A 56,319-nucleotide genomic window follows, 5' to 3' on the forward strand; every position below is an offset into this window, starting at 1 on the left:
TTTAATAATGTGTAGTTTTTCTTCGGGGGTATACTGGCTCATAAGAGCACCTCCTATTGTCAGATGAGTGTCCAACAATAGGGGTGCACTGCACTATCGCCCTGTGGGATCTCGCCTAGCCCCTTTTCCCGCGGGAGTATCTCATCGTTTCCCTGTCCATCCAGCAAGTTTTATACTAAACGGATCCTTCAAAAAGAGAATAGTGCACAACTAAAACCTTCATCCTGACGCATTTATAAAGGATATATAGAGGCTAACGTCTTTTATCAACATCATAGAGCGATTCTAAAGGGTGATTATGAGAACTATCTACGGCAAGGTACGGAGGGGAACGGCGAGACTCCTGCGGGATGAAAATGACAGATGAGACCCCGGAAGACGAAGTCTGAGGAGGCTCAGCACATGCCCGCGGAAAGGGAATCGTTCCCCACCGGACCCTTATTTAGACAAACATCTCAAATCAAGTCTTCGACTTTTCGGCACTATAATTGAATATGTTTTTTTTGGTAGAACAACAACAATGTTTAACAGAGTCTTGCCATAAGAAAAACGGCCAGGTAAATTTCCGGCCGTTTTAATGTGTTGGTGTAACACCTTGTTATTTGTTTTACTTTAAGAAAGTTTAACTTTGTTGAAGGATTAAAGTAGAAGAAACACTTAGGCTTTCGCCATAAGGAATTGGCGATAAGCCAAGGGTTTCTAATGTTTATTCAGGTAATCAACGATGCCCATGGCACATACTTCAAAGTCCACTTCTAACACTTGGTAGACAGGATGGTCATCAGGGATGTTATGGGTTTGTAAATAATCAGAAACCAGCTGGTATAGTCGTTCTTTGACACCTGCTTGTCCTTCATCATTAGCCAATGCTTCTTCGCCTGCTGCTACAAACTTTGGCAGCCATGATTCTGTCTGCTGGAACACTTCTTCTGGTTCGGCAGATTCACCGAAGTGGCCGAAATAAATCCGGTCGACATCCAGCTGACGGAACCGCTCGATGGAAGCGCGCATAGCATCGGGGTCGAACTGATTTGGTGACGTAGAAGGCAAATAGAAGGTCAATCCCTTTTCCTGGGTTTGATGATACCTAACACCAACCGTGTCTCCAGTGAAAATACCGTTGCTTTTGGAGTCGTGGATGCTGAAATGGTGTTTGGCATGTCCGGGTGAATCATAAAAAGTAAGGGTGCAGTCCGGACCGATATTCAAGGTTTCTCCATCTTCTTTCACAAGCAGGCGGTCTTCTGCAATCGGAACGATCGGATCGAACAATTCATCGAACTTGTCTCCATAGACGGCACGGGCGCCGGCAATCAATCGGGATGGATCAGCAAGGTGGCGTTTCCCGCGGGGATGGACGACTACTTCTGCATTGGGACACTCTTTCAATAAAAGTCCTGCTCCGCCTGCATGGTCCAGGTGGATATGGGTCACAATGATATAGCGGATGTCCGCAGGGTCTATATGTAATTTCTTTAGTCCTTCCAGAACATAAGGGATAGAGGGACTCGGTCCAGTTTCAATTAGTGTTAACTGATCCTCATTAATTACATAGGTGCCTGTTCTGCCGGGCAGACCTAAATCATATCCATCAATTAATTGAATTCGATTTCCCAGGTCGATTGGAGCTTTCGTATTCATAAGGTTCACCCTCACATAAATTTTCACTCACTGCTTTACTACATTCATTTTCAGTAACAAAAAATCCTTCTTTCTGACACTTTTTTCAGAAGACAGTTGGGGACTCAGTCGAAAGTCTTAAGAATAGTAATACAAAATAGCTGTTTTTAGTATAATTGTTAAAATTTTCTGTATTCTTTGCTAATGTAAAGATACCAAAGTATACAAGGAGGAAATACATACTTATGTGGCCTGTAAAGAGTAAACAAATGGTTGTTCTGTTTCTGACTTCGCTTTTATTTTTCGTTCCTTTTCAAGACTATGACGCACCTCAAGTCACTGCTTCTTATGAAAATGCCGCCCTGACGGATGAACTTAACATGATATTGACAGATGAAAAATTGGAAGGAGCACTGGCTGGTGTCAGTATCCGCTCTGCCGAAACGGGGGATGTGATTTATGAACATGATGCTGGCAAGCGGCTGAAGCCGGCTTCAAATATGAAGCTGTTGACAGCGGCTGCAGCATTAGAAATTCTCGGTCCTGACTACACCTTCCCGACTGAAGTTCTCGCTGACGGAGAAATAAAAGGAAATAAACTGCATGGAGATCTATATTTGAAAGGAAAAGGCGATCCGACATTAATGGAAAAGGACTTTGAAGACTTGGCCCACTCGTTAAAGGAAGCCGGGGTCAAGGAAGTGAAAGGGAATGTGACAGCAGATGACAGCTGGTATGATGATATCCGATTGTCCGAAGATATTTCCTGGAACGATGAAACAAACTATTATGCGGCTCAAGTTTCTGCCCTGACTGCGGCTCCTAATGAAGATTACGATGCAGGAACCGTCATCGTTGAAGCACATCCAGCAGAGACTGCTGGAGAAGCTGCAGAGGTAAAAGTTGTACCGGATAACGATTATGTAGAAGTAATTAACCAGACAAAAACAGTGCCAATGGATCAAGAGAAAGATATTTCTATTAAACGAAAGCATGGCACCAATCAAATTATTGTAGAAGGGGAGATTCCTGTAGAAGGATATCGCTCACGCTCCTGGGTTGCCGTCGATGAGCCGGCAGGACTAGCTTTAAACTTGTTCGGTAAAGCGTTAGATAAGGAAGGCATAAAAGTGAAAGGGGAGTTAGTGGAAGACGGTGAAGCACCGGAATCTGCTGAGCTGCTTGCTTCCAAACAGTCGATGCCATTGGAAGAGCTGTTGATTCCCTTCATGAAACTAAGCAACAACGGACATGCGGAAGTTTTGATTAAAGAGATGGGGAAAGTCGTTCATGATGAAGGAAGCTGGGAAAAAGGGCTGGAAGTAGTGGAAGAATTCCTGGAGGAGACCGGCGTTGATGCTGATACGATGCGTTTGCGAGATGGTTCCGGCATGTCACACGTCAACATGGTACCCGCTCATGAAATTTCAGAACTACTGTATCAAGTAAGAGGAAAAGAATGGTTCCCTGCTTACTTAGCTTCACTTCCTGTGGCCGGGAACAGTGAGCGGTTTGTCGGTGGAACACTCCGTTACCGGATGAATGATACACCAGCAGAAGAAAACGTTAAGGCGAAGACCGGTTCTTTGACCGGAGTCACTTCATTGTCCGGTTATGTAACCAGCAAGGACGGGGAAGAGTTGATTTTCGCTGTAGTTTTGAATAATTACCTTGGATCAGTCCAGGAGGTTGAAGATGACATAGCTATTACATTGGCAGAGCACGAATTCAGTACAGAAGAATAAAGGAAAAAACGGACTCCTGTTACTGCAGAGTCCGTTTTTTTATGGCTTTTTTCCTGACTAATAGGATATTGTTTAATCCATATATAATATCATGCGGCTGGGTCGGAATCTGCTTCCTCATTGCGATCAATGACTGCGGAGCCAACGATATCGCCTAAAACATTCGATGCAGTACCGGCCATGCCGATCAGGACATCTACTCCTGCAATCAGAGCTACAATTTCAAGCGGCAAGTTGAATAGAGTTAGCACGGCTGCCAATGTCACCAGTCCAGCGGCTGGAATTCCAGCTGTCCCGATTGACAATAGGGTTCCGACTACTACAATGGTGAGAAAGTCCATGACTGACAAATCCAGGCCGGTGATGTTGGCGGCAAATACGATGGACACTCCCATCCGCAATGCCCCGCCGTCTGAGTTGAATACGGCTCCGATTGGTAAGGAGAAATTAGCTGTCCGTTCAGAAATACCGGCTTTTTTTGCCGATTCGATCGCAACAGGCAGGGAAGCGATGCTGCTGGATGTGAAAAAAGCGGTAAAATACGCTTCTTTCGTCTGTTTAAAAAAGTCCTTGATACTGATATTTGCATACTTGAGAAAAGCAGTGTAGATGAAAAGCCAAAGTAGAACGACCCCGAGATAAAATACCGCGGTAAATGCGAGTAGCGACTGAAAAGTCTGCCAGCCCTGGCTCCCGAAGGAAGAAGCACTAATAGCAAATATTCCAATAGGAGCATAGAGAAGAATTCCTTTTAATAGTAAAAAGAATAACTCATTGGCAGCAGAGAAGAATCGATGCAGTGTCTCTCCCGCATCACGCAGGTCGACTTTATCGGCGTAGCGCATCCTGGCCATTCCCAATCCGATGATGACTGCTAAAAAAAGAATGCCCATCAGTTCCCCAGATGCGAAAACTTGAAAGATATTGTCCGGGACAATATTCATTAATACATCCGAAAAACCCGGGGTTTCCGGCTTTTCTACCTGGGCATCAGGTAACGAAAGCTGGGAACCTGGGTTGATCCATAGCGCAAGAGCTACACCGATGACTACTGCTGCGCCTGTCGTCAGCCCGTAATAGACGAGCAGTTTCCCGCCCAGGCGGCCTAAGTGCTTCGGCTTCATCTGATTGATCGCCAGGACAACGGTCAGGAAGATGACTGGAATAGCAATCAAGCTTAATAGGTTGATAAGTATCGTGCCGAGCGGTTTTAATACTTCCGCCTGCTGGCCGAAGATGATGCCGACAGCAATCCCAAGCAGGAAGCCGATTGTCATCTTTAGAATGAAAGAAGAATGTTTATATGTATGCCAGATTTTCTGCATGATTTAACCTCACTTTTATATTGATAGTTAAAGTATAACAGGAAGTGTGCGTTGCGATTAGGCAATTAGCATTATTTTTATTAATGTAAAGGTTTTCATTTTGAGAATAGAGAAAAAAGTCAGAAAATATATTGACATTCTTTCAACCATCTTGTAGGGTAGGATTTAACTTAATTACGGAAAACATCCTTATCGCGAGCAGGGGAGGAAATTGGTCCCGTGATCCTGCAGCAACCTGTTATTTTCTTCTCGAAAATAATAAGGTGCTACGTCCAACAGACGCTGTTGTCTGAAAGATGAGGAAGAGAAAAGCCTCTTCCTCCGGGAGAGGCTTTTTTCTATATTAAAACGAAAGTTTTCTTAGTACCAAGGGGATATTTATTGGTTTTAAACTTACTAAACTGATAAATATAATCAGATTTTGTAACAGCCACGAAGGTAACATATTTTTAAGGAGGCAGAAGAATGACAACAGTAGGATATTGGTTTATCGGTTTTGCTTTGGCCTATACGTTCTTTTTGATTTTTATGAGCCAGCTTGGAATGAGGCGGGCGAAAGATGGGAATGGATTTTTCGTAGGAGGGCGCGGGTTCAATACCCTGTTCGTCACGGTATGTATCACCGGATTGTTCTCCGGATCGTCGTACATAGCAATTCTGGAGCTCAGCTATCTGACGGGGGTATCGGCTATATGGTATGGCGTTGCTGAAACACTGCATGTCTTGATTATCGCCCTTGTTTTGATTGCACCATTCCGAAAACGGGCCCTGGTGACAATCTCCGGATTGCTTGGTGACCGTTACGGTGAAAAAGTCCGCGGACTTGCCGGTGCGATCACAGCTTTCACATTCCCGATGTGGTCGGTGGCGACCGCGCTGGCGTTTGCATCCGCATTGTCCGTATTTACAGGAATTTCACTGGTACTGTCCGTAGCTTTAACTGCTTTATTGCTGTTTGTCTACCTGCAATTCGGCGGGATGTGGTCGGTCGGTTTTACACAATTGAGCAACGTTGTGGTATTTTTCATGATGCTTGCAATTGGGACTTACGCATTTTTTATCAATCCAGGAATCGATGGCATCCAGACATTGTTCCAGGAAAGACCCGAGTACGCCTCATGGAGTGCAGCCGGTCTGCAGACAATCCTGGCCTGGTTCGGGACATTCCTTTTCAATGTCATTCTTGCTCAGGCAGCATTCCAGATGGCATTGTCCTGTAAAACACCTGAACAGGGGCGGCGCGGCTTGATTTACGCATCGCTGCTCGGCATTCCGTTGATAGTCGGTGCTGTATTATTCGGAATGGCAGCCGCTCAGGTAGTGCCTGGGGAAACACGCGGACTGGTGGCAGTTCCGCTTTACTTGATGGAAACACTACCGGCACCATTAGTCGGTCTGTTCTTCCTGGGATTTTGGGCGGCAGCGCTCAGTTGGGGAGCGCCTTGCCAATTCTCCGGTGCAACAAGCCTCGGCCGTGATGTCGGAAAAGCTTTGAATCCTAAGGCAAATGAACTACAGCTGATCAAGTATACCAAATGGTCGTTATTGCTGTTGACTGGGTTGATGATCGTATTCGCACTGCTTCGTTCTGAACAATCAGCGTGGTGGAACGTCGTGGCATGGGTAACACGAAACTCGGCCACATTTGCCCCGGTGGTTGCGGCAATTTTCTGGCCGGTTGTCACGAAGCGGGCTGCCCTGGTATCGTTGTTCACCGGTTCAGCATCAGGCCTGCTTTGGTATCACCTCAGCGGCTGGGCGATCAACGACTTTTTCATGAATACGCACCCGGTATGGATCGGGATGGGCATCAACATTATCACCATTGTATCAGTCAGCCTGATCGACAATGCTGGCAACTGGGTATGGAAAGCATCCTTTAACAGCGTAGGGTTTTATTCCCTGCTCACTGCTGTCGGCCTGGCTATCGTCTTCTTCAGCTCGTTTGACTTTTTACTTGCAAAAGGATTGGCCGGTATGGTCGGTTTGCTGATCATATCAGGGGTGTTCATCACCTGTATGAATTTTATCAAAGAGAAGAAGGAAACTGTTCCTGTAACGAAACAGTGGAAGACGGGCTGAAAAAATGAGAACGCGGATTGCTGATCCGCGTTCTTTCTTTATACGTTAAAGAATTTTAATTTTTTTAAAGGTTTAAAGTATAAGAAAATACTAATGCTTTCGCCATAAGTACTTGGCGACAAGCCAGTTTTTTTCTAATGCCCGCTATGATTTTTTGTTCGGGAACAGCAAACTGAACACGATACCGAAAAATGCTGCGATAAAGAAGGTTGTGAAGCGTGACGTAATGATGGAGTCTAGTGGTGTGCTGATCCAAAGTACGGTAAAAACGAAACCGGAAACGATGGTTGCAATGACACCGACACCGGAATAACGTTTCCAGAAAAATGTCAGGATAATGGCAGGAGAGAGGGTGCCGCCAACCCCTGCCCAAGCCCATCCGACAATCAAGTACAGGAGGGTATCAGAAGCAAGAGCGATTATCATACCAATCAGCCCGCAGACGATGATGATGATGCGGGAAGCTGTGAGCAGTTGTTTTTCAGAAAGATCCAGTTTCAAGGCTTTGTGGAGAATGTCTTCACTGACCGAACTGGTGACAACCATCAACTGGGAATCCGCGGTCGTTATGATTGCCGCCAGGATTCCCGATAATAGAATACCGGCAATCCAGGCAGGCATCAAATCCATGACCATATGAGGGAGGACGGTTTCTGTGTCGGCAAAAGTTGTCTGGCTATAGATAGTAATAGCAGTGACACCGATCATGAATGCTCCGCCGTAAGCAAAGAAAGTCCAAAGGATGGCGACATTTCGGCCGGTCCTGACGTCTTTTTTCCCTCTTAAAGCCATGAACCTGGCACTTAACTGTGGCTGGCCGCCAAGGAATCCGAAGAACCAGGAAAAATTATTGAAGAATAACAGACCGATGGCAAAGCCTGTAGCTCCACCGAACCAGGCGTCGTGAGTAGAACCTGCTTCTGCTAATGCCGATGAAATCGATAAGTCATTCGTGTTGATATAAACGAGTGCGACAATTGGCAAGGCGACAAGGGTGATCAGCATCATGACGCTTTGAATCATATCTGTCCATACGACTGAAATAAAACCTCCGGTAAAAGCCAAACCAATGACCACGATCGTAGCCAGCACCACACCTGTCGTTTCATTCAATCCGAAAGTAGTAAACAGCATTTTCCCTGCGCCTGCAACTTGAGCACTTAAATAAAACATAAGGAAGCTGCTGATCAAAATTGTTGCGAACCAGCGAATCAAGTTCGCCTGGGCGCCGAACCGGGCTGCCAAATAATCAGGGAGTGTCAATACGTTGTATTTATCACGTTCTTCCATGAATTTTTTTGCAAGGAACAACCAGGCGAAAATGATACCAAGTGCTATACCGGCAGCTACCCAAATGCCGGACAGGCCCGTGGCGAAAACGAAACCGGTATATCCTAGCAGCAGCCAGGCTGACTCGCCAGTTGCTCGTTCGGAAAATGCCAGCGCCCATCCAGGCAGTTTTTTCCCGCCTAGCAGAAAAGCGGAATGATCAAGCTTTGTCCGGCTGAAGTAATAACCGATTCCAAGGATGACAAGACAATACAGGATGAATTCGACAATAATGATATTATTCATCTAATCTCCCCTTTGTAAATCTTCATCACTTATAAAGTTAATGAGGTGCCGATGTTTTGTTGTTTTGCTTGTTGATAGATCTGCTGTGCTGCAACCGCATCGAATAAAGCCATTCCTGTAGATTTAAAAACTACTGTTTTTTCCCTGGAAACGTTGTGTACGCCGGTGACGACTTTGGAAAAAGTGACTATTTGAGATGGGTGCAGCCATTTTTGCTCCAATGGTTGTGCAAGATCTCCTGACTCCTGGATCGCATCGGTGCTGTCGACATAGATATTGTCAATCAGCCGGTAAACGGAATGGGGGAATTCGCGCATGTCCTGGCGATAGGATCCAATGCCAATAATCAACTTTCCTTCTAAAAGTGCCTCATCATCCGGCAGTACAGGATGAGACGAGTTAGTGGCAGTGATGATGATGTCGCTTTTTGCAGCCGCGTCAGCAGCAGAATGATGGATGCTTATTTTGATGTGCTCACCTAATTCCACCTGAAGCTTTTCCACGAAATCGATCATGCGGGCTTTGGAACGGTTGAACAGGTGGATATGAGTGATATTCCGCTCTGCACAAGCTGCAACTACCTGATAGAATCCCTGTGCCCCTGTTCCTATGAGTGCCAGGCTGTCTGCGTCGGGTCTGCTCAAATGCCTGACAGCTGATCCACCGATTGCACCGGTTCGAAGCCCGGTCAAAATCGCCCCATTCAAAATCGCTATCGGTGTACCGGTTTTCGCATCATTAACAGTGACCAGTCCCTGAATAACCGGCTCGTTCAGGTTTTCGGGATGGACCGCAACTAATTTGGTGCCGATAACATCTTTGGTCAAACAGGGCATAAGCAAATAGTCGTTGACACCGTGGGAGATTCTCATCCTGGCCGGCATCTGGTACTGTTTTGCTTCATAAGTTTGATAAGCAAGGTCGATACTGTCGATGACCTGGCTCATAGTAATTGCTTGTTTGATCGTTTGTTCATTAAGATACAACACGAAGAAAAACCTCCTGTTTTCATTAAACGACGGCTCCTTCCACGACGAGGTCATTTTCCTCGAACCGTTCGAATCGTAGTGGTTTCAGGTCGAGCGTCTGATAGCTGCCGGTCATCAATAGCTCCGCCAGGCATTTTCCGACTGCCGGTGCCTGCTGCATGCCGTGTCCACTGAATCCGCAAGCCAGATAATAACCGGCTAGTCCAGGGTGTCGGCCGATAATGGCGTTCTGGTCGCTGGTGTTATGACTATATAAGCCAGCCCATCCGCCTGTAATTTTTGCCCGCTCGAAGTTTTTGATACGCTGGGCCAGAACTGGCCACAATTGTTCCTCAAAAAATGCACGCGTCCATCGGAAATCGTAACCAGGTTTCACCTTTTCAGAAAAGCCGGAGATGATTTCTTTTCCTTCATGACGGAAATAGACCCCAGTCGGGTCGATTGTTAACGGAAGTTCTTTTGTTAGAGGATTTGCAATATCGAATTGGATGACCTGTCGTTTCAATGGAACAATCGGGAGCGGCAAATTCAATTTTTCGCTGAGCAAAGGCGCCCACGGACCAGCGCAATTGATAACACGAGGTGCATAATAAATCTCCCCATTTCCTAATTGCACACCGGTGACACCGTTCCGATCGGTTAAAATCTGGTCAACTCCTTCATAAACATAGATTGCGCCCAGCTGCTTCGCTTTTTTGATGTAACCCTGCATGACTGAATAGGGATCCAGGTAGCCATCTTCTGCACAATACAACCCGCCTGCAAGGTCACATGTTGTAAGTTCCGGAATAATATCCTTCAGTTCTTCCGGAGAGAGAAGCTGGGAGGGAACGCCGTGCTGCTGCTGCTTTTTCATCTGATGCTCCAATTGTTTGTGCGATTCCTGATGTCCCAGAAAAAGGTAGCCTCTTTGCTTAAAGTCGATTTCAGCGCACTCGCCATCAACCGCCATATCCTCGGGAAAGCTTAAATATTTTTTTAAACTATAGCGGCTGATCTGGATATTGATGTCGGTAGTGAACAACTGCCGGATTCCACCCGCACTGCGCGGTGTCGAGGAAAATTCATAAAGTCTATCTTTCTCAAAAACAGTCACTTCACCAGTGAAGCCATCCTGTAACAAGTGGCAGGCGATGCTTGATCCCATCACGCCGCCGCCAGCGATTATGATGTCGGTATGTTTTGCCATAGATTCACCTCTTTTCAGCTTGTACTATGAAAATATTCGAGTAGGGGAGGTTTCATGAATAAAGGAAGAAGTGGGGATCAAGTGGTTGGCCAATAAATCAAAAAAGAAAGGCAGGAAACACCGTTTGCCTGCAATCAATCAAGCGTACTTTTTACCAGGTAATAAATGATAGCTTTTATAATTACGGCTGTCCTTCCATTTGGCGTTAAACACTTTCGTCCATTCCTGCGCCATTTTCCTGTCACGCATAATGACAATTAATTCATCGTTCCTGTGTTCAGCAGAATAGGTGAAATTATAGGAACCGGCCGTAATGACCTTTTGGTCAGCGATCATCATTTTCAGGTGCATGATACCTTCGTGGTTATTGACTTTAATTGGAACTCCGCAGTGTAAAAGCCTATGGACATTAGCAGTCTGTTTGCTAAGGGTCTTCACCTGGTTGTCATCTGTCAGCACCCGGACATGGACTCCTCGTTTGGAGGCTTTGCAAATATGCGTAACAAAGTCTTCTTCTGTCAAAATGAAAACAGCGACGTCAAGCGTATGATTAGTTTCATTAATGATTTGAAGCAATTCTTCTTTCGGCGAGCGATTGCTTCTGGAAAAAATATAATCCGTGCTTTTTTCTGATATTGCCTGATATTTACGATAAGCCACATAGGAAACTGCTCCAGCTATGAGCGTAAAACCAGCCGCAGTTAATAATTCCATACACATCCCCCCTCCCCTGATAAATATATGAAGAAAATGGTTTGTCCTATACGAAAGCGTAAATTTTAAAACTTCCGCAACCGCCCACCCCCATTTAGGTATCTGTCATAGTCTGTAGCGTAGGTATTCGACTTGCTTTTATAATACAAGGAGGCGAATTGACAGTATGGAACACGAATTTTATCCGTATCCGATGCCAGAACATATGGCTTCATACCCACAGATGGAATTGGATTACGATATGCGGACGTATGACGATGAAAGGAATTATCCTTTTATAGGAACTTTTGCGACAGGACTTGCGGGTGGTTTACTCGGAGGCTTACTGGTTCCAGGGTTGTATGGCGGTTATGGCGGCTACGGAGGATATGGTTATCCTTATGGCGGCTATTACCCATATGGTGGTTATTACCCATACGGCGGGTATTACGGCCGGCCATGGTGGTAATCCAGCACAATTCAAAAGCCAGTTACCGGTGTCAAACCGGTAACTGGCTTTTTTTTTGATTAAAAGGAATATTGTGACTTTTTTTCAACTCGCAAATTAGCTCCTGAACTGCTATTTGACGACATCTGTTCGGACTGGAAGGAGATAAATAGAAATGGAAGCGTTTACGCTGACTATCTCGCGTATATACATATAAATTACAAAAAACCCCTTGAATAATAAAACCAGCGTGTTACTATGAAAAACATTGAATTCACACACACGAGAACAGCAATTAAAAGGAGAGATGTCATTGTTTAAACAGACAGTAGCTTTTCTAGGTGCCGGTTCGATGGCAGAAGCTATGATCAGTGGAGTAGTAGAAGCCGAAACGATTCCGGTCAACCAGGTGATCGTAACTAACCGGAGCAATCAAGACCGGTTGAATCATATACAATCCAAATACGGAGTACGTACAACTCCACTCCATCAATTGAATTATGATGAGGTAGATATTTTCATTCTGGCGATGAAGCCGAAAGATATCGACAGTGTACTGGAATCATTGAAAGATAAAATCAGTCCAGATCAAGTTCTTCTTTCTGTATTAGCTGGTATTCCCACATCCCATATGGAAGAAAACATGAACGAAGGCCAGCAGGTCATCCGTGCAATGCCGAATACTTCAAGCATGGTCGGTGAGTCAGCAACAGCAATTTCACCGGGAAAATATACAGGAATCGATCATGTGATGGCGTCCAAGAAGCTATTGGAATGTATCGGTAATGTATATGTTATCGATGAAGCCCAGATGGATATTTTCACTGGAATCGCTGGAAGCGGACCTGCTTATTTCTACTATTTAATGGAGCATATCGAGAAAGCAGGCCAGGAAGGCGGACTTGACCGTGAAACGGCAAGGGAGATTGGAGCACAAACGATTTTAGGTGCAGCCAGGATGCTTCAGGAACAGGACGACACATCAGCTAAACTCCGGGAAAAAGTCACCTCCCCAAATGGTACGACTGCTGCCGGACTGGATGCCTTAAACGAACATGGCGGAGGAAATGCCATTTCCCAGGCAGTCAAAGGAGCCGCAGCCAAGTCCAATGAAATGAGTAAAGCAAGCCGCGAAAAAGAAAAAGAACTTGTCACAAAATAAAGGTAGCATAAAAATGCATCAGAGTGTATAATTATTTAAAAATTAATGAATATTAGAATCGAACGAGAGGATAGGAGTGAGAGATTGACACAAACACAAAAAAAACGCGTAGTCATCAAGATTGGAAGTAGTTCACTAACAAGCTTACATGGAGAAATCAGCCGCAGAAAATTAGAAAAGATAGTAGATGAAGTCGTTCGTTTGAAAGACGACGGACACGAAGTATTGCTCGTATCCTCTGGAGCAGTAGCTGCAGGCTACCGCAAGCTGGGATGTTTATCAAGACCAAGCACACTGCCGGAAAAGCAGGCAGCAGCATCCATCGGGCAAGGATTACTCATAGAATCTTATTCAGACCTCTTTTTATCCCACGGATATGTTGCTTCACAAATCCTGATTACACGCAGCGATTTTTCAGATGAAAATCGCTACGAGAATGCTAGAAATACAATCAATGTTCTTTTGGAAAGAGGAATCATCCCGATCATCAATGAGAATGATACCATAACAATCGACCGGTTGAAGTTCGGTGATAATGATACCCTTTCTGCCAAAGTAAGTGCTCTAGTCGATGCAGATAAGCTGATTATTCTATCTGATATCGATGGATTGTATGATGCAGATCCTCGCAAGAACAAAGATGCCAAATTACTAGAAAAAGTCCATGAAATCACGCCGGAAATCGAAGCGGCAGCAGGCGATCCGGGCAGTGCGGTCGGCACAGGTGGCATGAAGTCGAAGATAGATGCCTTCAAAATCACGATGGCCTCTGGAATTGCCGCATTTTTAGGGAAAGCGAATGCGCCGAACATTATCTATGATGCTGTTTACCAAAACGCACGTGGCACTTATTTTGAATCAAAGCCAGAAACGCTGAATCTCGACAGCAAAAAGCAATGGATCGCTTTCAATTCCGGACCAGAAGGAGAGGTCGTCATCGATGAGGAAGGGAAGGATTCGATTGTCGTGAGTAAAGAAGGATTGCTCCCGGGTAATATCCATCACGTAAAAGGGCGTTTCAAAGAAGGAGCGGTTGTACGGATCAAAGATGTATATGGAGAAGACATTGGTCTTGGCGTCGTCAACTATTCTTCTAAAAAGATTAGCCAGATTGTGAGTATGACAGAGGAAGAGATTGCCGAATACAAGCAAGCTGCTGTAGAAAAGAAACATCTTGTGTGCCATCTGGAAGTTTCTGTTCCAGTTGGTGTGTAAAATATAAGGAGGTAAATGATGACAACCATCAAACCAACAGTGAACGTGGAAGCGCAAGCGATTGAAGCGAAAAAAGCAGCTAAAAAACTAGCGATGCTTACGACAGAGGAAAAGAATGAAGCATTGACCCATTTAGCTTCTATTCTTGAAGCGGAATACCAATCAATTCTAGAAGCGAATGAACAAGACTTGGAAAATGGGCGTGAAAAAGGTTTTGAAGATGCTTTCATGGATCGTCTGGCTCTCACTAAAGAACGCATTTTTGATTTTGCCAATGGTCTGCGAGAAGTGGCTGAACTTGAAGACCCGACAGGACACGTTTTGTCTGATTGGACGCTTGAAAACGGCCTGGGTGTAGAAAAAGTGACGGTACCACTCGGGGTGATTGGTATGATTTATGAAGCACGCCCGAACGTGACTGTTGATTCTACCGGCCTTGCTTTGAAATCAGGGAACGCGATTGTTCTTAAGGGTGGATCTTCCGCAATCAATTCAAATCGCGCTATTGTAGAAGTACTTCACCGCGGATTAGAAGAGACCAAGGTGCCGAAAGAGGCGGTCCAGTTCATCGACAGTACAGATCGTGAAGCGACCCAGCAGTTGTTCACCATGAAAGAACATGTGGATGTCCTGATTCCACGTGGAGGCGGGTCGCTGATCAGTGCGGTCGTGAACAATGCGACAGTCCCGGTTCTTGAGACAGGTGTCGGCAACTGCCACGTTTATATTGATAAAGAAGCGGATGTTGAAAAAGCGTTGAATATTCTCGTTAATGCTAAAACAGACCGTCCTGCCGTCTGTAATGCAGCGGAGACACTGATCGTCCATAAAGACTGGTTGAATGAAAACCTTGATGCTTTGACGAAAGCATTGAAAGATAATGAAATCAACGTCCATGGCGATGAGGAAATTCTTAAAGTTATGCCAGCCGCTCAAGAAGCAGGCGAATCTGACTGGGCGAATGAATATTTAAGTAAAGATATCGCTATTAAAACTGTCAGTAACGCAGAAGAAGCGATCGATCATATTGAAACGTATGGTACGAAGCATTCGGAAGCAATCGTCACTGAAAATGGGGAAACAGCGAAAACATTTATGAGCCTGGTAGATGCTGCTGCAATTTATCATAATGCTTCTACACGTTTTACTGATGGCGGTGCACTAGGATTTGGTGCGGAAATCGGAATTTCAACGCAGAAATTACATGCACGTGGTCCAATGGGCTTGCCTGCATTGACCACCGTTAAATATATCATGTCAGGTAACGGACAAATACGTTAACTACACCCTTGGCTATCTGATATCAAAAATCCTGGATCCTCCAGAAATGGAGATTCAGGATTTTTTTATACTTTAAGGAAGTTTAACTTTGTAAAAAATTAAAGTACAAGGAAATGGAAGGCTTTCGCCATAAGATCATGGCAAAAGGCCAAATTTTTCTAAGGAAATTTTTAAAAAGTCTATGATTTTTTCATATGTCTATGGTAATCTATGTTATATGTTAACCTGAATTAACTTATGGTTAACGTTAACGGATGATATACAGGAGGATGAGACGTATGAAAAGAAAAAAGTTTACAGCCATTGATCTGACGATGGGAAGTTTATTTGTAGCTTTGACAGCTGTCGGTGCAAATATTACATCCATTGCCCCGTTCATGGTCGTTGGAGGAGTGCCGATTACATTGCAGACATTCTTTGCAATCCTTGCCGGCATTGTCCTTGGCAGCAGGCTTGGTGCATTTTCGATGTTCGTTTATATGATTCTTGGTTTAGCAGGAGCGCCGATATTTGCTCAATTCAAAGGTGGAGCAGGGATTATGCTCTCGCCGACATTCGGATTCATTGTATCTTTTATTCTATTGGCTTATGTGGCAGGGAAAATGGTGGAGATGAAGCGTAGTTTTCCAATGTACGTAAGTGCAGCACTTGTAGGAATGGTGATTAATTATATTGTAGGAACTAACTGGATGTATGCGGCATATCTTTTCTGGTTTGAAGCCCCAGAAGGTCTAACTTATAAAATGGTATGGGGATGGATGATGGTTCCACTTCCGAAAGATATCATTCTTTCTGTGCTTGCGGGCTACCTGGCATTCCGATTAGAAAAAGGTGCCTTAGCTAATACCAAGTTCCGTAGACAAAAGGAAGCCGTTTAATACGAAATAGGGGGAGAATGTATGAATTGGAACCTGCTGGCTGAGCGAGTTTTAGCGGGCCATGAGCTGACAGATGAAGAAGGACTTTCGATTCTTGAGAGCTCTGATGATGATATTCTGAACCTGCTCCATAGTGCCTATCAAATCAGGAAGCATCATTATGGCAATAAAGTAAAGTTGAATATGATTATTAATACGAAGTCAGGTTTTTGTCCAGAGAATTGCGGCTACTGCGCTCAATCGATTGATTCTGAGGCCCCGATCCAGAAGTATCGCATGATGGACAAAGATACGATTGTGAAGGGAGCGGAACAAGCTCACCAACTTCATTCCGGCACCTACTGTATCGTAGCCAGCGGCCGCGGCCCTACGAATCGGGAACTGAATGAAGTAACGTCGGCTGTAGAAGAAATCAAGCAAAAATATGATATGAAAATTTGTGCTTGCCTTGGTTTATTGAAGCCAGAGCAAGCCCGGCAGCTAAAAGAAGCTGGAGTGGACCGCTATAACCATAACATCAACACCTCAGAAAACCACCATGATGCTATTACAACCACTCACACCTACGATGACCGTATTGATACGGTCAATCATGCCAAACAGGCGGGAATTTCTCCTTGTTCCGGAGTGATTGTTGGGATGAAGGAAACGAAGCTTGATGTCGTACATATGGCAAAAGCATTGAAGGAATTGGATGCTGACTCCATTCCTGTGAACTTCCTTCATGCAATTGATGGAACAGCATTAGAAGGAACCAATGAACTTAACCCGATCTATTGTCTAAAAGTGCTCGCATTATTCCGGTTCATCAATCCATCAAAAGAAATCCGGATCTCCGGTGGCAGGGAAGTCAACCTGCGCAGCCTGCAGCCATTGGGTTTGTATGCAGCTAATTCGATTTTTGTCGGAGACTATTTGACCACCGCCGGTCAGGAAGGAACGAAAGACCATCAAATGCTGAGAGAATCAGGTTTTGAAATAGAGTATCCAACTCCTCAGCATACAAGTATTTAAGTATGTGAAAAGCATGAAGCTGCCAAAGTTTCATGCTTTTTTAATGCATAAAAGTTTGCCTTTGTTAAAGGCTTATTCAATTGTAGGTCCGTATTGAGGAAGCCTCAGTTTTAAGTGAAAAGGGATTCATTTCCAAAAAAAGTGTCAGGGATGGCTGGGATACTACTCCCAAGGCGATTACGCATTCATTTCTTTCCTGCGGGGGAACTGGTAAGCCTCCTCAGTCGTTTCACTCCCTGCGGGGTCTTGCCTAGCTCCTTCTCTCGCGCGGGAGTCTCGCAGTTTCCCAACCAACCCATCCAAAGGATGAGGGAAACGAACCCCTGCCATAGATGAAGATGTCTTCCACAAATTATAGGAAACTATGATACAGGTTATAAGACGTTTTTATGAGTAGCTCTTACTATGCTTGAAGGACGGCATACCGATGTTTCCGTTTTTCTCACAAACGCAAGGAGGTCCGGGAAATTGCAAGACTCCAATGGGAGGATAGTACATGGTAAGATCCAACAGGGCTTTAGTACGAGGAAGCTCACCATACGCCCATGGAAAGCATGTGATTTCCAGGACCTCCAGAGATTCTCAACCGTATCGGAAACAGTTTCTCTTGAAACTCAATAAAAGGGAGCTTAACTTTAAAATCTAAACTGTGATTCATCAGAGCCAAGAGTTTAAATAATACCTGGAAGGATAAAGATAAATAGGTAAGCCTATGATGTAAGGAGTGGGGACATGACAAGATTATCGAATGACTACATACAAGAGATTGTCAAAGAATGCCGGCCGTTTGCATCTTCCGGTGTTGTTGCTGATCACTTGCCGGGGAAAGATCAATCCGATCTGACTAACTTAGCAATTACTATCATTTCAGACAAGGGGGAGGTTTATTCTGCAGGGGACGATGGCTACGTTTTTTCCTTGCAAAGTATCTCCAAGGTAATCAACCTATTAATGGCTCTTGAGGATTTTGGAGAGGATACAGTATTTCAAAAGGTAGATAAAGAGCCGACGGATGATTTCTTCAACTCCATCTCCAATCTTGAAAATTACGAAAATCATAAGCCTTATAATCCGATGTTGAATTCCGGAGCCATTGCAGTGGCAAGTCTGATTAAAGGCTTAAACGTTGATGAGCGTTTTGGGCGTGTATTAACCTTTCTCCGCACCATAACAAATAATGATAAAATAGTATTAGATGAGGATGTTTACAGGTCTGAAGTGAAAAATGGCTCACGAAACCGCTCCCTGGCTTATTTTTTGGAAAGCTTGGGGATTTTACCTTATCAGGAATTAGATGCAGCACTTGATTTATATTTCCGTGTCAACTCTCTGAAAGTGACCTCCCGCGACCTTGCAGAAATAGGTTGTTTCCTGGCAAAACAGGGAATGAAGGATGGGCAAAGACTAATTGATCCAAAACATGTCCGAACCACATTGGCTATCATGATAACCTCGGGAATGTATAACGAATCTGGTTCTTACGCGGTAGATGTAGGTTTTCCAGTTAAAAGCGGTGTATCAGGCGGTATTACGGGAGTTGTGACCGGGGAATTGGGCATCGGTATCGTAGGTCCGGCTATCAATAAAAAAGGGAACAGTATCGCAGGTGGGAAAGCCCTAAGAAAATTATCAAACGATTTAAACTTAAACCTCTTTAACAGATGAATGCTTCCTGGCCCTTAAACGAAGGGCTTTTTATTGTTTTATTTTTTATTAAAAATTTGTAATCAAAAAGTAAGATTAATCTGCCAGGAAAAAGGGAACTAAGAAAGGAATCTGTAATTATACGTATTATTATTTTTGATATTTGGGAGGGCGGTTCTATGAAGGGAATCATTTTGGCAGGGGGCAGCGGCACCCGATTGTCACCAAGCACGGATAGTATTAATAAACATCTGCTTGCTGTCTATGATAAGCCAATGATCTATTATCCTTTATCAATACTGATGCTTGCCGGGATAAAAGAAATTCTGATCATCAGTACGGTAGAAGATGTGCCTCGTTTTCAAAAGTTATTGGGCGATGGTTCATCGTTAGGAATCTCCATCTCTTATGAAACCCAGCAGGATCCTAATGGCATTCCGGAAGCGTTCATTGTCGGGGAAGACTTTATCGGCGATGATGATGTGACTCTGATTCTGGGGGATAACATTTTTTATGGGCAAGGACTTACAGATATGCTTCGGAAAGCGATCCGTAATCATCAAGGTGCGACTGTTTTCGGTTACCGTGTCGGAAACCCCCAGCGGTTCGGTGTAGTGGAGTTCGATCAAAATAAAAAAGTAATTTCTTTAGAAGAAAAACCGGAAGATCCTAAATCTGATTTTGCTGTCACAGGTTTATATATCTATGATAATCGCGTGATTGAAATGTCGAAGCAGCTTGATTTCTCTGATCGGGGAGAACTTGAGATCACCGATATCAATAAACTGTATCTCGAAAATGGAGAATTGGATGTCCAGCTATTAGGAAGAGGGTTCGCCTGGCTTGACGCAGGTACGCATGATTCCTTATTCGAGTCTTCCCAGTTTATTAAAAATATCGAGCAGCGGCAGGGGTTCAAGGTTGCCTGCATTGAAGAGATCGCTTATTATATGGGCTACATTTCACGGGAAGAGCTATATGAAAAAGGGGAAGCCATGCAGAAGAATGACTACGGAAAATATCTGATGGATATTGCTAATCGGAGACACGTCCAGCAATACTGGGAAGACGTTGTCGACCAAAATCCAATGATAGGAACGGTGGATCATGACTAGAGATAAAAAGACTTTATTAATCACAGGGGGAGCTGGTTTCATCGGCTCCAATTTCATCACTTATTTTTTGAAAGCCCATGACAACTACGAGATTGTCAATCTTGATAAATTGACCTACGCTGGATCATTAGCGAACTTGCGTGAGGCAGAAGGCTATCATAACTATCATTTTATTGAAGGTGACATTGCAGATGAATCAGTAGTAGAAATGGTGTTCGCTGATTTTGACATTGACGGGATCATCCATTTTGCTGCCGAATCCCATGTGGATAAATCAATTGCTGATACGAAGCCTTTCATTACGACCAATGTTGTCGGCACAGTCAACTTGCTGCAAACTGCTAAACGTGATTGGGAACAGAAAGGGGTGCTTGCTGAGCGGCGCTTCCATCATATTTCCACCGACGAAGTATATGGGTCGCTGGATGAAGATGGAGCTTTTACGGAAGAAACCCCGTATGATCCAAGAAATCCTTATAGTGCTTCGAAGGCGAGCGCAAATATGCTGGTTAAGAGCTACCATAACACTTATGGCATGAATGTCGTGATATCAAGCAGTTCCAATAACTATGGACCGAGGCAGCATGACGAGAAACTGATTCCGACAATCATTCGAAACGCACTCGCAGGAGAGTCTATTCCTATTTATGGGGACGGGCAAAATATTCGCGACTGGCTGTATGTAACCGATCATTGTCACGCGCTTGATGCTGTCTTCCATCACGGTAATACGGGTGAAAGTTATAACATCGGAGGTAGAAATGAACGGACGAATTTAGATATGACCAATCGGATTTGTGGATTGTTGGATGTATACCAGCCTGATCGAAAAAAACAACTGAAGCTTACTAATTTCAAGGATTTGATTACCTTTGTTGATGATAGACCAGGACATGACCGCAGATATGCCGTAGATGATAGTAAAATCAGACAGACGCTGGGATGGATGCCGGAGGTCGAACTGGATCAAGGGCTGGCAGAAACAGTCTCCTGGTATATCAATAAATGGGAGCAGCAAGTCCAGTGATTTCCGTTGTAGTGCCGATCTACGGCTGTGAGAAATGTCTGAATGAGTTATATGAACGCGTGAATAAAACGATGAGCTCCATTCCAATGAATTACGAGCTTATCCTGGTTAACGACGCCAGTCCGGATGATGCCTGGCCGACGATTCAACAGCTTCACCAGAAAGATCCAAGGGTAAAAGGGATCAACTTATCCAGAAACTTCGGACAGCATCATGCTATTACAGCGGGATTGGATCATACGCATGGTGACTGGGTAGTTGTAATGGATTGTGATCTGCAGGATCAGCCGGAGGATATCAAGAAGTTATATGAAAAAGCATTGGAAGGCTACGATGTCGTTTTTGGATCTAGGGTAGAACGGCAGGATTATGCGCTGAAGCGGTTGACCTCTAAACTTTTCTACAAAGTTTACGATTATCTGACGGAGCGGTCTTCAGACCATACCATTGCAAACTTCAGCATCAGCCGGAAGAAGGTGATTGAAAGCTTCCGTCAAATGAGGGAGCAAAACCGGCTTTTCCCGCTATTTATCCAATGGATGGGTTATAAATCCACGAGAATACCAGTCAATCACAGTCAGCGTGAGCATGGTAAATCTTCCTATAATTTAAAAAAGTTAATCAGTCTGGCTACCGATGTCATTATTTCTCAATCGAATAAACCGCTCCGATTGTCGATCCAATTCGGGTTTACCATTTCACTTGTATCCTTTTTGTATGGCGTTTATTTGATTTTTAAGCGCCTTATGCTGGAGCATCATGTTCCAGGATGGACGAGTGTCATGGTGTCGATCTATTTTATCGGCGGGTTGGTTTTTTTTAATTTTGGAGTGTTAGGTTTATATATCGGTAAAGTATTTAATGAAACAAAAGGCAGGCCACTATACATTATCAGCGAAACAACAAAAGATGTAGAATGATATGAGGTGATAGGATGACGAAACATTTACGTGAAGCTCCCTGGGATAGACGAAATTTTGGGATGGATACCTACGAAGTCCTGTCTCCTGTAGAGGAAGCGCTGCAAGAAACGGATGAGACAACAGGACATTTCACCTTAAAGGTCGATCCCATGGTCAATAAAAAGCCGATTTTGGAGCACGGATTTTATTATGCGGATACGTTGATCACACCGGTATGTAAAGCCGATCAATTGCGGACATTTTCCAAAGAACAAGTCGGGATTACACGAGAAGGAAGCTTTGCTATTATTGCTTCAATTTCTGCCGGTGCCTTTAAAGTAGGTCGCTATCATAGAGATTTTAATGTGAAGGAAGAAACAGCAGAACAGCGATACATCAACTGGCTCCGTGATTTATATGAAGCGGGGGAGGTAATGTTCCTTACTTATGAAGGAGAGATCGTTGCTTACTATGCCTATCAGGACAACCGGATTCTATTGATAGGAATGGATGAAAAGGTGCGGGGGAAGGGACTTGCCAAGCCATTGGTAAGTAAAGCGTGTGAAGTGTTGTTTTCTTATGGCTATGAGGAACTGGAGACTTCCGTATCGGCAATCAACTTTCCTTCGATGCAGATGTTCTATTCGCTCGGTTTCAAAATGAAGCGAGCGGTAGATGTCTACCATAAATGGAATATAAAAATGCCTGACGGGGTCTGATGATGGGTTATTTTTATATCTTTGCAACCATTTTATTTACTGTTTATGGCCAATTGATATTGAAATGGCGGATTGAGAAGTTCGGCAGTCTGCCACTGGAACTTAAAGATAAAATCGTATTCTTGTTCCAGCTTTTGCTCGACCCATTGATTCTGTCGGGCTTTCTTTCTGCCTTTGTCGCTTCGATTTTCTGGATGGCGGCGATGACAAAATTCAATATCAGTTATGCGTATCCATTCATGAGCCTTTCATTTGTGCTGGTGTTTCTGCTATCCGTCTTTTTGTTCGGAGAGCCGGTCACACCTCAAAAAGTGATCGGCTTATCCTTGATTGTGCTAGGTATTATAGTAACGAGTCAATCTATTTGAGGTGTTAAGATGATTCCATTCAATAAACCATGTGTAACAGGTAACGAAAATGAATATATTCAGGAAGCAATCCATAATTTGAAACTTTCCGGCAACGGGCCATTCGGAAAAAAATGTTCCAGTTGGTTAGAGTCTCATTTAGGAACCGAGAAGGTGCTTTTGACTCCTTCTTGTACGCATGCCCTTGAAATGGCTGCATTATTGGTCGATATTCAGGAAGGTGATGAAGTGATCATGCCTTCTTTTACATTCGTTTCTACGGCAAATGCGTTCGCTTTACGCGGGGCCAATATTAAATTCGTCGATGTTGATCCGGCTACAATGAATATGGATGCTTCACTTGTGGAGGAAGCAGTTTCAGGCCGTACGAAGGCGATTGTGGTCGTACACTATGCTGGCGTGGGATGTGAAATGGATGCCATCATGTCTCTTGCTGAACAGTATGATCTTTATGTGATCGAGGATGCAGCTCAAGGCTTGCTTAGTACCTTTAAAGGAAAGGCCTTGGGGACGATTGGTCATCTTGGTACATTCAGCTTCCATGAAACCAAAAACTATACGTGCGGAGAAGGTGGAGCGTTGGTCATCAACGACCCTCGTTTCATTGGCCGCGCGGAAATCATCCAGGAAAAAGGGACGAACCGCTCACAGTTCATCCAGGGCAGGGTGGACAAATATACATGGCGGGATATTGGTTCTTCTTACCTCTTGAGTGATTTGAATGCTGCTTATTTATTAGCTCAGCTGGAAGCAGCTGACAGAATCAATAAAAACCGCCTGGAAACGTGGCATATCTACTGGGAAGGGCTGAAGCCACTAGCCGGGCAAAGCAAGATTGAGCTGCCATTCATCCCGGAAGACAGGGAACATAATGCCCATATGTTCTATATCAAAACCAAGGATGAAGAGGAGCGAAAACGGCTGATACAATACTTGAAAGAAAATGATGTCATGGCAGTCCCTCATTATGTCCCACTTCACTCTTCCCATGCCGGGGAGAAGTTCGGAGAAATGAGCGGACCGGATACGTATACAAGTAAAGATAGTGAACGATTGCTGCGTTTACCGCTTTATTATCAAATGGCAAAAGAGGATGTCAGTCATGTGGTACACCATATTCGAGCGTTTTATCAGGCATAAATTATTATTTGTAGCCTGTTTGATTCTGGCAGCTTATTTGCTGCCTTATTATATTTTAGGTGAAGATACGCATATCAGGGTACATGATAATCTGGATTCGAATATTGTCTGGTATAAGCTGGTGGTTGAAAACAACCTGATTTTCGCCTCACCGAATGAAATGCTGCAAAGTATTATTAACGGCCTGCCACGAAGTGCTTTGCCTTCAGGCTTGGATGCTATGGTCTGGCTGTATGCTCTATTTGAACCCTTCACTGCTTATACCATCAACCAGACCATCATGCGAGTGGTCGGTTTATTTGGTATGTATTTTCTACTGGCTTATATTTTTGAAAAACGGAAAGATACATGGACAAATTTTCAGCTGCCGATTGCGGGGGCCGCCTTGACGTTTGCGCTGCTTCCATATTGGCCATCCGGCGCTCTTTCCATGGCAGGAATGCCGCTTGCATTACTTGCATTTTTGAAAATCCGAGAGCTCGGTAGACAAGCGAAAAAGAGATACTGGATCTTCCTTGTACTCATCCCATTCCATTCCAATTTCATCCTGGCCTTTTCCTTTTTCATCTCGATCATTGGTGTCATCTGGCTGGTGGATTGGATTCGCTTTAAAAAGTTCAACTGGCCATTTTTTAGTTCGATTGTATTGATGACAAGTATCTTTCTGATCAAAAATTATATGATCATTTACTCGATGTTCCTGGATAGTGCATTTGTACCCCATCGAGAAGAATTCACTTTGGGAGATAAGGATGCAGTTGGGGCGTTCCAGCTGGGGATTGAAAACTTTCTCTTTGCCCATACGCATGATGAAACATTTCATTACCGCTTTATTCTTCCGGGGGCTATGGCTGCGATTCTCATAGCTGTATGGAAAAGGGCCGCAGTGCCGAAGCTGCTCCTATCTCTGCTGGCGGCCAATTTAATCCTCTCGATTTGGTATGGCTACTGGTACTGGGAAGGATGGCGTGTACCAAAAGATACGATTTCCTTATTGAACAATTTCAATTTCAGCCGCTACCACTTCCTGCATCCATTACTCTGGTATCTTGTGTTTGGTCTTGCTATGAGGATTATCCAAAAAAGAGTATTTTTAGGTAAATTTATTGTACTATTGCTTATCCTTGGACAGATCGCTATATTGTTTCCGCTTGCCGAAGAATTCAAGTACAGAGAGTTTGATTCTTTCACTTATAAGGAGTTTTACTCAGAAGCGCTCTTTGACGATATTAAAGAATATATCGGAGAGGATCCTTCTGATTACCGGGTGGTGTCGATCGGGATGCACCCGACGATCGCCCAATACAACGGTATGTGGACATTGGATACCTATAATACAACCATACCGCTTTCCTATAAACATAAGTGGAGGGAAGTAATAGCACCAGAATTGGAGAAGAACGATACGCTAAGGCATTACTTTGATACATGGGGAAGCAGGCTCTATTTGTATGTAGATGAGCTAGGTAAGAATTATGATTTTACCAAAAATAGTAACAAAAAAATTGAGAACCTCGATATCAATACCGACCAGCTGGAAAGCATGGGTGGAGACTATATCCTATCAGCTGTCCCCATTGAGAATTATGAAGCGAATAACCTTGTTTTTGAACGCGTGTTTGAATCTGAGGCTTCACCATGGAGCATCCATTTGTATAAAATAGATGAATAATAAAAGCTGTATTTCTCCAATCAGTTTGGAGAAATACAGCTTTTTAAGTACTCCATTATTGACATGTTTGGGAACGATTCTCGAGTGCGCTATATATCGTGGGCAAGAGGTTGTAATAGCGGGGTTTCATGAGGAAATTATCGACATTATAATCCATCGAAATCTTAATGGTATCTTCGTTTTGATGATGTAATAAAATGATGACACTTGTGTCTTTGGCGATACTGTTCAATTCAGCTAGCAGAGAGAAGCAAGACTCATCAAGCAAAATGACATTGATATCATTTTCATTTAGAAGGGACTTGATATCCGCATTGCCCATGTCTTCACATTGACTATATATACCTTGATCATACAAGACATGTTGCAGATGCTGCAGGTCTGATGCATCTTTGGATAGCAACAATATTCTTGGCTGCATGGTAATCCTCCTTTCATGAACCCGTAGACAACGGATTAGGTGGGGGAATTCGGAAAAATGGAGGATAAATTATTATCACAACTTAAGATGTTGATCCGCACTTCCTATAACCCTTCCTCCATGCTAACAGACAAATGACGACATTTAAACAGCCGTTAGTACGAGGTTATCTGCTGGCGGTTCATCAATGGGAGCATGCAGGAATGGGTGACATCGCTTCTCCCCCAATGGGCCGGTCACCGACATTTTTTCTTTTCTCAAAAATATCTTCCTGATTTCCATGTTTTACTAACACGATCACGTATGATTAATTTTGCTAAGACGGCACGGATAATGGCGATTTACATCCTTTCCTCCTTATCATCATTTTCTGCCTCAAGACATGGTTTTATACGCCAAACATAATTACAGTTAATGTGTAGAAACTAAGGAGGAAGGAGGTTTTCGATATGAAGAAACAAACGAAACACGACATTCAGGCAGATAGAACTTATCAGCCATCTGATTATGAAAAGGATGATCAATTTTCACAAGGACTTGCAATTACACACGAGCAGGCATCCGATACATTGACAGAAGGGACTATCGATGGACAGATTGATCAGGTAGATGGAGAGGGCAAACTGGTCAGTCATGAAGGAAAAGATTTAACAAGGGTGGAGCAGCGTCATGGGAAGAAGAAATAAAATCCTCGTTCCGGAAGCGCGTGAAGGACTTGATCAATTGAAAGAAAATTTATTGAATGAACGCTATGGAACGAACGACAAATATGAAATAGCACAGGAACAGAATGTGCCAATATCAGAGGGTTATAACGGAGAAATCAAAGCCAAAGATGCCGGGAGAATGGGTGGAGCTATTGGTGGAAGTATGGTCAGAGAACTTGTCAAGATGGCTGAACAACAGCTGGGACAAAGTAAAGAACAGCACAAATGAATCTTGTGCTGTTCTTTACATACTCTTTATGGCTGCATTGATTTGATTTTCACTTCGTTCCGTGCAATTTTTTCTTCCCAGTTATTAGTATAGACGCTTAATATATCGTTAATTTTATCGATTAATCCCAGCCTCACTAAGCCGTTTCCTTCCGCTTGTTTCGTGTAACCGAGCGGCATGGTTCGTTTAATCAGCTGGGCGTAGAGCTCAGCTTCTGTTAATTTGCGTTTGAACTGGGACTCGGACAAATTGATCAACAAGGCCAGCGCACCAGACACGTGGGGAGTGGCCATGGAAGTCCCGCTCAACCGAGCATATTCACCATTTAAATAAGTGGAGAGAATATTGACACCAGGAGCTACTAAATCAATTTCATTATTTGTATTGGTGAAATCAGCTAACTTTCTTTCAAAGTTGATAGCGCCGACCTGAATGACTTCGTTATAAGCGCCAGGGTACCCGAACTCATCGGTATCTTCCCGGCCATCACCAGCGTTCCCTGCAGCGCATACGACGGCTATATCCTTATTGACTGCCTGCTTAATCGCCTCATGCAGGTCTGGAATGTCGCTTGGTCCGCCTAACGACATGGACATGACTCGGACTCGTTCTCCGTTCGATCCCTCCCAGTTAGTGGCGTATTCAATTGCATCGATAATCCAATCCATCCGGCCTCTGCCGCTACCTGTCAATACTTTCAGAATTAGAAGGTCTGACTGAGGTGCTACACCAACCACTCCTGTGCCATTTTCTGTAGCAGCGATCGTTCCGGCAACATGCGTGCCATGGCCGTTGTTATCCGAAAAATTATCCTCATCCCCATCATAATCCGTGGTAAAGTTTCTGCCGCCAATAATTCTATCTTTCAATTCAGGATGATCCGGCTGGCAACCGGTGTCAATGACCGCAACGACATTTCCTTTTCCTTGATTGGCCTGCTCCCAGAGTAGGGGTGCCTCAATCATTTCCACACCTTCTGGCACATTTGACGACATTGGGAGAATCTCTTCTACTTGAAAGGGAATCAGTTTAAGCTCGTCCATTTCTCATCCTCCTTCAACTTACATGTTTAGAATATTCTTACAATTAAATTCTATCAAAGCTGGCTGGTATTTTGAATGGGTCAAATATCCCTCGTTTTGGGTATTTGCACATAGAATTGCATTCGTTGAAGAAAAATACTATGTTTGACTTTCGTTAAATGGAGGAAGGATTTATACTAGAGAATGAGACCGGAATAAAACGTCCTGTCTTTTAAAAAAGGAATGAATGATATGGTTATGGATAAACAATCACTCCAAGCAGAAATCGCCAGTTACACAGGAAAGTTACTACGAGATAATTTTGGCAAGGGGCCTTCCTCTGTATATGTTTCGATTGAAGAGCCTTATATCACCATCTATTTGCGTGAATTTTTAGCACCGATGGAAAGGGTATTGGTCAGCCAGAAAAACGATATGAAAGTTGAAGAAACAAGGGACTTGCTGATGGATGAATTGCTTCCGGATATGCGGGCCACTTTAAGGATAATGACCGGATTAGAGGTTGAAGACCTTTTTTATGACTGGTCGCTTAATAATCGTTCAGGTGTTTTCTTAGCGGTAATTGCAAAAAAGCATCAGGACCAAGAGATTCATCTAGCTGATTATCCAGACAAGGTAAAAATCCATGAAGAAATTATCCGGGTGAGTGAACAGGCAGAAAAAGCTCCTACAAAAGTTGATTCATTCATGTTGAATGATCGGACACTAATAGTGGTCCGTGATGGAATATTGGTACGGATTGAAAAAGAACTGATACGTTCAGGCTTTGGTGAAACATTGAAGCTTACTAAGCGAAAGCTGGAAAAAGGCCTGTTAAGTCAATCATATTGTGAAAACATCCTCGATACCCAAGTCATCGATATATTTGTGGATTGGGATTTTAATGAAGATAAAAGTTACATCATTTTTATTTTAAAACCGAAAAAGCCAGGTGGAAATGGGTTGGACAATTAGAGCCAGACATAAGCCGGAAAAGGGATCATACCTTTTTCGGCTTTTTTTATTGTTAATATGAATGAAAGGGGTATCTATGAAATACATTGTAATCGCAGAAGATGCTAATCAATTAAGAATAGGATTTGCGCAAGAACAGGAGGAGGTCATATTTTCGACTTATGAAGAGGCACAAGCATTCATCACGAGTGTCCATGAAGAGAATGTCCTTCCAGATAAATATAGGTTGAAAATAGAAACCTACGACAAAGAAGCTGAACATTTGAACCAGAAAGAGCAAGAGTAAACAACCCCTAAAATCTCTTACCAGTCTATCCCGTAGTATGACTGCGGGATTCCCAGGTGGTTCCCTCGTATTAATAGCCCCCAACACCTCCTAGTGTGATTGGTTTCCCCCCCTTTTTTTTCAGCTATCGTTTAACTTATTGACGCATGTGTAATATAAAAGGCAGGAGGTTATTTTTATGAAACACACTGTCTTTTATGATGCACAATGTCCGCTTTGCTTTAGCATAAAACGTGTATTACGCAGGCTTGATTGGTTTAATAAACTAGAATGGATTCCCGTTCAGGAAGTAGAAAAAAGTAATGACTTTCGTTATTTAGCTGGAAAAGACATCTATGATCAAATCTATATGAGGACTTCAAATGGCAAGTTGCTGGCTGGTTTTTATACGATCAGAAAGCTGCTTGTTTCGCTGCCGCTGACTTTTTATGCGGGTGTACTGATGTATCTTCCCTTTGCAAGCCGCCTGGGTTCTCCGCTGTATAAATGGATATCGAAGAACCGTTATGACTGGTTTGGGAGATATGAAACGCCAAGAAAATAACCAGGTCACGATAATCCAATACTCGCTTTTATAAAAGGAGTTGTTAAACTTATTTCAAAGAGGCTTCAATTCAAAGGCCGTAAAGTCGAAGACTTTAACTCGAGATATTGTTTGGGATAGCTTAGCCAAGCCTGAGGAAGCTAACCAAATTCCCACGGAAAGCGATCCGTTTTCCCAGTCCCCATCATCGCCTTCATTAGCATCGAAACTGAGACTTCGGGAAAAGTGAGATACACTGTTAAAATCAACACGGAGATTTAACAGAGCCTAAACTAATAAGGGCTGCCCTCCATAGGGCAGCCCTTATTTCATGCAAGCTGGCTTCATTTTTTTGCGGGAAGTTCTTTGTTATGCCAATCAGCTATTGCTGAATTTTGGTGCACCTTCACGCACGGCGATGAATTCAGGGCGTTCTTTCCCTGCAGAGAAAGGCTTTACTAATTGATTTTCCACACTATTATAAACCATGAACAGGTTGTTGCGGCTGTATGGTGTAATGTTACCATTGGATCCATGCATGGTATTGCTTTCGAATAAAGTGATAGAGCCTGCTTTTCCAGTCGGTACGGAAATACCGCCGCCCTGCTCAGCAAGCCATCTCAAACTTTCCTGATCCGGTACACCGAGCTTTTGCTTTTTCAAAGATTCTTTGTAGTTGTCATCTGGTGTTTCACCTACACAACTGACATAGTAGTTTTGGGACCCTGGTATAAGCATCAAAGGCCCGTTGAACGTATAGTTATCGGATAATGCGATAGACAAGCTGACAGCACGCATACGCGGCATACCATCCTCGACGTGCCATGTTTCAAAGTCAGAGTGCCAGTCGAATTCCTTACCTGTAAAGCCAGGCTTATAGTTGATACGGGACTGATGGATATAGACATCGCTTCCGAGCAGGTGGTTGACTATGTCTAGAATGCGTTGGTCGTAAGCTACTTTTTTAAAATATTCATCATCATTGTGGACGTGGAATATGGATCTGATTTCATCACTTTGTGGTTCGCGAATTACTTTGTCTGAAGTGACGTCCTTACTGTCATCTTGTAATTCGAAAATCCCCTTTTGAAGCTCAGATACTTCATCTTCCGAGAAGAAATTTTCAATCTGTAAAAAACCGTTTCTCTCATAAGAATCAAGCTGTTCCTTTGAAAGTGGTGCTTGATCATCTTTTGAGCGATCCGTGTGGATGACAGGATCTTTACGTTTCATAATTTCAGGCTGGTTATTCTTTCTTGAAGGATAAAGATCTTCCATTATAAACACTCCTTGTGTCCAAAAATTTTCCATAACTCATGTTGGTGATCATGACTGCTTTTTGACTGATTGCCAGCTTGCATTTATCGGAAAGAACCTTCCGTTGTACGGGGATTTTACCCATCGAAAATATCAATTAAACACCTAAAATTCAAATTTTTTGTAAAAAAAAGAAAATGAAAGCTTAGAGGCAATAAAGTCAGCAGCAATGGGGTATTTCTAATAGAATAGCTGTCAAAACCATACAGGGTTCGTCATCAATGTTAGAAATTTTAACAAACGGACCTATTAATGGATTATGACAAAATCTTTACAAAGGAGTTTTCAGGAAGAACAATGCGGGTAAACGAATACTAAGAAAATAGACCTTGTATGGAGGAAATATTATGAGTCTTAAAGAACAGCTATTGGAAAAAGGTTATAACAACATAGATATAATGGTCATCGATGAAGATAATAACCAATCGACAATCCCGGATCTTACTCTTCATAAAATCAATAACCTCGAGTATAAGCTGTATCTCGATCCTGAATCCGTAAAGATGAATTTGGATGAAGAACATCCCCATTTTACGGCACGACAAAAGAGTGAAGATGGTGGAGATGTTCGTATCAAAGGATTTATCCTTGAATGGTAGTCGATAACGGAATACTGATGAAAATGCGCAATTCTCTAACTAAAGAGGATTGTGCATTTTTTTCGGAAAATAAAAAGGTTGACACATTTTCCATCCACACCGTATACTCTATATTAAATCTTAATTCCGACTATTATTATTGGAATAATTATATAAGGGTGTGCGACGCATGTTTTTACAAATGAACGAGGTGGCAAAAAGGTTTGCTGACCATGAGGTTTTTTCTGGCATCAATGTATCTATCGAAAAAAATCAATTTGTCTCTATCCTAGGGCCATCAGGTTGTGGAAAGTCCACTTTACTTTCCATGGTCGCAGGCCTGGAAGATGTGACTGAAGGTACGCTCCGTCTTGGGGGAGAAAAAATACTTCACCCTGGAACAGACCGAGGTATGGTTTTTCAGCAGCCGGCTTTGTTCCCATGGCTTACAGTGAAGGACAATGTAACTTTTCCGCTGAAAGCTGACCACTCAAAACGTGAGAAGGAGCAAATAGCTGCTAACTATTTAAAAATGGTACATCTGACTCGCTTCAAGGATGCCTATCCTCATGAATTATCAGGAGGAATGCAACAGCGGGTCGCTATTGCAAGGGCGTTGGCAATGGATCCGAAAGTGTTATTGATGGATGAACCATTCGGAGCGCTGGATGAACAGACGCGACACATCCTTCATGACGAACTGATGAAAATTTTTGAAGAAACGAAAAAAACGATTTTGTTCGTCACTCATAGTATTCAAGAAGCCATCAAACTATCGGATCGTGTCATCGTCATGGGGACCCGGCCAGGCAAAATCATTGCTGACTTTCCAATCGACATTGCTCGCCCGAGAGAACGTGACGATACAAAAGTGATTGAAATGGAAAAAAAGATAATGGAGCTGTTAGAAGATGAAATCAAAAAAGTGATGAAGGAAGAATTGGATTATGAAACCAAGCATTTGGGTTAAACGAATTGCATTCATTATCGTTTTATTAGCCATTTGGCAAGGCGTATACATGTCAGGTTATTTTCCGGCTATTCAGTTTCCTCCACCGACAAAGGTATTCCAAGCATTAGTCGAGGGATTTGCTGATGGCACGTTAGTTGGGGCATTACTGGCAAGTTTCAAACATCTATTGATTGGACTTGCGCTTGCAATCACCCTGGGAACGTTGATCGGCGTCCTGCTCGGAAAATCACGTCAGGCCGATGAAACTGCTGGGATGTATTTAATAGCGATGCAGAGTATACCAAGTATCGTGTGGGTGCCACTTGCAATCATGTTAATTGGTTTGAATGAAACTGCAGTCATATTTGTCGTCGTATTAGGTGGAACATTTGTGATGGCATTGAATGTCAGGACCGCCATTCATAGCGTGCCCCCTGAATTCATCAAGGCGGCGAGAACAATGGGGGCAAAAGGTCTCCCTTTATTTTTCAAGGTGGAAGTGCCTGCAAGCCTTCCTTATTACATGAGTGGTATCCGCTTAGCGTGGGCATTCAGCTGGAGGGCATTAATGGCAGGTGAATTACTTAGTAATGGACCTGGTCTTGGATATTCACTAAGGTTTGCGATGGATTTCGCGCAGATGGAATTAGTCATTGGAATCATCATTATCGTCGGTGTCATCGGGTCGGTAGTCGATCAGCTGGTTTTCTCTAAATTAGAGAAAAAAGTGATGAGACGATGGGGTTTATTAAAATAATTGGAGAGGTGAAGGAATATGAAAAGGTGGTTGTCTTTGTTTTCAGTCGTCGTATTAGGGTTGCTTTTAACCGCTTGCGGATCGAGTGATTCAGCATCAGGGAACAGTAACGGGGATAAAATTGTCATTGGTTATTTTCCGAACATCAACCATGTAGCAGGAATGGTAGCTGAAGAAAAGGAATTGTATGAAAAAACACTCCCAGATGGTACGGAAGTCGAATATAAATACTTCCCGGATGGCTCTGCTTTCATGACCGCTTTGGAAACCGGGGAAATACAAGGGGGACTTGTAGGACCAGGTCCTGCGATGAACCATTATATGAGCGGGGCAGAAATCAATATTGTAGCTGCTGGCTCTACTGGGGGTACCGTCATCATGGCACGTAACGGCTCTGGCATTGATTCACCAGAGCAATTGAAAAACACGACATTTGCATCTCCGCGTGTCGGTTGTACCCATGACGTCCAGTTCGAGGCGTTGATGATGCGTGAATACGGGCTTAAATCAGACCGCCTTAAAGGTGAAATGAAACATGTTACCGGCAAACCAGCTACGTATTCCCAATTGTTCGCCAGTAAACGAATTGATGTAGCGACAGTTCCAGAACCATGGGCATCAAAGATAGAGGAAGAAGGGCATGGCAAAGTATTGATTGATACCGACGAAGTGGCATTCGGTGAAACATTGCCGGCTGCTGTATTCGTTACTTCCAAGGAGTTAGTCGAAAATGACTCCGAATTGGTACAAAACATGGTTGATGCTCACAAAGAGGCTACTACATTCATTCAGGATAATCCAGAAGAGGCAAAAGAAATTGCTGCTAACAAAATCAAGGATATCACCGATCAGGAGTTATCAAAATCAGTGATCGACAGCTCCTGGGAACGCATCGATTTCACATACAATGTGAAGCTGGAAGATCTTCAATCATTCGCAAATGCTTCTTATGAGTTGGAATTCTTAAAAGAAAAGCCTGATTTAAAAGGTTTAGTTGATACAACATTCATTGAAGAATAAAAAGGCAAGGGGAGCTTTCCCTTGCCTTTTTTGTGGTTGCATATAGATAAGTACTCATAAAATTAGCAATAAGTTTTCCATTTCAGGTGACACTAATGGAAAAGGAGGTCATTTGATGAAGAGTAAGAACATATATAGCGTTTTAGCATTTATGCTTCTTTTGGTTGGATTTGCTTCAAGTGTCCAAGCGAAAGAAGGGCTTATTTATGAAATGAAAAATTTTGATGAAGTGGAAAACCGGTGGGAAATCCACATCCAATATACAAAGTTTACAGGGCTGGAAGACAAAGCCTTTCAACAGAAGTTGAACAAGATGATCCAGGAAAAAGTCGCGGGGTATATCCAAACTGTAAAAGAACAAGCAGACGATAATCAGGGAATACCCATTCGTTTTTACGGAGAGACAAAAGTATTGGTGGATAATAACTTTTATTCTGTTCTGATGACGTCCAGCCTTTCGAGAGGAAACACATTCAGCGGCGATGTCGAATCATTCAACTTCTATAATCAAAAAGATACACAGCTTGCAACTCTGATGGATATTATGGATTTGGATAAAATTGATGCAGAAGTGAAAAAACAAATACATGCAAAGCCTGATGTTTACTACGTTGAAGAGTTCAAACATGTGCGTCCGGGTACTGCTTTTTACCTGCAAGGTGAGGAACTCGTGTTGATTTTCCACAAATATGAGATTGCTCCAGGAGTTTATGGACCTTCAGAAATTAAAATACCGATCAATCATCGATATTAAAACAAAAAAATGCCGCTAATCCAAATGGAGCAGCGGCCAATCTGATTGTCTAATTGATTCATTTTCAGGGGAGGAATCAATACATTCAGTATTTTTAAGACAATCACTTATGAACAGTATTGTCCACAACACAAACCTTTTATACATTAGTTTTGATAAAATTATCAACATTATCCACATCGCTTGTGGATTTGTTTACCAACATTTTATTAACAATGGGGGAGGTCAATAAAATCATGTTGTAAACGTTTTATTCACAAAAGGTGAAAAAACGTGGATAATTTTTGCCTGCAAGGTTTGTTGTGCGGCTTTGGTAGGTATATACCCTCTTTAAAGTTTAATAATCCTAAGATTTCCGGGAACGTTTAAAAATTTTGTCTGCTTGCTTAAAATCTCTTCCATATAGCACTTCCTGCGTCTTTGAAAGTGCCCCTTTTGAAGCTTTTGTTTGTCCCTGCTTTGCTTTCATGGGAAAAAACCTCCTTCTTTTCCTACAGCTTGTCCAAACCCCGGCCAACTATACAAAAAAGCTTAAGCGCTGGTTAGGCGCTTAAGCTTCCAAAACCTCTTCAGAATCTTGTGCTCTGTAGTAGTGAAACAGGTATTGCTCTTTAGTAATCGCAAAAAGATCATAGACATCTTCTTTTTCATTGATTCGTTTCCATATATCCGGATAGTCGGAATTTGCATGTGAAACATAAGGGAGTTTTAATGCAGCTTTCATGGAGCGTGGATTATCACGGCGGATTTTCATAAAAATCGCTTCGATATCCAGCTGGAAAAAAAGCTCCTCAAAAAAAGCATCTTTAGCTGGACGGTTGTAGCCTTTTCCGAAATACGGCTGGCCGATCCACGTGGCTAAAAAACCTTTATTATCGGTAATATCAAACAAGTTGATTGTACCAATCGGCTGGCTCCATTCATCCACAATCGTGCGGGAAATGATTTCCCCTTGTTCTTCCGCTTCGATCGTCTGCCTGGTCAAGAAGTAGAATTCATCGCTGGAATAGGCTTTATGACGGACGTAGGGAAAGACTTCCGGGTGGCTCATCAACTCGAACAAAACAGGGACATCATGCAAATCACGTTTTTTTAACATAAAAAACCCTCCTTATCTATAAAAGAAGGGCAGTCGGGTCGTGTGGAAGGAAACAGCTGTGGACGCGACCACCCTCGAATTTTTATCAATTGCTCACAAAAATCCGGGGTGGGAATCGAACCCACTAGAACCAGTCAAGCTGGTGGCGCACCATTTGCCTTCCCATACTCCGCTCTATGAAAAATCTAAGATTTTTTCAGATCGTTGCATTAATCATAAGCGATTTTTCTGGAAAAATAAATAGGCATTCTAATAAATTTTTTTTGTATTTTAACGACATGAATTGACATCTTTCGATACACAAAATGAACGATTATTTTTTATAAATAATTTCTCCATTTACCATCGTCCATAGTGGTTTCGACATGAATTCGAACGGATGGCCGTCCCAGAGAACGAGATCGGCATCTTTACCCGATTCGATTGATCCCACACGGTCTTCGACACCGAGGTTCCTGGCAGGGATGATCGTAATTCCTTGTAACGCTTTTTCAATATCTAATCCTTCCCTGGCAGCGAGTGCCGCACAAATATTCAAGTATTGGATGGGAGTATATGGATGGTCTGTGGTAATCGACACTTGAATTCCGTGTTTAGTCAGTTTGTGATAAGTTTCCCAAGTCTTATTTTTTAACTCAATTTTAGATCTCCGGGTGAAAGTAGGTCCTACAGACACTTGGAGGTTCCGGCCTTCCAGTTCTTCAGCGATCAAGTGTCCTTCTGTACAGTGCTCGATGCGAAGGTCGAGATTGAATTCATCTGCAAACCTGATAGCGCTGAGGATGTCATCAGCCCGGTGCGCGTGGATGCGTACCGGGATTTCCCGTTTCAACGCCTTTACAATCGGCTGCACCCTTAAGTCATCTGGATTATCCGCATGCCTGGCATGATAAAAAGTTTCCCGCAGCATTCCCATAATCCCAAGGCGTGTAATCGAATCATTCCGGGAAGTAGAATGGACCCGCTTCGGGTTTTCACCAAGTGCCAGCTTCAATCCGGCCGTATCACGAAGCAGCATGCTGGAGATATTTTTACCAGTATTTTTAATCACCGAAGTCATCCCGCCGATGATATTTGCGCTGCCTGGCATGATGTGGGCGGTAGTGACACCTTCACGGATAGCGTCGCCAAAGGCAGGATCAAGGGGGTGGGCCCCGTCCATAGCTCTCAAATGTGGTGTCATCGCCTCAATTGTTTCATTGGCATCACTTCCAGCCCAGCCTGTCCCTTCATCATATAATCCTAAATGGGTATGGACATCGATAAAACCCGGGAAAAGCAATTTATTCTGCCCGTCAATGCTGTTGGCATTAGCAGGAGCATCCACTTTCTTTCCGAAGGAGACGATTTTACCGTTTTTGATTAATACTTGCCCGTTCTCAATAGGCGGAGAAGTTATTGGATGTATCATTACATTCCTAATTACTGTATTCATTTTTTTCGTGCCTTTCTGCTAGTTGATTTTTTGTACTTTTAGAAAGTTAAACTTTGTTAAATGATTAAAGGATAAGAAAACATTAAGGCTTTCTCCATAAGTACTTGGCGACAAGCCAAGTTTTTCTAAAATAAGTTACATTTCTATTATATGTGAAAAATGGTTGGAAGAGTATGTAAAAAAGATTAAGGGGAAGCAGTGCTCCCTCCTAATCTTTAAAAACATCTTCCAATGCCGGGGTCAATTTAGGGTATATGAAATCATAGCCAAGGGCAATCGCCTTTTTCGGAACCACATGCTGGCCATCGAGAAGAAGTGTACTCATGTCACCAAGCGCGGTTTTGATAACGAAGGAGGGTGCTGGAAGCCAGTGTGGACGACCAAGAACTTTACCAAGTGTTTGCCCGAAATCTTTATTTCTTTTCGGGGTGGGAGCTGTCGCATTCATGGGTCCGACTACTTCCTTATTGCGCATGGCGAAATCGATCATCCCTACGACATCGTCCACGTGGATCCATGACAGCCATTGTTCTCCCGAGCCTATTTTACCGCCTGCCATCATCTTATAAGGAATCGCCATCTTAGGTAGTGCTCCTTCTTCACCCAAAATGATTCCAAACCGTAGATATACAGTGCGCACGTCATGTTTAGCTGCCTGAGAAGCTCGTTTCTCCCATTCGGTTGTGACGTTGGCCAGAAATCCATTCCCTGGCTTGGTTGTGTCCTCCGTAAACACCTCCGTGATGGAGTTTCCATAAAATCCTACTGCAGAAGCGTTGATGAGCACTTCTGGTTTTTTCTTCAGTTTACGAATCAACTCAACGATATTTTCGGTCGCTTTGATTCGGCTGTCCAGGATGCTCCGTTTTCTTTCCTCCGTCCATCTTCCGCTATTCAACGACTCACCGGCTAAATTGATGACGGCATCAAGCTCGTTCAATTGTGCTTCCGGAGCGAATTCCGGTTTCAGCCAACCAATGTATGTGATATTTTTCGTATCTTTATGCTTTTCCGGGCTGCGAGTCAAGACATAAACGTCATGGCCTTCTAAAACAAAATGCCTGGTCAGATTTTGTCCGACAAAACCTGTTCCACCTGTTATTGCTATTTTCATCCTGTGATTCCTCCTTTAATGAGGCTTGATTAAAGTTTACTTTATATTCTGATAAAAATCGATTCTTCCAAGTGTCCTAAGGGAAGAGACTCATGCTAAAATAAAGCAAGAGGTGAGAGGTTTGGCTAAAATCACGCGGATAACTACACAGAAAAAGAAGAAAGACCGCTTTAATATATTTTTAGATTTCGGGCAGGGGGAATCCTATGGTTTCAGTGTTTCTGAGGATATTCTAGTTCAAGAAGCCCTGCATAAAGGAATGGAGCTTGATGATGCTTCTATAAAAGCTCTTATGGAAAAAGACGACATACAGAAATCCTATACCCTGACAATACATTATTTAAGCTACCGGATGCGCTCGGAAAAAGAAATCCGGGATTATTTGAATAAAAAGGAAACCGATCCGGAACAAATCGAAGTGATTATCGACAGGCTATACAAAGAAAAGCTGCTGGATGATCAGGAGTTTGCAAACGCGTTAGTCCGAAGCAGAGTCCATACATCGAGCAAGGGGCCAATGATGGTGAAAAAAGACCTGATGGAAAAAGGGGTTTCAGCCGCTAAAGCGGAAGAAGCCTTGACCCATTATCCTTTTGAAGCACAATATGAAAAGGCAATGAAATTTGCGGAAAAAAAACTGCGTTCAGATGGAAAAAAATCATTCCGCCAGCAGGTGCAGAATCTCCAGCAGACGTTGATACAAAAAGGCTTCACCAATGATGTAGTTCAGGAGGTTATCGCAAACCTGCCACAGTCAGAAACAGAGGATGCGGAATGGGAAGCAGTCGTTTATCAAGGAGAAAAAATTCTACGTAAATATGAACGGAAAGCAGAAGGCTTCGAGTTGAAGCAGAAAGTGAAAGGGGCTTTGTACCGCAAAGGATTCCAAATGGACGAAATCCAGCGGTTCATCGAAGAATATATAGAAAATGAATAAGGAATAGCGTTCATCAATAGAAAGTGAGTAGTATTCATTCCACGTGAAGGCTAAAGCCCTGTGGGATCTCACCATGTACTTTAATCCCATAGGACCTTGAATCAGATTCTTGAATAAATACCGCACGAAGAAAATGCGTAGCATTTTCGAGGAGTCACGCAATATCCCGAACCTCCTGGCATTTATGAGAGATACGGAAATATCAATATTTAGGCATTCAACTATAGCTGGAGCAGACTAAAAAGGCTTCAGTAGACCTAGATGAAACCTTCATCTATAAGCAGTGGGTCCGTTCCAAAAAACGGATAGGGCGGCTGGGAAACGGTTCGCTTTCCAGCCGCCCTTCTCCTATTCGGCGACGGACCCAGATTATCTTGTAAACAAGTCTTCGACTTTCCGGCCCTTATGAAAAATTAACCAAAAACTTTAAAAAGAGCCTTGTGTTTAAATAAGTTTTTTATTCTGAAGATCATCGATTGCTTCATACACGTGATCGACGACTTTGGACGCCTGCCTCTGGACTTCCGGGTGGGCGGTGCTCATAGCATAACTATGCGGCGCAAGCTGGAACATGGGGATGTCATTGAAAGAATCACCGATGACCGCCAATTGTTCTGCCTGCAGTCCTGTTTTATCCAATAAGGCTTTTAAGCCGCTGGCCTTACTGATATCTTTTGGTACCAGGTCGACACATGTTTCATGAGAGACGAAACAATCAAGCTGTTCCCCGTATTTCTGCGTAATTCTTTTCTCTAATGCCATCACATCTGCTTCTTCTCCATGAACTGTTATTTTCGATGCATCCACATCGACACCCAGTCGGTCGGCTAATTTTGGATTTACCTGGATATCATGGATCAGCTGTTCTGAAATCAAATCGATCCATTTATTACGTTGATGGGTGAATGTCTGATCGGCAGTGGAAACCGTCGTCACCATCGGTTCCTTGACGATGTCACGGTATACCTGCTGAGCAACGTCCATCTCAAAGGTTTTCGCTTCAATCGGCGTGTTGTCGGCGGTGTAGACAAAAGCGCCATTTTGGCTGACACGATGTCCCGGTTGGCCGATACGCTCCAGGATGTCGACAATTTCATGATCCATCCTGCCAGAAGCGATCGCAAGATTTACGCCTTTTTCCACTAATTCGCGGATTGCATGAATATCTTTTTCTTTTATATAATGATTCATGCCAAGCAGTGTCCCATCAAGGTCACTTACAAATAATTTAATCATTCGCCATTCTCCCTTCCATATGACACCATAGACAATAAGCTTTATACTCGATATATTGTATACATTGAAAACGCTTCAAAGCAAAGGGAAACGACCTGAAGGGAATGGAATGAGGGGGAAAAGGCATGGAACAGCAAGTGACAATTGAAAAAGTGCTTAATAATAATGTCGTCATCGCCGAGCATCCCACTTACAAAGAAGTGGTGCTGATAGGGAAAGGGATTGGATTCAGCCGAAAAAAAGGCGCAACGATTCCAATTAAAGAAGCGGATAAAACATTTTTGTTAAGGGATCCGGAACAAAAAGAGCAGTATGTCAACCTGCTCCCTTATGTAGATGAGGACTTCATTGATTTCATGAATGATATTCTGGTTCATATAGAAAACAGAATGAATCAACGGCTTAATGAACATATCCATGTCGCCTTGACCGATCACATTGCTTTCGCTGTCAACCGTGCAAAGCATGATCTCCAATTCAATAACCCCTTCTTGTTTGAAATTGAAACGCTTTACCCAAAAGAGTACCAGGTAGCCATGGAAGTAGTGGAAATGATCAATAACAAAGAAGGTATCGAGTTTCCTGAAGGAGAAATCGGGTTCATCGCTTTGCATATCCACAGTGCGGTAACAGATAAGACATTGAGTGATATCAACAAGCATTATCAGCTGATCTCCCAGTTAGTCAAAGTGATTGAGGATTCTTTAGAAATCGCTATTGATAAAAATACGGTAGATTATCATCGTCTTGTCCAGCATTTAAGACGTGCGGTCGACCGTATCCATATCGGGGAAGATGTTGGGGGAGAAAATCGTCTCGCTGAAATGTTGAAAAAAGAATATCCACTATGCTATAATTTATCCTGGAAGTTGATAAAAGTGATGCAGAAGCAACTGAATAAGCCAGTGGATGATTCGGAAGCGATTTATTTGACGATTCATCTGCAGCGGTTAGTCAACCATAAAACGTAATTATACGTGTTACTGATACGATCAGGCATGAGTATAAAAAGTTTTAGAGGTTTTCAATGGGGGTAAGTGTACCTTTTGAAGCCAAATAAAACTTTTTTGCTCATGCTTTTTTTATTACCTTAAACGTCGTTCAAATCGCCGTTTAAATTTTCAGTTAAAATGGAAGCGGTTTATTTCATTTTTCTGAAAAATTACATTTGTGATTATCCTGCTGCTTCTGTATCACACTAAAATAAAAGGAGGAACTTTCCATGTTCAAAAATGCTTTTGGTACATTGCAAAAAGTCGGTAAAGCATTGATGCTTCCGGTTGCGTTGCTGCCTGCCGCTGGTATCTTGCTGGCATTCGGTACAACATTCCAGCAGGAATCCTTCCTGGAACGTGTGCCAGCGTTTAAAGCGGAATGGATACAAATATTTTCCGAGGTAATGGCAGCCTCAGGTGGTATTGTCTTTGATAACTTAGCCTTGCTATTCGCAGTCGGTGTAGCCATAGGGCTTGCCGGCGGGGATGGTGTAGCGGGTCTTGCAGCCATCATCGGTTATTTGATTATGAATGTCACGATGGGTGTACTAGGTAAAGTGGATGCCGATATGGCAGCGAATTCACCTGCCTATGCTGAAGTCCTTGGCACGCCTACCCTGCAAACCGGGGTATTTGGCGGTATTATCGTAGGTATTCTAGCCGCATTTTTATATAATCGCTACTTTAATATCGAATTGCCGCAATTCCTTGGTTTCTTTGCCGGTAAACGTTTTGTACCGATTATCACTGCTTTTTCAGCTTTATTCTTAGGTATTATCATGCTGTTTGTATGGCCGTTTGCTCAAGACGGACTGAATGCTTTATCTCATTTGATGCTTAATACAAACATCCACATTGCTGCCTTTGTGTTCGGTGTCATCGAGCGTTCCTTGATTCCATTCGGATTACATCATATTTTCTATTCACCATTCTGGTTTGAATTCGGTTCGTATGTGAACGCTGCCGGGGAAACCGTTCGTGGTGACCAACAGATTTTCTTCGCCCAGCTTCGTGATGGAGTAGAATTTACAGCAGGTACATTCATGGTTGGTAAGTTCCCATTCATGATGTTTGGACTTCCAGCTGCTGCATTGGCTATTTATCACACAGCTAGACCAGAACGTAAAAAGGTTGTTGGTGGTATTATGGCATCTGCCGCACTGACCTCTTTCCTGACTGGTATTACTGAACCGATTGAGTTCTCTTTCTTATTCGTAGCACCACTGTTGTTCGGTATTCATGCGATTTTCGCAGGTTTATCTTTTATGACCATGTCGCTATTGAATGTCAAAATCGGACAAACTTTCTCTGGTGGATTAATCGACTTCATCCTATTCGGTGTTTTACCTAACCGTACCGATTGGTGGTGGGTCATTATTGTAGGTTTGATCTTCTCTGTGATTTACTACTTCGGTTTCCGGTGGGCGATCCTCAAGTTCAACTTGGCCACACCTGGACGTGAAGACGATGAAGTCGATGCCGATGAAGACAGTGAAGTAGGGGATCTTCCATATGAAATCCTGGAGGCAATGGGCGGTCAAGAGAATATCGCTCATTTGGATGCTTGTATCACACGTCTTCGTGTCTCTGTCAATGACAAAGGCGAAGTGGATAAAAACCGACTGAAGAAGCTTGGCGCATCTGGTGTCATGGAAGTCGGCAACAATATCCAGGCAATCTATGGTCCTAGATCCGACAGCTTACGTGGTCAAATGCAAGATATCATCGATGGCAAAGCACCGCGTGCTGTCGCAGAAGATCGTTCCGAAGTTGCGAAAGAAGCGCAACAAGCAGAAGTACCGGTCGGCGGGGAAGAGTTCAATTTCGTCAGCCCGCTTCAAGGGGAAATCATGCCGGTTACAGAGGTCCCAGATCAGGTATTCTCTGGTAAAATGATGGGAGATGGCTTCGCAGTCAATCCAACTGATGGTAAAGTGGTATCTCCGGTCAATGGTAAGATTCTGAATGTCTTCCCTACCAAGCATGCGATCGGCATCCAGGCTGAAAACGGTATGGAGGTATTGATCCACATTGGAATCGATACGGTCAAACTGAAAGGGGAAGGCTTTGAAGCGTTCATTGAAGAAGGCGATGAAGTCAAGCAAGGGCAAGAGTTGATGAAAGTGGACTTTGACTATGTAAAAGAGCATGCCACTTCCACCATCACGCCTGTCATTTTTACAAACTTGCAAGAAGGACAGGAAGTTAAGATTGCAAAACCAGGCGAAGTGCGTCATAATGACCCTGGTATCATTGAAATCAACTAAAAAAATCATATAAATGAGGAGAGATTCAAATGGTAGAACAAACAATGAAGATTACAGCAGCAGATGGATTGCACGCACGTCCAGCTACTGCAATGGTGCAGATTGCAGGGCAATATCAGGCGGATGTGAACCTGGAGTATAAAGATAAGTCCGTCAACTTGAAATCTATTATGGGAGTTATGTCCCTTGGTATTCCTAATGATGCTGAAATCAAATTGACTGCAGACGGTGAAGATGAAAAAGAAGCACTTGAAGCAGTTGTGAACAAAGTTAAAGAAGAAGGACTTGGAGAGTAAGTCCTGAATTAAAAAAGCTGCTGGCCTCTTAAAAGAGGTTCCAGCAGCTTTTTTATATAGTCGCTCGCAATTATGGAGTTTCGCTCATAAAAATAAAAATGATCGCAAAAAGAAAATTTCGCTCACAAATACAGAAATCTGATCACATAAAGGACTTTGTGCTCAAGTCTTTCTATGAATCGACCTTGATCTCTTTGCGACGGTCATCTTCTGCAAAGATTTTATCAGCAACACCTTCTGGGCCTTTCAAGCGTGAAGGATCAGCGACATGGTCACTATCTGACCAGAACGGTGTGTTCATACCACCCATATATACCGCTGTAGCGGACATCGGTTGATCTTCCCATTCTTTCTGCAGGCTTTCCGTAAACCCACGTACAGCAAATTTACTGGCACAATATACTGATTCATTTACTTTACCCCGGAGCCCGGCAGTAGATATGATATTCAGAACTCTGCCTTCTGAGACTTTCAGCAAAGGGAATGCCTTTTGAGTCATTAAAATGGTACCCTTGATGTTGGTATCCAGCATCTTATCGATGTCTTCTTCTTTTAAAGTCGATAATTCTCCGAAGATACCGATGCCGGCATTGTTGATTAATATATCAATACGATCCAATTGACGCACTGCTTCGGCGACTGAAGCTGGTTCTGTTACATCACAAATGTATGATTCTGCCTGTCCGCCTTGCTGAATGATTTCCATACGTACCATTGAAAGTTTTTTTTCGGTTCTCCCTAACAAAACTATTTCATAGCCTTCTTTTGCATATCGATGAGCAAGTGCCCGTCCAAGGCCAGTACCGCCCCCGGTAATTACTGCTTTTCCCACATAAATTCCCCTTTCCTCCATGTTCCTCATTTCCATTGTGACGAATGCTTGTTAAAATGTAAATGGGTAACAATAGGAGGGAAAATCATGGAACGCAGATATAGCGATATGACGATAGAGGAATTGAGAAGGGAAATTGGCGAGCTGACTGATAAAGCCAGGAAAGCAGAGCAGATGGGGATGGTCAATGAGTATGCCGTTTATGAACGTAAGATCATTATGGCAAAATCCTATATGCTGAATCCTGCTGATTTCAAGGCTGGAGAAGAATATCAGATCGAAGGCGATCCAGCCCATAACTTTAAAATTATATATATGAATGGGACATTCGCATGGGGATATCGTACAAATGAACGTGGAGAAAAAGTTAGTGAAGAGGAAGAGGAAGCATTGCCGATTTCCATGTTTGGAGAAAAAGTCAATTAATTAAAAAGCGTGCCTTATATGGCACGCTTTTTTAGTGGAAGATTAAGCACGCTTGTTCATCTGAACTTCAGTGATGATTTCAGACTGTGTCTGCTGTGTTTCTCCATTCACCTGGTGAGCCGCATGCTTAGGGTTAGCACGAGGGGAATCGAATGGGTCGCTATATAGATTATCGAAAAAACCTTTATGCGGTTTACGACCTTTGTTTTTGCCCACTATATTTCACCCTTCCCATCGTCCAGCCTGTGTGAAGAGCGAGCCATCCGCTCTTTCGGATAAGTGTTCGTCGAACCATCAGCTCGCTTAGAAGCGAATTCTGCTTTTGCCCTTGGTTCTCCGTTCATCTTCTTTTCTGGAAAGCCAACAGTTTTATTGCGCATCTTTCAGCCTCCTATAGCATCATAATGGGATGCAGGTTTAGTTTATGTAATTTCAAACCTGCTATGTGTTACAATAGGGAAGTAAACATTGGGAACGTATGAGGTGGCAATAATGGAAAAAGTTTTTCAGCGTTTAGCTGTAGAGTTATATGATAAAAACCCTTCGCTGTCTATTGATGAGGCTCGAACATGGGTCGAGTTATTATGGGAGGACTTCGAAGTAACTCGCGCAAAAGCAGGACATGAATATCAGGGTAAGCAAGTGACGGAGCAGATCGTTACACAGTGGATCAACCATTATGGATCAAAGTTACATGAATTTGCTGCCAACAATCCGAAGTATAAGGAAATGCTTGCCAAAAAAAGGCCGTTGAATTGAATAACAAAGAGGCTGATTCCTTGCCAATTTCCCTTAAAAGAGGGAGAGGGCGATGAGGAGTCAGCCTCTTCTTCATGAGTCAGCTGGAATTGGATCCAATTTGGTTTTTAATTTTTCTTCGGTGAACACCCATCCGGTGTAGGAATTCATTATTTCCAGTGTGGAATCATCTATTTGAGCTACCGCGACAAATGGATATCTTCCTCGTGAACGATAACGAAGGTCGATGAACCGTACTTCCGTATGCTCGTTATAATAAGTCATTTCAAACCGGTAGACCGGAGAGAACGATAAGAAAGCTTTGATATTATGATCTTCCAGAGCACGTACCATAGCCGGCTCATCCATAGGAATTGTCTGTCTTGGAAATTCATCCAAAATGACAATGTGACCATTTTCAGCTTTTCCAACGTAATAGTGATTAGCGGTTGTAATAGCTATGCGCCAATTATTTTGTTTCATGGTAGGAGAAGTTGCGATCTGTTCGACATGTTCAAAATGCTCATGTATGATTTTTACCATTTCCCGCTTATCAAAATAACGTTTCACGTAATAAAGGGCGATTACAAAGTAAATGATCAGCCACGTATAACCGGGGTTCGCACCCAGGTTCCAGGCGACAATGCCGGCTATATGCATCAGAAAGATATAGAGATCGAAGGTGTTGATAAAACCATAGGCCACCCAGCGTCTGGTAAACGGCCGGTAAGCTTGTGTTCCATAGGCGTTGAAAACATCGACAAACACATGCATGATGACTGCAAAGAAAGTCCAGAGCCATAGATGAAGGAAGCTGACTTCTGGCACAAAAGCATAGATGAGCCCGGACAACGCAAGACCCCAGAATATAACTGCTGGCATCGAATGCGTAATGCCGCGGTGGTGCCGTATATATACTGCATTGTTTTTAAGCTTAAGTATCGTATCGAAATCAGGCGCCTGAGAGCCGATCATGGTACCGGCTAATACGGCATTGAATAATGCCGGGTCACTCTGGACAACAGGATCGAGTGTAGCCAGTCCGCCCAGGGCAACTCCCATGACGACGTGTGTACCGGTATCCATCAAGGTACCTCCTTTATGGACTTTTTGGTTGTTAACCAGGTTAAATTCGTGTTTTTGTATTAATTGTATCATGAAAGGTGAATTGCAATGAAAAATAAACAAGCACAAATAAATGATATTTTAGCTGATTTTGACAAAAATAATTTCCAACAAGACTTGATCAACTGGTTCAAAAAAGAACAACGTTCGCTGCCATGGCGAGATAATCAAGATCCCTATCGAGTTTGGGTTTCAGAGATCATGTTGCAACAAACCAAAGTCGATACGGTCATCCCTTATTTCAATCGGTTTATCGAAAAATTTCCCACACCAGAAAAACTGGCTGAAGCTGACGAACAGGAAGTACTTAAAGCGTGGGAAGGTCTAGGTTACTATTCCCGTGCACGTAATCTGCAAAACGCAATTCGTGAAGTCGTCAGCGATTACGGTGGAAAGGTACCAGAAGAAGCGGATGAACTTGCTTCTTTGAAAGGTGTCGGTCCTTACACGAAAGGTGCTATATTAAGTATCGCTTATGATAAGCCAGAACCTGCAGTAGACGGCAATGTCATGCGGGTACTATCACGTATTTTACATATCCAAGATGACATTGCTAAACAAAGTACAAAGAAGCTATTCGAAGGGATCATTCGTGAAGTTATCTCACAGGAAGATCCGTCTTCTTTTAATCAGGGACTTATGGAACTTGGAGCATTAGTTTGTACACCTAAATCTCCAAGTTGTATGCTTTGTCCTGTCCAGGAGCATTGTCGTGCTTACCAGGAAGGGGTAGAGCAGGAGCTTCCTGTAAAAACGAAAACAAAAAAACAGAAAAAAGTTCCTTATGCTGCTTTATTGATTACTAATGAGCAGGGGGAAGTATTGGTCCAGCAACGTCCTGAGCAGGGACTTCTTGCTAATTTATGGGAATTCCCCATGGTGCCGATGGAGGATATTGACCGGGAACATCTACCCCATTGGTTTTTTGGGGAATACGGAATGATGATCACTCCTGGAAAAGCGGTCGATAAAATCAAGCATGTCTTTTCCCATCTTATCTGGGACTTGGAAATCATCCCCTGTACCTTTGATAAAGGTGAATTGGATCATCCCAGAGCCAGGTTCGTTGCTATGGATGAATTAGAATCCTACCCCTTTCCGGTTTCCCATCAAAAAATTGCAAAACACTGTAAGTAAGTAAAGCTCCAGCCCCTTGGGTGCTGGAGCTTTTGTTTAAAATGGTGCTATCGTAGTCGAACGTGTGGACTTCAGTTCGTTTTCCAAGGACAAATCAGCCAGTCCACCACGACTTACAATTTCTTCATTTATTTCTCTAAGAATGGTGGTACCTTCTTGATTCAGGTAAGGAGCCATTTGCGATAGCGAATAGTGGAAATAACTCAATTCATCTCCACTCCATTCCTGTTTCCTGGTCATCGCTAATTCACTCATATCCCGGCCTTTGTACATGCCTTTCGCCTCCTTCTTTATTAGTGTGGAAAAAAAACCGTCGACTATTCAAAATAATGGATAAACATGGAAAATGATTTTGGTGGATAATGATTTTCTAAATGGGCATTCTAATTCTTGCGGAGGTGATAAAGATGGCTAAAAAACAACAAAACCAACAAAACCCAAGCAAAACTAATGCTGCAGAAGTAAGACAGCAAAACCAGCAAGCTGCTCAAAAAGGTCAGCAGCAACAATATGGTGCTGAATTTGCTTCAGAGACTGATGCACAAGAAGTTCGTCAACAAAACCAACAGTCTCAAGCTAAAAAGAAATAACGAAGATCCCCCGAATCTTCTAAACGAATAGCAGACAAAAGCAGCTGCTGAACGAAAACAGGCCGTGCTTCTTTTCCAATTGGGAGAAGCAGCGGTCTGTTTTTTGTGTCCATTCCTACATAAGCTTCTAAAACGTCACTAAATGGTCGCTTACACTTTAGACTCTTATGTTTTCATTTGTTCTCAGATATCGTTATAATGGTTAAAGTAGACAAAATCGGTGAAAATTACGCCTGTTAGGGAAGGGAGATCTTATGCCTGCACCAGAGCCTGGACAATCGGTCCAAATACAAAGCTATAAACACAATGGTAAGCTGCACAGGATATGGGACAGCACGATGATATTAAAAGGGACTAGAAATGTCATAATCGGAGCGAATGATCGGACCGTAGTAACGGAAAGTGATGGCCGGACATGGTTGACGCGAGAACCGGCAATTTGTTATTTCCATTCTAAACATTGGTTCAATATCATCGGGATGCTCCGTAATGATGGCGTATACTATTACTGTAATATCAGTTCTCCTTTTGTATATGATGAAGAAGGAATCAAATATATCGATTATGATTTAGATGTAAAGGTTTATCCTGATATGACATTTACATTGCTGGATGAAGATGAATACGAACAACATAAACAGGAAATGAATTATCCGAAAGTGCTTGATCGTATTTTGCATAATAATGTAGACACCCTGATTCGATGGGTAAGACAACGAAAGGGTCCGTTTTCCCCTGAATTTATCGATCAATGGTATGAACGTTATCTAACTTATCGTTAAGCAAGCCGTTTTAGCCGCGCTGACAATGTGAGCGCGGCCTTCCTATTATAGGCTGTTATTTGGAAATAGAAAGAGGTGACAGCATTGGACAGCATCAAAAGGTATTTAGCCTTTGTAAAGCCTTATAAAAGTAAAATCATTTTGACCATATCAATCGGTATCATTAAATTTTCGATTCCGTTATTGATGCCATTGATACTCAAATATGTCATCGATGATATTATTGGGGGGGATATGTCCCAGGCAGAACAGTTCAATCAGCTGTTCTGGCTCATGGGCGGAGCTTTTTTAGTATTCTTTATTTTAAGGCCTCCCGTGGAGTATTTCAGACAATATCTGGCCCAGTGGATTGGAAGCAAGATTCTTTACGATGTCCGCGACAAGTTATTTGACCATATCCAGAAGCTCAGCTTGCGTTTTTATTCACGAACGAAGACAGGTGAAATCATTTCCCGTGTCATTCATGATGTCGAACAGACAAAGACGTTCGTCATAACCGGACTTATGAATATTTGGCTTGATATGTTTACGATTGTAATTGCAATTATCATTATGCTTAACATGGATATTTGGCTGACGCTTGTAGCCATCTCACTATTTCCGTTATATGGGCTGGCAGTGAAGTTCTTTTATGTAAAACTACGACGACTTACCAGAGATCGCTCCCAGGCATTGGCAGAAGTACAGGGACACTTGCATGAACGAGTCCAGGGAATGCCGGTGATTCGCAGTTTTGCTCTGGAAGATCATGAACAGGAACAGTTTGATGTCCAGAACTCTAATTTCCTTGATAAAGCTCTTAAGCATACGAACTGGAATGCCTATACGTATTCGGTTACCAATACGATTACCGATCTTGCGCCTTTATTAGTTATTACATTTGCCGGGTATCAAGTAATTACAGGAAATCTCACCGTAGGTACGATGGTCGCATTCACCGGATATATGGACCGTGTATATAACCCGCTTCGCCGGTTAGTGAACTCTTCAACTGTACTGACCCAGTCGATCGCATCGATGGACCGTGTGTTTGAGTTCATGGATGAAAAATATGATATCGAAGATAAGAAAGGTGCAAAAGAACTGACTCACGTAGATGGGAAGGTCACCTTCGACCATGTTTCCTTCCGATATGAAGAGGAGGATTCACTCGTTCTCGATGATTTATCTCTTGATGTAAAACATGGCGAGACCATCGCTTTTGTCGGTATGAGCGGAGGCGGAAAATCGACCCTGATCAGTTTGATTCCGAGGTTTTATGATGTGGAAAAAGGAAGGATCCTTATTGATGGTCATGATATCAGAGATGTAAAAGCACGCACCCTAAGGGATAAAATCGGGATGGTACTTCAGGATAACATCTTATTCAGTGAATCGATTGCCATGAACATCAAAATGGGAAATCCGGAAGCTACCGATGAAGAAATGATTGCTGCAGCTAAAGCTGCTAATGCTCATGACTTTATCATGGATCTTCCTAATGGCTATCTTACAATGGTCGGGGAACGAGGAGTGAAGCTATCTGGCGGACAAAAGCAGCGGGTGGCGATTGCCCGGGTTTTCTTGAAAAACCCACCACTTCTTATTTTGGATGAAGCGACCTCTGCACTCGATTTAGAGAGCGAGCACCTGATCCAGGAAGCGTTAGAAAAATTAGCTTCCGATCGGACGACGTTCATCGTTGCTCACCGATTATCGACGATTACCCATGCTGACCGAATTGTTTTGATCGAAAACGGACAAATCAAAGAAGTTGGTACGCATGAAGAGTTAATGGGACTGCGCGGGGGCTATTATGACTTATACCAAGTACAGGAACTGGATGATAGCAAGACCGAATATATGGGAACGTAAGAAGGAGAGGGGAGCCCCTCTCTTTTTATTTACCCTTTAAGAAAGTTTAACTTTTTAAAGGGCTAAAGTGTAAGAAAATACAAAGGCTTTCTTCATAAGTACTTGGCGACAAGCCAAGTTTTACTTTGGTAAAGGAGGTAATAAGGTTGAAAATTGTAGTGACTGGTGATACGCACATGCCCAAAAAGGCCAAACAACTGCCGGACAGGCTTCTGGAAGAGTTAACAACAGCTGACGTGATTATTCATACCGGAGATTGGTCATCCATAAACGTTTATCATGCACTTGCTGAGTACGGTAAAGTTTATGGCGTATATGGAAATGTTGATGGGGAGGAGATCAAACATCATTTTCCAGCCAGGCAAATTATACAAATGGAAGGTTTCAAGATAGGAATCGTACATGGACACGGGGAGAAAAAGACGACTGAAAAAAGGACGTTGGAAGCCTTTGATGGGGAAGACCTCGACGTTCTCATTTTTGGTCATTCCCATATTCCATTATTGCGCTCTTACAAAAATCTTTTATTATTCAACCCTGGGTCACCGACCGATAAGCGAAGGCTCCCGTACTACTCTTACGGAATACTTACCTTCGATGAAGGTATCAGAGCAGAGCATGTTTTTTTTAGTTGATTTTACAGTTCCCTTTACATGAAGACTCAGTTTCGAGACTTTAGGTTGCAATGATGGTGGCTGGGAAAACGGATCGCTTTCCGTGGGCATGTGGTGAGCTTCCTCAGGCTTCGCCTTGCGGGATCTCACCGATCATGTTCATCCCACAGGACTTTGAATAAACATCTATAATACACACCGCACGAAGGAAATGCGTAGCATTTCCGAGGAGTCTCACCGTTTTTCCAGCCACCATATGGTTGTAAGAATCTCGAAACTTCTGTTATGAATGGCATACTTTTGAAGTAATAAGAACGGATCAATCTGGCGTTGTAATAGTATTCTCCTAACAAATTAGGGTAAGTAAATTTAAGAGCGATTTCGATAATCTTATGTGGTAAGGGGCGTGGGGGAAGGTTGAGACTCCTGCGGGAAAGGATAGACTGGCAAGACCCCACAGAGCTTTAGCTCGAGGAGGCTTGCCAGCTTCCCCGAGGAAAGCGAATCCTTCCCCAACGCCCCTAGACATTACCAAACATCTCGAAATCAAGTCTTCGACTTTTCGGCCCTATTATGGAATAAGCTTTTATGAAAAATCAACATCAATGAGTAATAGTTAATGTGGGTAAACATAGTTGGGATGGATGACAATACCTATTTTGTGAATTTTTTGTGTCAATTGTTCGAACAATTTGTTACAATACTAATAAGAATACGCTTACACGAAATTTTCGCGATAATGGGAGTGATCTCTGAATGGGTATTATACTTATGTTCATGCTGCTTGCATCAGTGACACCTTTCTTATTTTTACAGCTGAAGAAAACCGTATTTGCGCTTGTTCAGACAATTCTGCTTGTCGGTATGTGGCTGTACTTCTTTGAAGTTGTGTTTCAAGCTGCACCTGCTGCATTTTCCATCCCCTGGATAATGTTCTATGCAAGTTTGTTTGTAGCGGAGGTTGGCTGGGTGATGTTCATCATCCGTCTGATCAAAACTTCGAGTACTGTACAAGAGAGTTTTCAATAAACTAAAAAAGCCCTCGTTCCTGTTGCCAGGTATACGAGGGCGTTTCTTTTATCGTTGATGTGTTTGTACATGAAGTAACTGAACAACAGCCTGGGAGAAGGCTAGTATGGTAATCAGTCCTAAAAGAAATTTAGGAGAGTAATCGGCGTAAAACATTCCCCACAAGGAGAATGCCGTTAAAATAATACATACGATAAAACCGAAAACCGGCTTCCACGGCAAGGCCATTGGTGCTTCGTAGTTTTTCAGCTCTTTTTGGTTATCCATAACCGTACACCACCTGTCGTTAATGTCCGCTGTGTTCTTCCTGCTGTTCTTCTTGTTGATGGTTTCCTCCATCATCATGATCATGGGTGAAGCCGAACGACATCGTAAATAGGGACCCGGCTACTATGATGGCTGCCAGCACAAAACCGTGGAACATCATATTCCATGGTACATGACCGCCACCGCTTTCTCGTTCTGTCATATGCATGAACATAAATAACTGAATGCCTACCTGAATAACGGCGAGTGTCATAATACCTGCGATTATCCATTTAACAGGCAAGTCAGACCCAAGAGCGGCCCATGCAGCAAGCACCGTCAAAACAATCGATAATACAAAGCCGATAATGTGCTGTACTGGAAAACGTTTCGAATGCTCTGCCATATTAAACCACCATCCCAATCAAATAGACACTCGTGAAGATAAATATCCAAACAACATCTAGAAAGTGCCAATAGAGACTGATTATAAATGTTTTCCTGCTTGTCACAGGAGTCAATCCACGCTTAGCAAGCTGGATTAACAACAGGACTGCCCAGCCGATACCTAACGTGACGTGGAGCCCATGAGTTCCTGCCAATGTGAAGAAGGCGGACCAGAAGGCGCTGGACTGCAGGGTAGCTCCTTCGTGTGCGTAATGAATAAACTCATATATTTCAAAACCCAGGAAGCCGATGCCAAGTACCAGTGTAATAATAAGCCATGTTATCAGGCCTTTCACTGAACCTCTTCGCATTTGATGGATCGCTATCCCACAAGTGAAACTGCTTGTAAGCAGAAGAAACGTCATAATCAGCACAGTTTTTATTTCAAATAATTCACCTGGCGTAGGTGCATCCGCTGTCCGTCCAAATAATACAGCGTAGGTCGCAAATAAGGTGGAGAATAGTACAATTTCCGCAGCAAGGAATATCCAAAAGCCAAGAATGCTCAACTGACCTTCTTGGGTGCGATATTCTAATGGGCCGGATTTCATTTCATGTGCACTCATGTTATAACCCCCTTGCTTCGCGTTCGATACGCTTAATTTCATCTACTTCAACATGGTAACCCTCGTCATAATCAAAAGAGCGTATTCCCATCATGATCAGGACCCCGACGAGCCCGATCACTGCCAAGGTAATCCATTCAAATATCAGAGCGAAACTGGCAAAAGCAGCGATAGCCATCATGATGATTGGCTGCCCTGTATTGCTCGGCATATGAATTGGCTTAAGCTTTTCTTCATCAAATGTTGTTTCGCCTTTTTTCTTCATCGCTAAGAAAGCATCGTACTTATCTGCATGAGGAACAGTCGCGAAATTATAGAACGGTACTGGAGTAGGAGTTGCCCATTCAAGGGTACGTCCATCCCAGGAATCACCTGTTTTTTCACGTTCGCTGTTCCGGTAGCTATAGTAGATATTGAATACGAAGATAGCGAATCCGATACCCATTCCAAATGCCCCGACTGTTGAGATGACATTCAATGGCATCCACTCTGGAATGATATAGAAAACCCGGCGCGGCATACCGTCTAAGCCAACAAAGTATTGCGGGAAAAACGTAACATGGAATCCGATGACGAAGAACCAGAATGCCAGTTTGCCAAACCGCTCATTAAGCTTATGGCCAAACATTTTCGGATACCAGTATTCCAGTCCGGCAAAGCAGGCGAATACCGTTCCGGCAATCAATACATAATGGAAGTGAGCAATCAGGAAATACGAGTTATGAAACTGGTAGTCTGCTGCCGCCATACCAAGCATGACACCAGTGACCCCACCGAGAACAAAACTCGGGATGAATGCGAGCGACCACATCATCGGTGTAGTGAACTCTATTTTTGACTTATACAGCGTTGCAAGCCAGTTAAAGATCTTCACTCCTGTAGGTACAGCAATCAACATTGTTGATACCGAGAATACGGAGTTAACGAATGCCCCTGCCCCCATGGTGAAGAAGTGATGGACCCAGACAAGGAAACTCAATCCGGCAATCAAAATCATTGACCAGACCATGGCGTGATACCCGAATAATCGCTTACGTGCAAAGGTGGCGATGACTTCGGAAAAGATACCAAATGCCGGTAAAATGACGATATACACTTCCGGGTGTCCCCACATCCAGAATAAGTTCGCCCACATCATTGGCATCCCTTCACCGGTTACCGTAAAGAACTGGGCTCCAAATATACGGTCGATAGTCAACAGTGCCAAAGC

Annotated in this window: 61 protein-coding genes and 1 riboswitch (1 of these 62 only partly in view); of the genes, 38 read left to right on the top strand and 23 right to left on the bottom strand. The window is 43.1% G+C overall.

What is annotated here, in order from left to right; all coding sequences use genetic code 11:
- Positions 1-699: 699 nt before the first annotated feature.
- Entirely contained in the window at positions 700-1,641 is a 942-nt protein-coding gene (locus tag BLV00_RS18975; protein WP_093046520.1) for an MBL fold metallo-hydrolase, read from the bottom strand.
- Between the two features lie 224 nt (positions 1,642-1,865).
- Here BLV00_RS18975 and dacB point away from each other — a divergent pair, with 224 nt between their 5' ends.
- Entirely contained in the window at positions 1,866-3,365 is a 1,500-nt protein-coding gene (gene dacB / locus BLV00_RS18980; RefSeq protein WP_093046521.1) for a D-alanyl-D-alanine carboxypeptidase/D-alanyl-D-alanine endopeptidase, read from the top strand.
- A gap of 89 nt (positions 3,366-3,454) precedes the next feature.
- Here the strand turns inward: dacB and BLV00_RS18985 are convergent, their stop codons facing one another.
- Positions 3,455-4,690 carry a dicarboxylate/amino acid:cation symporter gene (locus BLV00_RS18985; RefSeq protein WP_093046522.1) on the bottom strand — a complete coding sequence of 412 codons (1,236 nt, stop codon included), beginning with the start codon at positions 4,688-4,690 and terminating at the stop codon, positions 3,455-3,457.
- Between the two features lie 186 nt (positions 4,691-4,876).
- Positions 4,877-4,993: riboswitch (SAM riboswitch) on the top strand.
- 162 nt (positions 4,994-5,155) lie between these two features.
- Between BLV00_RS18985 and BLV00_RS18990 the strand changes: the two genes are divergently transcribed.
- Complete coding sequence (locus BLV00_RS18990; RefSeq protein WP_093046523.1) at positions 5,156-6,772, top strand: sodium:solute symporter family protein; 1,617 nt, start codon at positions 5,156-5,158, stop codon at positions 6,770-6,772.
- 144 nt (positions 6,773-6,916) lie between these two features.
- Here BLV00_RS18990 and BLV00_RS18995 read toward each other — a convergent pair whose 3' ends face one another.
- The 4 genes from BLV00_RS18995 to BLV00_RS19010 form a co-directional block, all read right to left on the bottom strand.
- Positions 6,917-8,347: a sodium/proline symporter gene (locus tag BLV00_RS18995; RefSeq protein WP_093046524.1), complete on the bottom strand. Its 1,431-nt coding sequence runs from the start codon at positions 8,345-8,347 to the stop codon at positions 6,917-6,919.
- A gap of 29 nt (positions 8,348-8,376) precedes the next feature.
- Complete coding sequence (locus tag BLV00_RS19000) at positions 8,377-9,336, bottom strand: ornithine cyclodeaminase family protein (protein WP_176791737.1); 960 nt, start codon at positions 9,334-9,336, stop codon at positions 8,377-8,379.
- A gap of 22 nt (positions 9,337-9,358) precedes the next feature.
- Positions 9,359-10,525: an NAD(P)/FAD-dependent oxidoreductase gene (locus BLV00_RS19005; RefSeq protein ID WP_093046526.1), complete on the bottom strand. Its 1,167-nt coding sequence runs from the start codon at positions 10,523-10,525 to the stop codon at positions 9,359-9,361.
- Positions 10,526-10,663: 138 nt separating this feature from the next.
- Positions 10,664-11,239 (bottom strand): phospholipase D-like domain-containing protein, encoded by a 576-nt coding sequence (locus BLV00_RS19010; protein ID WP_176791740.1) that lies wholly within the window; start codon positions 11,237-11,239, stop codon positions 10,664-10,666.
- Positions 11,240-11,405: 166 nt separating this feature from the next.
- Between BLV00_RS19010 and BLV00_RS19015 the strand changes: the two genes are divergently transcribed.
- The 14 genes from BLV00_RS19015 (at position 11,406) to BLV00_RS19080 (ending at position 25,803) form a co-directional block, all read left to right on the top strand.
- A complete protein-coding gene (locus BLV00_RS19015) occupies positions 11,406-11,687 on the top strand; it encodes a hypothetical protein (RefSeq protein WP_176791742.1) in 282 nt (93 codons plus the stop codon).
- Between the two features lie 286 nt (positions 11,688-11,973).
- A complete protein-coding gene (gene proC, locus BLV00_RS19020) occupies positions 11,974-12,828 on the top strand; it encodes a pyrroline-5-carboxylate reductase (protein ID WP_093046528.1) in 855 nt (284 codons plus the stop codon).
- Between the two features lie 45 nt (positions 12,829-12,873).
- The gene (proB, locus tag BLV00_RS19025) at positions 12,874-14,043 is read left to right on the top strand and encodes a glutamate 5-kinase (RefSeq protein WP_093046529.1); all 1,170 of its coding nucleotides are present in this window, start codon (positions 12,874-12,876) and stop codon (positions 14,041-14,043) included.
- An 18-nt stretch (positions 14,044-14,061) separates the two neighbouring features.
- Positions 14,062-15,324, top strand: a complete 1,263-nt coding sequence (locus tag BLV00_RS19030) for a glutamate-5-semialdehyde dehydrogenase (RefSeq protein WP_093046530.1) — start codon at positions 14,062-14,064, stop codon at positions 15,322-15,324.
- Between the two features lie 278 nt (positions 15,325-15,602).
- The gene (locus BLV00_RS19035; protein WP_093046531.1) at positions 15,603-16,202 is read left to right on the top strand and encodes a biotin transporter BioY; all 600 of its coding nucleotides are present in this window, start codon (positions 15,603-15,605) and stop codon (positions 16,200-16,202) included.
- Positions 16,203-16,223: 21 nt separating this feature from the next.
- Complete coding sequence (gene bioB / locus BLV00_RS19040) at positions 16,224-17,216, top strand: biotin synthase BioB (RefSeq protein WP_093046532.1); 993 nt, start codon at positions 16,224-16,226, stop codon at positions 17,214-17,216.
- A 732-nt stretch (positions 17,217-17,948) separates the two neighbouring features.
- Positions 17,949-18,881, top strand: coding sequence for a glutaminase A (gene glsA / locus BLV00_RS19045; protein ID WP_093046533.1), 933 nt, complete (start codon positions 17,949-17,951; stop codon positions 18,879-18,881).
- A 158-nt stretch (positions 18,882-19,039) separates the two neighbouring features.
- The gene (gene rfbA, locus BLV00_RS19050) at positions 19,040-19,975 is read left to right on the top strand and encodes a glucose-1-phosphate thymidylyltransferase RfbA (protein WP_093046534.1); all 936 of its coding nucleotides are present in this window, start codon (positions 19,040-19,042) and stop codon (positions 19,973-19,975) included.
- Positions 19,968-21,002, top strand: a complete 1,035-nt coding sequence (gene rfbB / locus BLV00_RS19055) for a dTDP-glucose 4,6-dehydratase (protein ID WP_093046535.1) — start codon at positions 19,968-19,970, stop codon at positions 21,000-21,002. The genes rfbA and rfbB overlap by 8 nt, the downstream gene beginning before the upstream one ends.
- A complete protein-coding gene (locus BLV00_RS19060) occupies positions 20,981-21,922 on the top strand; it encodes a glycosyltransferase family 2 protein (RefSeq protein ID WP_093046536.1) in 942 nt (313 codons plus the stop codon). Before rfbB ends, BLV00_RS19060 begins: the two co-directional genes overlap by 22 nt.
- Positions 21,923-21,936: 14 nt before the next feature.
- Entirely contained in the window at positions 21,937-22,623 is a 687-nt protein-coding gene (locus tag BLV00_RS19065) for a GNAT family N-acetyltransferase (protein ID WP_093046537.1), read from the top strand.
- Between the two features lie 2 nt (positions 22,624-22,625).
- Entirely contained in the window at positions 22,626-22,991 is a 366-nt protein-coding gene (locus BLV00_RS19070; RefSeq protein ID WP_093046538.1) for an EamA family transporter, read from the top strand.
- 9 nt (positions 22,992-23,000) lie between these two features.
- Positions 23,001-24,131, top strand: coding sequence for a dTDP-4-amino-4,6-dideoxygalactose transaminase (rffA, locus tag BLV00_RS19075; RefSeq protein ID WP_093046539.1), 1,131 nt, complete (start codon positions 23,001-23,003; stop codon positions 24,129-24,131).
- Positions 24,094-25,803, top strand: a complete 1,710-nt coding sequence (locus tag BLV00_RS19080) for a DUF6044 family protein (RefSeq protein WP_093046540.1) — start codon at positions 24,094-24,096, stop codon at positions 25,801-25,803. Before rffA ends, BLV00_RS19080 begins: the two co-directional genes overlap by 38 nt.
- Before the next feature lie 55 nt (positions 25,804-25,858).
- Here the strand turns inward: BLV00_RS19080 and BLV00_RS19085 are convergent, their stop codons facing one another.
- Complete coding sequence (locus BLV00_RS19085; protein ID WP_093046541.1) at positions 25,859-26,224, bottom strand: DNA-binding transcriptional response regulator; 366 nt, start codon at positions 26,222-26,224, stop codon at positions 25,859-25,861.
- A 449-nt stretch (positions 26,225-26,673) separates the two neighbouring features.
- Between BLV00_RS19085 and BLV00_RS19090 the strand changes: the two genes are divergently transcribed.
- Both BLV00_RS19090 and BLV00_RS19095 read left to right on the top strand, forming a co-directional pair.
- Positions 26,674-26,910 (top strand): YozQ family protein, encoded by a 237-nt coding sequence (locus tag BLV00_RS19090; RefSeq protein WP_093046542.1) that lies wholly within the window; start codon positions 26,674-26,676, stop codon positions 26,908-26,910.
- A complete protein-coding gene (locus BLV00_RS19095) occupies positions 26,894-27,160 on the top strand; it encodes an alpha/beta-type small acid-soluble spore protein (protein ID WP_093046543.1) in 267 nt (88 codons plus the stop codon). The genes BLV00_RS19090 and BLV00_RS19095 overlap by 17 nt, the downstream gene beginning before the upstream one ends.
- 26 nt (positions 27,161-27,186) lie before the next feature.
- On the opposite strand, the gene BLV00_RS19100 is transcribed toward BLV00_RS19095, so the two are convergent.
- Positions 27,187-28,203, bottom strand: a complete 1,017-nt coding sequence (locus BLV00_RS19100; RefSeq protein WP_093046544.1) for a S8 family peptidase — start codon at positions 28,201-28,203, stop codon at positions 27,187-27,189.
- A 222-nt stretch (positions 28,204-28,425) separates the two neighbouring features.
- Between BLV00_RS19100 and BLV00_RS19105 the strand changes: the two genes are divergently transcribed.
- The 3 genes from BLV00_RS19105 (at position 28,426) to BLV00_RS19115 (ending at position 29,987) form a co-directional block, all read left to right on the top strand.
- Positions 28,426-29,157 carry a Na-translocating system protein MpsC family protein gene (locus BLV00_RS19105; RefSeq protein WP_245729024.1) on the top strand — a complete coding sequence of 244 codons (732 nt, stop codon included), beginning with the start codon at positions 28,426-28,428 and terminating at the stop codon, positions 29,155-29,157.
- 76 nt (positions 29,158-29,233) lie between these two features.
- Positions 29,234-29,443 (top strand): hypothetical protein, encoded by a 210-nt coding sequence (locus BLV00_RS19110; protein WP_093046545.1) that lies wholly within the window; start codon positions 29,234-29,236, stop codon positions 29,441-29,443.
- Positions 29,444-29,621: 178 nt separating this feature from the next.
- Positions 29,622-29,987 carry a thiol-disulfide oxidoreductase DCC family protein gene (locus BLV00_RS19115; RefSeq protein ID WP_093046546.1) on the top strand — a complete coding sequence of 122 codons (366 nt, stop codon included), beginning with the start codon at positions 29,622-29,624 and terminating at the stop codon, positions 29,985-29,987.
- Positions 29,988-30,344: 357 nt separating this feature from the next.
- Here BLV00_RS19115 and thpD read toward each other — a convergent pair whose 3' ends face one another.
- Positions 30,345-31,244, bottom strand: a complete 900-nt coding sequence (gene thpD / locus BLV00_RS19120) for an ectoine hydroxylase (protein ID WP_093046547.1) — start codon at positions 31,242-31,244, stop codon at positions 30,345-30,347.
- Positions 31,245-31,630: 386 nt separating this feature from the next.
- Here thpD and BLV00_RS19125 point away from each other — a divergent pair, with 386 nt between their 5' ends.
- The 5 genes from BLV00_RS19125 to BLV00_RS19145 all read left to right on the top strand — a co-directional run bounded on the left by BLV00_RS19125 (position 31,631) and on the right by BLV00_RS19145 (position 35,344).
- Positions 31,631-31,882, top strand: a complete 252-nt coding sequence (locus BLV00_RS19125) for a hypothetical protein (protein ID WP_093046548.1) — start codon at positions 31,631-31,633, stop codon at positions 31,880-31,882.
- Between the two features lie 169 nt (positions 31,883-32,051).
- Positions 32,052-32,831 (top strand): ABC transporter ATP-binding protein, encoded by a 780-nt coding sequence (locus tag BLV00_RS19130; protein WP_093046549.1) that lies wholly within the window; start codon positions 32,052-32,054, stop codon positions 32,829-32,831.
- Complete coding sequence (locus tag BLV00_RS19135) at positions 32,809-33,570, top strand: ABC transporter permease (protein WP_093046550.1); 762 nt, start codon at positions 32,809-32,811, stop codon at positions 33,568-33,570. The genes BLV00_RS19130 and BLV00_RS19135 overlap by 23 nt, the downstream gene beginning before the upstream one ends.
- An 18-nt stretch (positions 33,571-33,588) precedes the next feature.
- Positions 33,589-34,590: an aliphatic sulfonate ABC transporter substrate-binding protein gene (locus BLV00_RS19140; protein ID WP_093046551.1), complete on the top strand. Its 1,002-nt coding sequence runs from the start codon at positions 33,589-33,591 to the stop codon at positions 34,588-34,590.
- Between the two features lie 115 nt (positions 34,591-34,705).
- Entirely contained in the window at positions 34,706-35,344 is a 639-nt protein-coding gene (locus BLV00_RS19145) for a DUF3298 and DUF4163 domain-containing protein (RefSeq protein ID WP_093046552.1), read from the top strand.
- A 346-nt stretch (positions 35,345-35,690) separates the two neighbouring features.
- Here the strand turns inward: BLV00_RS19145 and BLV00_RS19150 are convergent, their stop codons facing one another.
- The 4 genes from BLV00_RS19150 to BLV00_RS19165 form a co-directional block, all read right to left on the bottom strand.
- On the bottom strand, positions 35,691-35,813 hold the full coding sequence (locus BLV00_RS19150; protein ID WP_084315760.1) for a YfhE family protein: 123 nt from the start codon (positions 35,811-35,813) through the stop codon (positions 35,691-35,693).
- A gap of 81 nt (positions 35,814-35,894) precedes the next feature.
- Positions 35,895-36,443 (bottom strand): GNAT family N-acetyltransferase, encoded by a 549-nt coding sequence (locus BLV00_RS19155; RefSeq protein WP_093046553.1) that lies wholly within the window; start codon positions 36,441-36,443, stop codon positions 35,895-35,897.
- 313 nt (positions 36,444-36,756) lie between these two features.
- The gene (locus BLV00_RS19160; RefSeq protein WP_093046554.1) at positions 36,757-37,878 is read right to left on the bottom strand and encodes an amidohydrolase; all 1,122 of its coding nucleotides are present in this window, start codon (positions 37,876-37,878) and stop codon (positions 36,757-36,759) included.
- Between the two features lie 208 nt (positions 37,879-38,086).
- A complete protein-coding gene (locus tag BLV00_RS19165; RefSeq protein WP_093046555.1) occupies positions 38,087-38,992 on the bottom strand; it encodes a TIGR01777 family oxidoreductase in 906 nt (301 codons plus the stop codon).
- 112 nt (positions 38,993-39,104) lie between these two features.
- Here BLV00_RS19165 and recX point away from each other — a divergent pair, with 112 nt between their 5' ends.
- Entirely contained in the window at positions 39,105-39,929 is an 825-nt protein-coding gene (gene recX / locus BLV00_RS19170) for a recombination regulator RecX (protein WP_342723132.1), read from the top strand.
- A gap of 444 nt (positions 39,930-40,373) precedes the next feature.
- Here the strand turns inward: recX and BLV00_RS19175 are convergent, their stop codons facing one another.
- A complete protein-coding gene (locus BLV00_RS19175) occupies positions 40,374-41,165 on the bottom strand; it encodes an HAD family hydrolase (RefSeq protein ID WP_093046557.1) in 792 nt (263 codons plus the stop codon).
- Between the two features lie 125 nt (positions 41,166-41,290).
- On the opposite strand from BLV00_RS19175, the gene glcT reads away from it, so the two are divergent.
- The 3 genes from glcT (at position 41,291) to BLV00_RS19190 (ending at position 44,723) form a co-directional block, all read left to right on the top strand.
- On the top strand, positions 41,291-42,136 hold the full coding sequence (glcT, locus tag BLV00_RS19180) for a glucose PTS transporter transcription antiterminator GlcT (RefSeq protein WP_093046558.1): 846 nt from the start codon (positions 41,291-41,293) through the stop codon (positions 42,134-42,136).
- Between the two features lie 251 nt (positions 42,137-42,387).
- Entirely contained in the window at positions 42,388-44,427 is a 2,040-nt protein-coding gene (gene ptsG / locus BLV00_RS19185) for a glucose-specific PTS transporter subunit IIBC (RefSeq protein ID WP_093046559.1), read from the top strand.
- Between the two features lie 29 nt (positions 44,428-44,456).
- Positions 44,457-44,723, top strand: coding sequence for a phosphocarrier protein HPr (locus BLV00_RS19190; RefSeq protein ID WP_093046560.1), 267 nt, complete (start codon positions 44,457-44,459; stop codon positions 44,721-44,723).
- Between the two features lie 172 nt (positions 44,724-44,895).
- On the opposite strand, the gene BLV00_RS19195 is transcribed toward BLV00_RS19190, so the two are convergent.
- Positions 44,896-45,555, bottom strand: coding sequence for an SDR family oxidoreductase (locus BLV00_RS19195; RefSeq protein ID WP_093046589.1), 660 nt, complete (start codon positions 45,553-45,555; stop codon positions 44,896-44,898).
- Between the two features lie 87 nt (positions 45,556-45,642).
- Between BLV00_RS19195 and BLV00_RS19200 the strand changes: the two genes are divergently transcribed.
- Positions 45,643-45,981 carry a YfhH family protein gene (locus tag BLV00_RS19200; protein WP_093046561.1) on the top strand — a complete coding sequence of 113 codons (339 nt, stop codon included), beginning with the start codon at positions 45,643-45,645 and terminating at the stop codon, positions 45,979-45,981.
- A gap of 42 nt (positions 45,982-46,023) precedes the next feature.
- Here BLV00_RS19200 and BLV00_RS19205 read toward each other — a convergent pair whose 3' ends face one another.
- Entirely contained in the window at positions 46,024-46,197 is a 174-nt protein-coding gene (locus BLV00_RS19205) for a YpzG family protein (RefSeq protein ID WP_084315761.1), read from the bottom strand.
- Positions 46,197-46,361, bottom strand: coding sequence for a small, acid-soluble spore protein K (gene sspK / locus BLV00_RS19210; RefSeq protein ID WP_093046562.1), 165 nt, complete (start codon positions 46,359-46,361; stop codon positions 46,197-46,199). Before sspK ends, BLV00_RS19205 begins: the two co-directional genes overlap by 1 nt.
- A 112-nt stretch (positions 46,362-46,473) precedes the next feature.
- On the opposite strand from sspK, the gene BLV00_RS19215 reads away from it, so the two are divergent.
- Positions 46,474-46,740: a YfhJ family protein gene (locus tag BLV00_RS19215; protein ID WP_176791748.1), complete on the top strand. Its 267-nt coding sequence runs from the start codon at positions 46,474-46,476 to the stop codon at positions 46,738-46,740.
- A 72-nt stretch (positions 46,741-46,812) separates the two neighbouring features.
- Here the strand turns inward: BLV00_RS19215 and BLV00_RS19220 are convergent, their stop codons facing one another.
- Complete coding sequence (locus tag BLV00_RS19220; protein WP_093046563.1) at positions 46,813-47,805, bottom strand: metal-dependent hydrolase; 993 nt, start codon at positions 47,803-47,805, stop codon at positions 46,813-46,815.
- An 87-nt stretch (positions 47,806-47,892) separates the two neighbouring features.
- Between BLV00_RS19220 and mutY the strand changes: the two genes are divergently transcribed.
- On the top strand, positions 47,893-48,981 hold the full coding sequence (gene mutY / locus BLV00_RS19225; RefSeq protein WP_093046564.1) for an A/G-specific adenine glycosylase: 1,089 nt from the start codon (positions 47,893-47,895) through the stop codon (positions 48,979-48,981).
- 36 nt (positions 48,982-49,017) lie between these two features.
- On the opposite strand, the gene BLV00_RS19230 is transcribed toward mutY, so the two are convergent.
- On the bottom strand, positions 49,018-49,254 hold the full coding sequence (locus BLV00_RS19230; RefSeq protein ID WP_093046565.1) for a cytosolic protein: 237 nt from the start codon (positions 49,252-49,254) through the stop codon (positions 49,018-49,020).
- A 134-nt stretch (positions 49,255-49,388) separates the two neighbouring features.
- Here BLV00_RS19230 and BLV00_RS19235 point away from each other — a divergent pair, with 134 nt between their 5' ends.
- From BLV00_RS19235 to BLV00_RS19255, 5 genes are all read left to right on the top strand, one after another.
- A complete protein-coding gene (locus BLV00_RS19235; RefSeq protein WP_093046566.1) occupies positions 49,389-49,571 on the top strand; it encodes a gamma-type small acid-soluble spore protein in 183 nt (60 codons plus the stop codon).
- A gap of 254 nt (positions 49,572-49,825) precedes the next feature.
- Positions 49,826-50,353: a nucleoside tri-diphosphate phosphatase gene (gene ntdP / locus BLV00_RS19240; protein ID WP_093046567.1), complete on the top strand. Its 528-nt coding sequence runs from the start codon at positions 49,826-49,828 to the stop codon at positions 50,351-50,353.
- An 84-nt stretch (positions 50,354-50,437) separates the two neighbouring features.
- Positions 50,438-52,207 (top strand): ABC transporter ATP-binding protein, encoded by a 1,770-nt coding sequence (locus BLV00_RS19245; protein ID WP_093046568.1) that lies wholly within the window; start codon positions 50,438-50,440, stop codon positions 52,205-52,207.
- A 146-nt stretch (positions 52,208-52,353) separates the two neighbouring features.
- Positions 52,354-52,842 carry a metallophosphoesterase family protein gene (locus tag BLV00_RS19250; protein WP_093046569.1) on the top strand — a complete coding sequence of 163 codons (489 nt, stop codon included), beginning with the start codon at positions 52,354-52,356 and terminating at the stop codon, positions 52,840-52,842.
- Positions 52,843-53,577: 735 nt separating this feature from the next.
- The gene (locus tag BLV00_RS19255) at positions 53,578-53,850 is read left to right on the top strand and encodes a hypothetical protein (protein ID WP_093046570.1); all 273 of its coding nucleotides are present in this window, start codon (positions 53,578-53,580) and stop codon (positions 53,848-53,850) included.
- Positions 53,851-53,898: 48 nt separating this feature from the next.
- On the opposite strand, the gene BLV00_RS19260 is transcribed toward BLV00_RS19255, so the two are convergent.
- The 4 genes in view from BLV00_RS19260 to qoxB are tightly spaced (at most 19 nt apart) and all read right to left on the bottom strand, a layout consistent with a single transcriptional unit that may run on beyond the window.
- Positions 53,899-54,117: a cytochrome C oxidase subunit IV family protein gene (locus tag BLV00_RS19260; protein WP_093046571.1), complete on the bottom strand. Its 219-nt coding sequence runs from the start codon at positions 54,115-54,117 to the stop codon at positions 53,899-53,901.
- A gap of 19 nt (positions 54,118-54,136) precedes the next feature.
- Positions 54,137-54,502 carry a cytochrome aa3 quinol oxidase subunit IV gene (gene qoxD / locus BLV00_RS19265; RefSeq protein WP_093046572.1) on the bottom strand — a complete coding sequence of 122 codons (366 nt, stop codon included), beginning with the start codon at positions 54,500-54,502 and terminating at the stop codon, positions 54,137-54,139.
- 1 nt (position 54,503) lies between these two features.
- On the bottom strand, positions 54,504-55,109 hold the full coding sequence (gene qoxC, locus BLV00_RS19270) for a cytochrome aa3 quinol oxidase subunit III (RefSeq protein WP_093046573.1): 606 nt from the start codon (positions 55,107-55,109) through the stop codon (positions 54,504-54,506).
- Between the two features lies 1 nt (position 55,110).
- Positions 55,111-56,319 carry the 3' portion of a cytochrome aa3 quinol oxidase subunit I gene (gene qoxB / locus BLV00_RS19275; RefSeq protein WP_093046574.1) on the bottom strand. 726 nt of this gene lie beyond the right edge of the window, so only the last 1,209 of its 1,935 coding nucleotides appear in the window; its start codon lies off the right edge, out of view — the gene reads right to left on this strand; the stop codon is at positions 55,111-55,113.

Source organism: Thalassobacillus cyri, from assembly GCF_900107755.1.
GTDB lineage: Bacteria > Bacillota > Bacilli > Bacillales > Halobacillaceae > Thalassobacillus > Thalassobacillus cyri.

What these genes read in the sequence shown, in the direction of transcription:
- BLV00_RS18985 (WP_093046522.1), bottom strand. Translation starts at nt 4,690, where the DNA reads ATGCAGAAAATCTGGCATACATATAAACATTCTTCTTTCATTCTAAAG.
- ptsG (WP_093046559.1), top strand. Translation starts at nt 42,388, where the DNA reads ATGTTCAAAAATGCTTTTGGTACATTGCAAAAAGTCGGTAAAGCATTG.
- BLV00_RS19260 (WP_093046571.1), bottom strand. Translation starts at nt 54,117, where the DNA reads ATGGATAACCAAAAAGAGCTGAAAAACTACGAAGCACCAATGGCCTTG.
- BLV00_RS19010 (WP_176791740.1), bottom strand. Translation starts at nt 11,239, where the DNA reads ATGGAATTATTAACTGCGGCTGGTTTTACGCTCATAGCTGGAGCAGTT.
- BLV00_RS18990 (WP_093046523.1), top strand. Translation starts at nt 5,156, where the DNA reads ATGACAACAGTAGGATATTGGTTTATCGGTTTTGCTTTGGCCTATACG.
- BLV00_RS19015 (WP_176791742.1), top strand. Translation starts at nt 11,406, where the DNA reads ATGGAACACGAATTTTATCCGTATCCGATGCCAGAACATATGGCTTCA.
- BLV00_RS19085 (WP_093046541.1), bottom strand. Translation starts at nt 26,224, where the DNA reads ATGCAGCCAAGAATATTGTTGCTATCCAAAGATGCATCAGACCTGCAG.
- BLV00_RS19095 (WP_093046543.1), top strand. Translation starts at nt 26,894, where the DNA reads ATGGGAAGAAGAAATAAAATCCTCGTTCCGGAAGCGCGTGAAGGACTT.
- BLV00_RS19135 (WP_093046550.1), top strand. Translation starts at nt 32,809, where the DNA reads ATGAAACCAAGCATTTGGGTTAAACGAATTGCATTCATTATCGTTTTA.
- bioB (WP_093046532.1), top strand. Translation starts at nt 16,224, where the DNA reads ATGAATTGGAACCTGCTGGCTGAGCGAGTTTTAGCGGGCCATGAGCTG.
- BLV00_RS19100 (WP_093046544.1), bottom strand. Translation starts at nt 28,203, where the DNA reads ATGGACGAGCTTAAACTGATTCCCTTTCAAGTAGAAGAGATTCTCCCA.
- BLV00_RS19060 (WP_093046536.1), top strand. Translation starts at nt 20,981, where the DNA reads ATGGGAGCAGCAAGTCCAGTGATTTCCGTTGTAGTGCCGATCTACGGC.
- BLV00_RS19145 (WP_093046552.1), top strand. Translation starts at nt 34,706, where the DNA reads ATGAAGAGTAAGAACATATATAGCGTTTTAGCATTTATGCTTCTTTTG.
- rfbB (WP_093046535.1), top strand. Translation starts at nt 19,968, where the DNA reads ATGACTAGAGATAAAAAGACTTTATTAATCACAGGGGGAGCTGGTTTC.
- BLV00_RS19070 (WP_093046538.1), top strand. Translation starts at nt 22,626, where the DNA reads ATGGGTTATTTTTATATCTTTGCAACCATTTTATTTACTGTTTATGGC.
- BLV00_RS19030 (WP_093046530.1), top strand. Translation starts at nt 14,062, where the DNA reads ATGACAACCATCAAACCAACAGTGAACGTGGAAGCGCAAGCGATTGAA.
- BLV00_RS19115 (WP_093046546.1), top strand. Translation starts at nt 29,622, where the DNA reads ATGAAACACACTGTCTTTTATGATGCACAATGTCCGCTTTGCTTTAGC.
- BLV00_RS19110 (WP_093046545.1), top strand. Translation starts at nt 29,234, where the DNA reads ATGAAATACATTGTAATCGCAGAAGATGCTAATCAATTAAGAATAGGA.
- BLV00_RS19090 (WP_093046542.1), top strand. Translation starts at nt 26,674, where the DNA reads ATGAAGAAACAAACGAAACACGACATTCAGGCAGATAGAACTTATCAG.
- sspK (WP_093046562.1), bottom strand. Translation starts at nt 46,361, where the DNA reads ATGCGCAATAAAACTGTTGGCTTTCCAGAAAAGAAGATGAACGGAGAA.
- BLV00_RS19255 (WP_093046570.1), top strand. Translation starts at nt 53,578, where the DNA reads ATGGGTATTATACTTATGTTCATGCTGCTTGCATCAGTGACACCTTTC.
- BLV00_RS19065 (WP_093046537.1), top strand. Translation starts at nt 21,937, where the DNA reads ATGACGAAACATTTACGTGAAGCTCCCTGGGATAGACGAAATTTTGGG.
- BLV00_RS19235 (WP_093046566.1), top strand. Translation starts at nt 49,389, where the DNA reads ATGGCTAAAAAACAACAAAACCAACAAAACCCAAGCAAAACTAATGCT.
- BLV00_RS19105 (WP_245729024.1), top strand. Translation starts at nt 28,426, where the DNA reads ATGAATGATATGGTTATGGATAAACAATCACTCCAAGCAGAAATCGCC.
- BLV00_RS19140 (WP_093046551.1), top strand. Translation starts at nt 33,589, where the DNA reads ATGAAAAGGTGGTTGTCTTTGTTTTCAGTCGTCGTATTAGGGTTGCTT.
- glcT (WP_093046558.1), top strand. Translation starts at nt 41,291, where the DNA reads ATGGAACAGCAAGTGACAATTGAAAAAGTGCTTAATAATAATGTCGTC.
- BLV00_RS19125 (WP_093046548.1), top strand. Translation starts at nt 31,631, where the DNA reads ATGAGTCTTAAAGAACAGCTATTGGAAAAAGGTTATAACAACATAGAT.
- BLV00_RS19190 (WP_093046560.1), top strand. Translation starts at nt 44,457, where the DNA reads ATGGTAGAACAAACAATGAAGATTACAGCAGCAGATGGATTGCACGCA.
- dacB (WP_093046521.1), top strand. Translation starts at nt 1,866, where the DNA reads ATGTGGCCTGTAAAGAGTAAACAAATGGTTGTTCTGTTTCTGACTTCG.
- BLV00_RS19155 (WP_093046553.1), bottom strand. Translation starts at nt 36,443, where the DNA reads ATGTTAAAAAAACGTGATTTGCATGATGTCCCTGTTTTGTTCGAGTTG.
- BLV00_RS18995 (WP_093046524.1), bottom strand. Translation starts at nt 8,347, where the DNA reads ATGAATAATATCATTATTGTCGAATTCATCCTGTATTGTCTTGTCATC.
- thpD (WP_093046547.1), bottom strand. Translation starts at nt 31,244, where the DNA reads ATGGAAGATCTTTATCCTTCAAGAAAGAATAACCAGCCTGAAATTATG.
- BLV00_RS19175 (WP_093046557.1), bottom strand. Translation starts at nt 41,165, where the DNA reads ATGATTAAATTATTTGTAAGTGACCTTGATGGGACACTGCTTGGCATG.
- qoxD (WP_093046572.1), bottom strand. Translation starts at nt 54,502, where the DNA reads ATGGCAGAGCATTCGAAACGTTTTCCAGTACAGCACATTATCGGCTTT.
- BLV00_RS18975 (WP_093046520.1), bottom strand. Translation starts at nt 1,641, where the DNA reads ATGAATACGAAAGCTCCAATCGACCTGGGAAATCGAATTCAATTAATT.
- BLV00_RS19005 (WP_093046526.1), bottom strand. Translation starts at nt 10,525, where the DNA reads ATGGCAAAACATACCGACATCATAATCGCTGGCGGCGGCGTGATGGGA.
- rffA (WP_093046539.1), top strand. Translation starts at nt 23,001, where the DNA reads ATGATTCCATTCAATAAACCATGTGTAACAGGTAACGAAAATGAATAT.
- qoxC (WP_093046573.1), bottom strand. Translation starts at nt 55,109, where the DNA reads ATGAGTGCACATGAAATGAAATCCGGCCCATTAGAATATCGCACCCAA.
- BLV00_RS19160 (WP_093046554.1), bottom strand. Translation starts at nt 37,878, where the DNA reads ATGAATACAGTAATTAGGAATGTAATGATACATCCAATAACTTCTCCG.
- BLV00_RS19220 (WP_093046563.1), bottom strand. Translation starts at nt 47,805, where the DNA reads ATGGATACCGGTACACACGTCGTCATGGGAGTTGCCCTGGGCGGACTG.
- ntdP (WP_093046567.1), top strand. Translation starts at nt 49,826, where the DNA reads ATGCCTGCACCAGAGCCTGGACAATCGGTCCAAATACAAAGCTATAAA.
- glsA (WP_093046533.1), top strand. Translation starts at nt 17,949, where the DNA reads ATGACAAGATTATCGAATGACTACATACAAGAGATTGTCAAAGAATGC.
- BLV00_RS19150 (WP_084315760.1), bottom strand. Translation starts at nt 35,813, where the DNA reads ATGAAAGCAAAGCAGGGACAAACAAAAGCTTCAAAAGGGGCACTTTCA.
- proB (WP_093046529.1), top strand. Translation starts at nt 12,874, where the DNA reads ATGAATATTAGAATCGAACGAGAGGATAGGAGTGAGAGATTGACACAA.
- proC (WP_093046528.1), top strand. Translation starts at nt 11,974, where the DNA reads ATGTCATTGTTTAAACAGACAGTAGCTTTTCTAGGTGCCGGTTCGATG.
- BLV00_RS19080 (WP_093046540.1), top strand. Translation starts at nt 24,094, where the DNA reads ATGTGGTACACCATATTCGAGCGTTTTATCAGGCATAAATTATTATTT.
- BLV00_RS19230 (WP_093046565.1), bottom strand. Translation starts at nt 49,254, where the DNA reads ATGTACAAAGGCCGGGATATGAGTGAATTAGCGATGACCAGGAAACAG.
- BLV00_RS19215 (WP_176791748.1), top strand. Translation starts at nt 46,474, where the DNA reads ATGGAAAAAGTTTTTCAGCGTTTAGCTGTAGAGTTATATGATAAAAAC.
- mutY (WP_093046564.1), top strand. Translation starts at nt 47,893, where the DNA reads ATGAAAAATAAACAAGCACAAATAAATGATATTTTAGCTGATTTTGAC.
- BLV00_RS19200 (WP_093046561.1), top strand. Translation starts at nt 45,643, where the DNA reads ATGGAACGCAGATATAGCGATATGACGATAGAGGAATTGAGAAGGGAA.
- BLV00_RS19165 (WP_093046555.1), bottom strand. Translation starts at nt 38,992, where the DNA reads ATGAAAATAGCAATAACAGGTGGAACAGGTTTTGTCGGACAAAATCTG.
- BLV00_RS19035 (WP_093046531.1), top strand. Translation starts at nt 15,603, where the DNA reads ATGAAAAGAAAAAAGTTTACAGCCATTGATCTGACGATGGGAAGTTTA.
- BLV00_RS19130 (WP_093046549.1), top strand. Translation starts at nt 32,052, where the DNA reads ATGTTTTTACAAATGAACGAGGTGGCAAAAAGGTTTGCTGACCATGAG.
- rfbA (WP_093046534.1), top strand. Translation starts at nt 19,040, where the DNA reads ATGAAGGGAATCATTTTGGCAGGGGGCAGCGGCACCCGATTGTCACCA.